General features: G+C 63.5%; 48 protein-coding genes. 19 read left to right on the top strand and 29 right to left on the bottom strand.

Annotated features, from left to right (window positions below; all coding sequences use genetic code 11):
- Nucleotides 1-289: 289 nt before the first annotated feature.
- Entirely contained in the window at nt 290-715 is a 426-nt protein-coding gene (locus D0B32_RS25980; RefSeq protein WP_117337198.1) for a molybdopterin-binding protein, read from the bottom strand.
- A 768-nt stretch (nt 716-1,483) separates the two neighbouring features.
- Between D0B32_RS25980 and D0B32_RS25985 the strand changes: the two genes are divergently transcribed.
- The gene (locus D0B32_RS25985) at nt 1,484-2,650 is read left to right on the top strand and encodes a porin (protein ID WP_117337199.1); all 1,167 of its coding nucleotides are present in this window, start codon (nt 1,484-1,486) and stop codon (nt 2,648-2,650) included.
- Nucleotides 2,651-3,199: 549 nt separating this feature from the next.
- Here the strand turns inward: D0B32_RS25985 and D0B32_RS25990 are convergent.
- Nucleotides 3,200-3,478: an HU family DNA-binding protein gene (locus tag D0B32_RS25990; protein ID WP_117337200.1), complete on the bottom strand. Its 279-nt coding sequence runs from the start codon at nt 3,476-3,478 to the stop codon at nt 3,200-3,202.
- A gap of 407 nt (nt 3,479-3,885) precedes the next feature.
- Between D0B32_RS25990 and D0B32_RS25995 the strand changes: the two genes are divergently transcribed.
- On the top strand, nt 3,886-6,252 hold the full coding sequence (locus tag D0B32_RS25995) for a DNA polymerase II (RefSeq protein ID WP_117337201.1): 2,367 nt from the start codon (nt 3,886-3,888) through the stop codon (nt 6,250-6,252).
- Between the two features lie 171 nt (nt 6,253-6,423).
- Nucleotides 6,424-6,753 (top strand): DUF4148 domain-containing protein, encoded by a 330-nt coding sequence (locus D0B32_RS26000; RefSeq protein WP_117337202.1) that lies wholly within the window; start codon nt 6,424-6,426, stop codon nt 6,751-6,753.
- 100 nt (nt 6,754-6,853) lie between these two features.
- On the opposite strand, the gene D0B32_RS26005 is transcribed toward D0B32_RS26000, so the two are convergent.
- From D0B32_RS26005 to D0B32_RS26015, 3 genes are read right to left on the bottom strand one after another with little or no spacing between them, the layout of a single operon-like run.
- On the bottom strand, nt 6,854-7,813 hold the full coding sequence (locus tag D0B32_RS26005; RefSeq protein ID WP_117337203.1) for a DmsC/YnfH family molybdoenzyme membrane anchor subunit: 960 nt from the start codon (nt 7,811-7,813) through the stop codon (nt 6,854-6,856).
- Nucleotides 7,810-8,655 (bottom strand): 4Fe-4S dicluster domain-containing protein, encoded by an 846-nt coding sequence (locus D0B32_RS26010; protein ID WP_259295153.1) that lies wholly within the window; start codon nt 8,653-8,655, stop codon nt 7,810-7,812. The genes D0B32_RS26005 and D0B32_RS26010 overlap by 4 nt, the downstream gene beginning before the upstream one ends.
- A gap of 40 nt (nt 8,656-8,695) precedes the next feature.
- Nucleotides 8,696-11,686: a molybdopterin oxidoreductase family protein gene (locus D0B32_RS26015; protein WP_117337204.1), complete on the bottom strand. Its 2,991-nt coding sequence runs from the start codon at nt 11,684-11,686 to the stop codon at nt 8,696-8,698.
- Nucleotides 11,687-12,027: 341 nt separating this feature from the next.
- On the opposite strand from D0B32_RS26015, the gene D0B32_RS26020 reads away from it, so the two are divergent.
- The gene (locus D0B32_RS26020; protein WP_117337205.1) at nt 12,028-12,945 is read left to right on the top strand and encodes an NAD(P)-dependent oxidoreductase; all 918 of its coding nucleotides are present in this window, start codon (nt 12,028-12,030) and stop codon (nt 12,943-12,945) included.
- Between the two features lie 59 nt (nt 12,946-13,004).
- Here D0B32_RS26020 and D0B32_RS26025 read toward each other — a convergent pair whose 3' ends face one another.
- Nucleotides 13,005-13,454, bottom strand: a complete 450-nt coding sequence (locus D0B32_RS26025; protein WP_117337206.1) for a hypothetical protein — start codon at nt 13,452-13,454, stop codon at nt 13,005-13,007.
- Nucleotides 13,455-13,689: 235 nt separating this feature from the next.
- Between D0B32_RS26025 and D0B32_RS26030 the strand changes: the two genes are divergently transcribed.
- From D0B32_RS26030 to D0B32_RS26040, 3 genes are all read left to right on the top strand, one after another.
- Nucleotides 13,690-14,292, top strand: a complete 603-nt coding sequence (locus tag D0B32_RS26030; protein WP_117337207.1) for a DUF6622 family protein — start codon at nt 13,690-13,692, stop codon at nt 14,290-14,292.
- Nucleotides 14,293-14,371: 79 nt separating this feature from the next.
- The gene (locus D0B32_RS26035) at nt 14,372-15,487 is read left to right on the top strand and encodes a sensor histidine kinase (protein WP_117337208.1); all 1,116 of its coding nucleotides are present in this window, start codon (nt 14,372-14,374) and stop codon (nt 15,485-15,487) included.
- Between the two features lie 61 nt (nt 15,488-15,548).
- Nucleotides 15,549-16,415, top strand: a complete 867-nt coding sequence (locus tag D0B32_RS26040; RefSeq protein WP_117337209.1) for a LytTR family DNA-binding domain-containing protein — start codon at nt 15,549-15,551, stop codon at nt 16,413-16,415.
- A gap of 36 nt (nt 16,416-16,451) precedes the next feature.
- Here the strand turns inward: D0B32_RS26040 and D0B32_RS26045 are convergent, their stop codons facing one another.
- Nucleotides 16,452-17,480 carry a sulfonate ABC transporter substrate-binding protein gene (locus D0B32_RS26045; RefSeq protein WP_117337210.1) on the bottom strand — a complete coding sequence of 343 codons (1,029 nt, stop codon included), beginning with the start codon at nt 17,478-17,480 and terminating at the stop codon, nt 16,452-16,454.
- Between the two features lie 263 nt (nt 17,481-17,743).
- Between D0B32_RS26045 and D0B32_RS26050 the strand changes: the two genes are divergently transcribed.
- Complete coding sequence (locus D0B32_RS26050) at nt 17,744-18,934, top strand: M20 aminoacylase family protein (protein ID WP_117337211.1); 1,191 nt, start codon at nt 17,744-17,746, stop codon at nt 18,932-18,934.
- A 135-nt stretch (nt 18,935-19,069) separates the two neighbouring features.
- On the opposite strand, the gene D0B32_RS26055 is transcribed toward D0B32_RS26050, so the two are convergent.
- Nucleotides 19,070-19,942 carry an aldo/keto reductase family oxidoreductase gene (locus D0B32_RS26055; protein WP_117337463.1) on the bottom strand — a complete coding sequence of 291 codons (873 nt, stop codon included), beginning with the start codon at nt 19,940-19,942 and terminating at the stop codon, nt 19,070-19,072.
- A gap of 110 nt (nt 19,943-20,052) precedes the next feature.
- Between D0B32_RS26055 and D0B32_RS26060 the strand changes: the two genes are divergently transcribed.
- Entirely contained in the window at nt 20,053-20,967 is a 915-nt protein-coding gene (locus D0B32_RS26060; RefSeq protein ID WP_117337212.1) for a LysR family transcriptional regulator, read from the top strand.
- A gap of 42 nt (nt 20,968-21,009) precedes the next feature.
- Here the strand turns inward: D0B32_RS26060 and D0B32_RS26065 are convergent, their stop codons facing one another.
- From D0B32_RS26065 to D0B32_RS26100, 8 genes are all read right to left on the bottom strand, one after another.
- Nucleotides 21,010-21,696, bottom strand: coding sequence for an NTP transferase domain-containing protein (locus D0B32_RS26065; RefSeq protein WP_117337213.1), 687 nt, complete (start codon nt 21,694-21,696; stop codon nt 21,010-21,012).
- Nucleotides 21,693-22,778: an XdhC family protein gene (locus D0B32_RS26070; RefSeq protein ID WP_117337214.1), complete on the bottom strand. Its 1,086-nt coding sequence runs from the start codon at nt 22,776-22,778 to the stop codon at nt 21,693-21,695. Before D0B32_RS26070 ends, D0B32_RS26065 begins: the two co-directional genes overlap by 4 nt.
- Nucleotides 22,775-23,992, bottom strand: coding sequence for a VWA domain-containing protein (locus D0B32_RS26075; RefSeq protein ID WP_117337215.1), 1,218 nt, complete (start codon nt 23,990-23,992; stop codon nt 22,775-22,777). Before D0B32_RS26075 ends, D0B32_RS26070 begins: the two co-directional genes overlap by 4 nt.
- Complete coding sequence (locus tag D0B32_RS26080) at nt 23,986-24,879, bottom strand: MoxR family ATPase (RefSeq protein WP_117337216.1); 894 nt, start codon at nt 24,877-24,879, stop codon at nt 23,986-23,988. The genes D0B32_RS26075 and D0B32_RS26080 overlap by 7 nt, the downstream gene beginning before the upstream one ends.
- A 14-nt stretch (nt 24,880-24,893) precedes the next feature.
- The gene (locus D0B32_RS26085; RefSeq protein ID WP_117337217.1) at nt 24,894-25,601 is read right to left on the bottom strand and encodes an SRPBCC family protein; all 708 of its coding nucleotides are present in this window, start codon (nt 25,599-25,601) and stop codon (nt 24,894-24,896) included.
- Nucleotides 25,602-25,722: 121 nt separating this feature from the next.
- Complete coding sequence (locus tag D0B32_RS26090; protein WP_117337218.1) at nt 25,723-28,134, bottom strand: aerobic carbon-monoxide dehydrogenase large subunit; 2,412 nt, start codon at nt 28,132-28,134, stop codon at nt 25,723-25,725.
- Nucleotides 28,135-28,150: 16 nt separating this feature from the next.
- Nucleotides 28,151-28,672: a (2Fe-2S)-binding protein gene (locus D0B32_RS26095; RefSeq protein ID WP_117337219.1), complete on the bottom strand. Its 522-nt coding sequence runs from the start codon at nt 28,670-28,672 to the stop codon at nt 28,151-28,153.
- A gap of 61 nt (nt 28,673-28,733) precedes the next feature.
- Complete coding sequence (locus D0B32_RS26100; RefSeq protein ID WP_117337464.1) at nt 28,734-29,600, bottom strand: xanthine dehydrogenase family protein subunit M; 867 nt, start codon at nt 29,598-29,600, stop codon at nt 28,734-28,736.
- Nucleotides 29,601-29,946: 346 nt separating this feature from the next.
- On the opposite strand from D0B32_RS26100, the gene D0B32_RS26105 reads away from it, so the two are divergent.
- Nucleotides 29,947-30,753, top strand: a complete 807-nt coding sequence (locus D0B32_RS26105) for a LytTR family DNA-binding domain-containing protein (RefSeq protein ID WP_117337220.1) — start codon at nt 29,947-29,949, stop codon at nt 30,751-30,753.
- A gap of 63 nt (nt 30,754-30,816) precedes the next feature.
- Here D0B32_RS26105 and D0B32_RS26110 read toward each other — a convergent pair whose 3' ends face one another.
- From D0B32_RS26110 to D0B32_RS26130, 5 genes are all read right to left on the bottom strand, one after another.
- Nucleotides 30,817-31,353 (bottom strand): carboxymuconolactone decarboxylase family protein, encoded by a 537-nt coding sequence (locus D0B32_RS26110; RefSeq protein WP_117337221.1) that lies wholly within the window; start codon nt 31,351-31,353, stop codon nt 30,817-30,819.
- Between the two features lie 118 nt (nt 31,354-31,471).
- Nucleotides 31,472-32,599, bottom strand: coding sequence for a hybrid sensor histidine kinase/response regulator (locus D0B32_RS26115; protein WP_117337222.1), 1,128 nt, complete (start codon nt 32,597-32,599; stop codon nt 31,472-31,474).
- 9 nt (nt 32,600-32,608) lie between these two features.
- Nucleotides 32,609-33,241, bottom strand: a complete 633-nt coding sequence (locus D0B32_RS26120) for a chemotaxis protein CheB (protein ID WP_117337223.1) — start codon at nt 33,239-33,241, stop codon at nt 32,609-32,611.
- Between the two features lie 42 nt (nt 33,242-33,283).
- Nucleotides 33,284-34,132, bottom strand: coding sequence for a protein-glutamate O-methyltransferase CheR (locus tag D0B32_RS26125; RefSeq protein WP_117337224.1), 849 nt, complete (start codon nt 34,130-34,132; stop codon nt 33,284-33,286).
- Nucleotides 34,133-34,154: 22 nt separating this feature from the next.
- Nucleotides 34,155-37,751 (bottom strand): response regulator, encoded by a 3,597-nt coding sequence (locus D0B32_RS26130; RefSeq protein ID WP_117337225.1) that lies wholly within the window; start codon nt 37,749-37,751, stop codon nt 34,155-34,157.
- Nucleotides 37,752-38,205: 454 nt separating this feature from the next.
- Here D0B32_RS26130 and treF point away from each other — a divergent pair, with 454 nt between their 5' ends.
- Nucleotides 38,206-40,080 carry an alpha,alpha-trehalase TreF gene (gene treF / locus D0B32_RS26135; RefSeq protein WP_259295155.1) on the top strand — a complete coding sequence of 625 codons (1,875 nt, stop codon included), beginning with the start codon at nt 38,206-38,208 and terminating at the stop codon, nt 40,078-40,080.
- A gap of 106 nt (nt 40,081-40,186) precedes the next feature.
- Here treF and katE read toward each other — a convergent pair whose 3' ends face one another.
- Entirely contained in the window at nt 40,187-42,301 is a 2,115-nt protein-coding gene (katE, locus tag D0B32_RS26140; RefSeq protein ID WP_117337226.1) for a catalase HPII, read from the bottom strand.
- 396 nt (nt 42,302-42,697) lie between these two features.
- Between katE and D0B32_RS26145 the strand changes: the two genes are divergently transcribed.
- Complete coding sequence (locus D0B32_RS26145) at nt 42,698-43,102, top strand: hypothetical protein (protein WP_259295156.1); 405 nt, start codon at nt 42,698-42,700, stop codon at nt 43,100-43,102.
- A 101-nt stretch (nt 43,103-43,203) separates the two neighbouring features.
- The gene (locus tag D0B32_RS26150; protein ID WP_117337227.1) at nt 43,204-43,407 is read left to right on the top strand and encodes a hypothetical protein; all 204 of its coding nucleotides are present in this window, start codon (nt 43,204-43,206) and stop codon (nt 43,405-43,407) included.
- 133 nt (nt 43,408-43,540) lie between these two features.
- Here D0B32_RS26150 and D0B32_RS26155 read toward each other — a convergent pair whose 3' ends face one another.
- Both D0B32_RS26155 and D0B32_RS26160 read right to left on the bottom strand, forming a co-directional pair.
- A complete protein-coding gene (locus D0B32_RS26155; protein ID WP_117337228.1) occupies nt 43,541-43,810 on the bottom strand; it encodes a hypothetical protein in 270 nt (89 codons plus the stop codon).
- A 421-nt stretch (nt 43,811-44,231) separates the two neighbouring features.
- The gene (locus tag D0B32_RS26160; protein ID WP_117337229.1) at nt 44,232-44,420 is read right to left on the bottom strand and encodes a CsbD family protein; all 189 of its coding nucleotides are present in this window, start codon (nt 44,418-44,420) and stop codon (nt 44,232-44,234) included.
- Between the two features lie 1,106 nt (nt 44,421-45,526).
- Between D0B32_RS26160 and D0B32_RS26165 the strand changes: the two genes are divergently transcribed.
- Nucleotides 45,527-46,009 carry a hypothetical protein gene (locus tag D0B32_RS26165; RefSeq protein WP_117337467.1) on the top strand — a complete coding sequence of 161 codons (483 nt, stop codon included), beginning with the start codon at nt 45,527-45,529 and terminating at the stop codon, nt 46,007-46,009.
- A gap of 158 nt (nt 46,010-46,167) precedes the next feature.
- Here the strand turns inward: D0B32_RS26165 and D0B32_RS26170 are convergent, their stop codons facing one another.
- Both D0B32_RS26170 and D0B32_RS26175 read right to left on the bottom strand, forming a co-directional pair.
- A complete protein-coding gene (locus D0B32_RS26170) occupies nt 46,168-47,064 on the bottom strand; it encodes a MipA/OmpV family protein (RefSeq protein ID WP_181969909.1) in 897 nt (298 codons plus the stop codon).
- Between the two features lie 330 nt (nt 47,065-47,394).
- Nucleotides 47,395-48,285, bottom strand: coding sequence for a LysR family transcriptional regulator (locus tag D0B32_RS26175; RefSeq protein WP_117337231.1), 891 nt, complete (start codon nt 48,283-48,285; stop codon nt 47,395-47,397).
- 131 nt (nt 48,286-48,416) lie between these two features.
- Here D0B32_RS26175 and D0B32_RS26180 point away from each other — a divergent pair, with 131 nt between their 5' ends.
- Both D0B32_RS26180 and D0B32_RS26185 read left to right on the top strand, forming a co-directional pair.
- The gene (locus D0B32_RS26180; protein ID WP_117337232.1) at nt 48,417-49,142 is read left to right on the top strand and encodes a pirin family protein; all 726 of its coding nucleotides are present in this window, start codon (nt 48,417-48,419) and stop codon (nt 49,140-49,142) included.
- Between the two features lie 244 nt (nt 49,143-49,386).
- The gene (locus tag D0B32_RS26185) at nt 49,387-49,575 is read left to right on the top strand and encodes a hypothetical protein (RefSeq protein ID WP_117337468.1); all 189 of its coding nucleotides are present in this window, start codon (nt 49,387-49,389) and stop codon (nt 49,573-49,575) included.
- Nucleotides 49,576-49,686: 111 nt separating this feature from the next.
- Here the strand turns inward: D0B32_RS26185 and ahpF are convergent, their stop codons facing one another.
- Together ahpF and ahpC are read right to left on the bottom strand one after the other, a co-directional pair.
- Nucleotides 49,687-51,282, bottom strand: a complete 1,596-nt coding sequence (gene ahpF, locus D0B32_RS26190) for an alkyl hydroperoxide reductase subunit F (protein WP_117337233.1) — start codon at nt 51,280-51,282, stop codon at nt 49,687-49,689.
- Nucleotides 51,283-51,469: 187 nt separating this feature from the next.
- Nucleotides 51,470-52,033 (bottom strand): alkyl hydroperoxide reductase subunit C, encoded by a 564-nt coding sequence (gene ahpC / locus D0B32_RS26195; RefSeq protein WP_117337234.1) that lies wholly within the window; start codon nt 52,031-52,033, stop codon nt 51,470-51,472.
- 163 nt (nt 52,034-52,196) lie between these two features.
- Here ahpC and D0B32_RS26200 point away from each other — a divergent pair, with 163 nt between their 5' ends.
- The 3 genes from D0B32_RS26200 to leuA all read left to right on the top strand — a co-directional run bounded on the left by D0B32_RS26200 (nt 52,197) and on the right by leuA (nt 56,523).
- Nucleotides 52,197-53,621 carry a DHA2 family efflux MFS transporter permease subunit gene (locus D0B32_RS26200; RefSeq protein WP_117337235.1) on the top strand — a complete coding sequence of 475 codons (1,425 nt, stop codon included), beginning with the start codon at nt 52,197-52,199 and terminating at the stop codon, nt 53,619-53,621.
- A 108-nt stretch (nt 53,622-53,729) separates the two neighbouring features.
- Nucleotides 53,730-54,425, top strand: coding sequence for a cation diffusion facilitator family transporter (locus D0B32_RS26205; protein WP_117337236.1), 696 nt, complete (start codon nt 53,730-53,732; stop codon nt 54,423-54,425).
- Nucleotides 54,426-54,819: 394 nt separating this feature from the next.
- Nucleotides 54,820-56,523: a 2-isopropylmalate synthase gene (leuA, locus tag D0B32_RS26210; RefSeq protein WP_117337237.1), complete on the top strand. Its 1,704-nt coding sequence runs from the start codon at nt 54,820-54,822 to the stop codon at nt 56,521-56,523.
- 94 nt (nt 56,524-56,617) lie between these two features.
- Here leuA and D0B32_RS26215 read toward each other — a convergent pair whose 3' ends face one another.
- Nucleotides 56,618-57,547 carry a 2OG-Fe(II) oxygenase gene (locus tag D0B32_RS26215; protein WP_117337238.1) on the bottom strand — a complete coding sequence of 310 codons (930 nt, stop codon included), beginning with the start codon at nt 57,545-57,547 and terminating at the stop codon, nt 56,618-56,620.
- Nucleotides 57,548-57,671: the final 124 nt, after the last annotated feature.

The following is a 57,671-nucleotide window of genomic DNA, read 5'->3' on the forward strand; positions in this document are numbered from 1 at the left end:
TCCCGCAGTCTGAGCGCGAGCGTCCAGCATGACGCCAGTTGCAAAACCCGACATCTGTAAATAGCCAGAACACGACATTAGGATATAGCCCTTACAGCTAAACCGTTGATAATTTATCTTATGTCAAATCAAACAAGCGGCACGACAAACAGATTCATCGGCGATTCCGGATGAGCCTCAACCCAACACCCATCCCGTTCCCATCACCCCGCCACATTCAGCCAGCGCGCGCCCAAACGCGCGCCGTCTGAACGCGTCCAACTCAAACGCGCCTGGCTAGCAGAGCGATCTAGTTCACCCCAATAATCACGCTCGACGCCTTGAAAATCGCCGTGGCGGCTTTTCCATTTGCGAGCCCGAGGCGATCGGCGCTTTCGTTCGTGATGATCGCCGCGATCTGCGCACCGCCTGTGGTCGAAATCGTGACTTCGGCGTTGACCGCGCCTTTCGTGACGTTCGAGACGGTGCCTGCGATGCAGTTACGTGCCGACACCTGGTGACTCGCGACGTCCACCATTACCAGCACCGAGGACGCCTTCACCAGAGCAAACGCAGCTTTGCCGGGCGCGAGGCCGAGCGTATCCGTGCTGCCGTGCGTGATCACGGCGACCACGTCCAGGCCGCCTTTGGTGCGCAACGTGATCTGGTCGTTCACCGCGCCGTGGGTGACGTCGATCACCTCGCCTTCAAACTGATTGCGCGCACTTGTTTTCATGTTTCATCTCCTGATGGTGTTGTGCCGACCAGCCAGTGTATCTATAAGTCTGTTTGCAAGCGATAGCGAGCCGTACCGCGCATCGAGCGTGACATGTCCATGACACCTGCCACCCGGTCAACTACGCAACCGCATCATTAAAACGCTTCAGGTGTTTTCGATTACGCCCCGTTACGAAATCTTCACCGGCATTCTGCGAATTTTGCTAAATCCGCGCGGCTATTCTTTCCAATCGTAATTATTACTTCCTTCGCAAATATATACGCTGAATTTCGCAATAGTCGTTCTTCACGGAATTGAAATAGTGCCCATGCGCACGCGACACGCGACATAAACCACACGCGCCCGGACAGATTTCCGCTCAATAAGAACACACGTTCCATGTACGTGATTCACTGTGCCCGAATGGCCTCGCCCAAAGGTCATGCCTTTCCTTTGAAGCCCCGTCAGATAAGGCTATCAGGCGATGTAGACCTGCCAGTGGGCAACTCCTGATAGAGCGCGCTTCATCACCTTCAAGGGCCCTCTTCGCGCCCTTCCCCGTCGCACGATTGGGCTGAACAAACATGGCCTCGCCTGAATGCCGGGTTGCCTGCGAATTAATCAGGTTTGAAGGCGCTTTGATGAATCTGCACTGTCACAAATTCGAGACAGGGCCATATTGTTTACTTTCTCGATCGCAGATCGTTGCGATACGCTTCGTGCCGAAGTTCAAAAGTTGCAACAAAAGCAGCCAGAAAAAACGAATATCCGCACGGAGAAACCTTGATGAAACGCATCGCCCTCTCGACTCTTTCGCTTGCGCTGCTGGGTGCAGCCGGCGTCGCTCACGCACAAAGCAGTGTCACGCTGTACGGCACGATCGATACCTCGATCACCTATGTCCACAACGCCAGTGGCAACAACAGCCTGTGGTCGATCGGCAATAGCAGCGGCGGCGACCTGTCCGGTACGCGCTGGGGCGTCAAAGGCAATGAAGATCTGGGCGGTGGTCTGAAGGCCATCTTCCAGTTGGAAAACGGCTTTAACCCGAGCACGGGCGGTCTGGGTCAAGGCAGCCGTCTGTTCGGCCGTCAGGCGTTCGTCGGTCTCGCCAGCGACCAGTTCGGCACGGTCACGCTCGGCCGCCAGTACGACCCGCTGGTCGACATGGTGCAAGGCATCACGGAAGACAACTACTTCGGCAGCGCGTTTGCGACCGTGGGCGACGTCGACAACTACGACAACAGCTCGCGTACCAACAACGCCATCAAGTACGTTTCGCCGGTGTTCTCGGGCCTGCAGGTCGAAGGCATGTACGCGTTCGGCGGCGTCGCTGGCCAGACGGGTTCGGGTCAGACGTGGTCGGCTGCGGCAACGTACAACAACGGTCCGTTCTCGATCGCCGCTGGCTACTTCGTGGCTGACAATCCGACGGTCACCGGTCTGCAACGCACCACCTGGGGCGGCACGTCGGACGGCACCTTCGACGGCTCGCTCGTCAATCTGGGCTTCCAGACCGCACGCTCGATCAACATCGCCCGCGTGGCTGGCCAGTACGTCGCCGGTCCGTTCACGTTCGGCCTCGGCTACAGCAACTCGCAATACAAGTCTGACGGCCAATCCGCCTTCGTGTCGACCGAGAAGTACAACACCGGACAAGGCTTCGTGAACTACCAGGCCACGCCGGCCATGCTGGTGGGTCTGGGCTACAGCTACACGCGCGCCAACGGCGTGACGGGTGCCTCGTACAACCAGGTCTCGGTGGGTGGCGACTACAACCTCTCGAAGCGCACCGACGTGTACCTGGTCGGCGCCTACCAGCACGCAAGCGGCAATACGCTGAACGCCGACGCAACGGCCGTGGTGTCGGCGCAAGCGTCGATCGGCTCGTACGGCTACGGTGGCACGAGCACGCAGGAACTGGTCTCGCTCGGTCTGCGTCACAAGTTCTAAGTCTGACTGGCGTACGTCCGGCATCGCATCAGAAGCCGGACGTCAGCGCAGCAAGACCTGCTGGCCCGCCTCTCATGGCGGGCCTTTTTGCGTCCGGCGTCAGATGGTTTTTTAGTTCGGATAACTGATTGATGAGGGCGAAACGATCGGCGCGAAAAGCGCTTGAATCAGCCCATGTATTGAACAGAATGACAGCAGACCAGGCGAGCGCACGAAGACGTGAATCGCGAGCCGCTACTGTTGAAGGCCGCGTGGGCCTACACACAGGCAAGCACGTGGCACGTAACCAGGCTTGCAAGCAGAGGCACACGAGCAAAGCCAGCAACGCATACACCGAGCCACGCACCCGTGTGCGTCGCATCAGTTCCTGCAGGTCAGGCGGCGCCGTTGGCGCAGCCCTTCAGACTGAACCGCCACGACGGCATCGCCGCGCGGCGTCAGCAAACCGCCGTGAGCGCCGCGGTGACCAGATGGAGACCGGGCAGGCGACCCACTGGCGACGCACGGCGCCTGCGGCGAAGCCTCAGGCGCGTGCGTGGCAGGCACTGCTCAGGAAGCGTTGACGGCGTCCTTGAACGCTTTGCCGGCAACGAACTTCACCGTTTTCGCAGCAGCGATCTGAATCTCCGCGCCCGTGGACGGGTTGCGGCCCACGCGAGCAGCACGTGCGCCCGTCGAGAACGCGCCGAAGCCGATCAGTTGCACGGTTTCGCCCTTGGACACCGCCGAGGTCACCGTCTCGATGATCGCGTCGATCGACTTGGCCGTAGCCGTTTTGCTTTCGCCGGTCGCTGCCGCAACAGCGTCAATCAGTTCCTGCTTGTTCATTGCACATCCCTTTCTGTATTGATAGAACCGGCGCCCGATAAAGGCGCCAGACCCGCCACCCTACCTCATCCGGGCGCATCTGCGCAAACCGCCAGTTTCCTGACGCCCCCGCCTGAATGCCGCCGGACCGCTCGATTGGGCCATCGCCGCAAGCGCCGCGCAGCCCCCTCGCCGCCACTCGACGGCGCCGGGGCGCTCCCGAGGCCAGCCTGCGCGAGCCGCTATCGTACCGCGCCTTGGGGCGCGCAAGCACAACTGGCGCGCCAAAGCGGGCATAAATGGCCCTTCTCGCCTACCATTGCGGCTAATTGTGGTAGGCAAACGGGGGCGGCCCCGCGGGTCAAATTACCGTTGCCTGCCCCTGCCCCGTAAAATGGACCGAAAGACAGGCTTGCAAAGGTTGCAGTGTGGTTGAACAACAGCAGGGTTTCCTCCTGACCCGCCATTGGCGCGATACACCCGCCGGTACAGAGATCGACTTCTGGCTGGCCACTGACCACGGCCCCCGTCATCTGCGTCTGACGCCGCAACCCTCGGTTGCGTTCACTCCGGCTGCGCAGCGCGAGCAGGCCGACGCTCTGGTGCGCAATGAACGTCAGGTCGAACTGCGGCCGTTGGGGCTGACCGATTTCCGCCAGCGCCCCGTGCTGGGCGTGTACTGCACGCAGTATCGGCAGTTGCTCAAGCTGGAAAAGCTCTTCCGCGAGCACGGCATTGCCATGTACGAGGCGGACATCCGGCCGCCCGAACGCTATCTGATGGAGCGCTTCATCACGGCGCCCGTGAGCTTCAGTGGCCGGCCGGACGGTGACGGCATCCTGCTGGACGGGGAAATGAAGCCCGCGCCGGACTATCGCCCTGCCTTGAAACTCGTCTCGCTCGACATCGAAACCACGGCGCACGGCGAGTTGTACTCCATCGCGCTTGAAGGATGCGGGCAGCGCCAGGTGTACATGCTGGGTCCGCCGAACGGTGACAGCAGTGAGATCGACTTCGCGCTGGAGTATTGCGACACCCGCGCGCAACTGCTCGAGCGACTCAACCAATGGATGCGGCGGCACGACCCCGATGCGATTATCGGCTGGAACCTGGTGCAGTTCGACCTGCGCGTCCTGCAGCAGCATTCGGAGCGTCTGCAGATTCCTCTGCGCTTTGGCCGTGACGGCAGCGTCATGGAGTGGCGCGAGCATGGCACCAATCAGAACCATTTTTTCGCGGCTGCCGCGGGCCGGCTGATCATCGACGGCATCGAGGCGCTCAAATCCGCAACGTGGTCGTTTCCGAGCTTCAGCCTTGAATCCGTTGCCCAGACGCTGCTTGGCGAAGGCAAAGCCATCGACAACCCCTATCAGCGTATGGCGGAAATCGACCGCCGCTTTGCCGAAGACAAGCCCGCGCTCGCTCGCTACAACCTCAAGGACTGCGAACTGGTAACGCGCATCTTCGCGAAGACCGAGCTGCTCACCTTCCTGCTCGAACGTGCGACGGTCACGGGGCTCGCCGCGGACCGCAGCGGCGGTTCGGTAGCGGCGTTCACGCATCTGTACATGCCGTTGATGCACCGGCAGGGCTACGTCGCGCCGAATCTCGGCGAACTGGAGGGGGAAGCCAGTCCCGGTGGTTTCGTGATGGATTCGCAACCCGGTCTGTACGATTCGGTGCTGGTGCTCGACTACAAGAGCCTCTATCCGTCCATCATCCGCACCTTCCTGATCGACCCGGTCGGGCTCGTGGAAGGCATGAACACTCCGGACGAGAGCGCCTCCGTCCCCGGCTTTCGCGGCGCCCGTTTTTCGCGCACCAAACACTGCTTGCCGGCCATCGTGGAGCAGGTCTGGCAAGGGCGCGAAGCGGCCAAGCGGCAGCAGAACAAGCCGCTCTCGCAGGCGCTCAAGATCATCATGAACGCGTTCTACGGCGTGCTGGGGTCGAGCGGCTGCCGCTTCTTCGATCCGCGTCTCGCGTCGTCCATCACGATGCGCGGCCACGAAATCATGCACCGCACCCGCGAACTGATCGAAGCGCGCGGCTATCAGGTGATCTACGGCGACACCGATTCCACCTTCGTGTGGCTCAAGCGTGCCCGCTCGCAGGAACAGGCGGCGCAGATCGGCCATGCGCTCGTCAAATACGTCAATGCGTGGTGGCGCGAACATCTGCAGGAGACTTTTGGCCTCGCGAGCGCGCTGGAATTGCAGTACGAGACGCACTATCGACGCTTCCTGATGCCGACCGTGCGCGGCGCGGAGCAAGGCAGCAAGAAGCGTTACGCGGGACTCGTGACGCGCGCCGACGGCAGCGAGGAAGTGGTCTTCAAGGGGCTCGAAACGGTGCGGACCGACTGGACGCCACTCGCGCAGACTTTCCAGCGCCAGCTCTATCAGCGCATTTTCAAGCAGCAGCCGTATCAGGATTACGTGCGCGATTACGTGCAGCGCACCTTGAGCGGCGAGTTCGACGACCAGCTGGTGTACCGGCGACGCCTGCGCCGCAATCTCGACGACTACCAGCGCAACGTGCCGCCCCACGCGCGCGCCGCGAAAATGGCGGACGCGTTCAACCGGCGCGAGGGACGTCCGCTGCAGTATCAGTACGGCGGCTGGATCAGCTACGTGATGACGGTGGCGGGTCCCGAACCGCTCGAGACCCAGCGCTCGGCCATCGACTACGAACACTATCTGACGCGCCAGTTGCAACCGGTGGCCGATGCCATCCTGCCCTTCCTCGACGACGATTTCGCCGCGCTGATGACCGGTCAGCAGGAGTTGTTCTAAATGCTTCGGCCCAGCACAGGGGCCGCGGGGCGGCGGCTCCGAAGTCTCCGCCATGAAATTCAGAGTTGTTGAAAGACGGGGAATTACGCTGTGGCGGCTCGGTAAACTTCAGTGAGGTCGCCGATCAATCGTGGTGGGCGATTCATTGGCTCGTTTTATCGGGAGTGCGCCATGAAAACGCTCGCTTTGGCGGTCTTGACTGCTTCGTCTCTCGCCCTGCCGCTCGCATCCTTCGCGCAATCGACGCCGGCGTCGAACGCGCCCCTGACGCGCGCCGAAGTCAAGGCGCAACTCGTGCAACTCGAACAGGCGGGCTACAACCCTTCGGCGGCGAACGACGCCACCTATCCCGCGCAGATTCAGGCCGCGGAAGCGCGGGTAGCGGCGCAAAACGCGAAGCAGGAGCAGGGCTACGGCTCGGGCACGAACGGCTCGACCCAGTCCGGCGTCCAGGCAACCCCGGCAACCCCGGCGGCAGTGCCCGCGAATAGCGGCCAGTAGCCTCGCGCCAACTGCGCCGCGTGATTCGCGCCGGCGCCGCGTTCACAAGCGCACGGCACGTGGGCCGGGAATCGTAGCGTCCCCGGCGCCGCGTCGCTCATCAAGCTGCCTGCCGGTAATACAGATTCTGCGGATGCCGCGCTTCGGCGAAGAAGAACCAGCGTTCCGCGACGAGTCCCGCGTACTGCACGACGCACGCGAGGCACAGCAGCCAGAACGAGCCGGCAATGGACGGCACGCTCGCACCCAGCGCGATCAACACGAACGGCACCGCAAACGCAGCCAGCAGAAAGGTCCACTTGATGCGCAGCAAGGTCTGCGGCGTTTGCCCGTGAAAGAACTCGCGCAGGTTGAACGCCCCCGCGGTAAAGCCGCGTGACTTCTGCGTGAGCGTCGGCGACTTGATGCCAGTCGCGCTTTGCACCGTGGATTTGGGCCGCAAGCGGGCATTGCGCGTGAGCGATGCAATCCGGCTCGCGCATCCCGCGAGGGTCAGCGCGCCGGCGCAGATCGCGAGACCCGCCATCAAGGCGGGCGCGAGCCATGCCGCGCAGGCGGTCGCAATCGTGAAGCCGGATGCGCAGCCCAACAGCACGAAATTGACCATCGTCAACGGTGTGGCCCATTCCTGCAGAAAGCGCAGACACGCGTAGATCATCGACGTGCAAACGAACAGCACTGCGCTCGCCAGCACTGCGAGCGCGCCAATGGTCAGCGACCACGGCGAACCAAACGCGTGCGCCACGCCATACGCGAACGCACCGCCGAGAAAGGCCGGCAACGCGAGACATTCGCGCGAGAGCCACGACGTGCGCCACATCGCAATGGCCCGCCAGGCCCGCTCGGGATGGCCGAGGTGGAAGAACGAGGCCACCAGGCCGAGCGCGCCGAGCGCCACGACGATAGCCGCGCCCAGCACGTAGAACGTCTGCGCGGGCGCCGCCGCGGGTGCAATCCAGCCGAGCCGTACGGCCAGCTCGACACCGAACAGCGCGATCAGCAAGCCCTGCCCCGCGCCGCTCAGCGTGGTGAGAAACACGACCGAAAATGCGGGCTTCATGCGTCCCTCCCAAGACTCAGGATATTGAACATGCGCCCGACCATTCCGGCGATTCCGCCGCGCGGCGCCGATTGCAACTGCGGGTGTTCGAACGGGAGAACGGCGGGGTCCGTCACGTGAGCGCCCGCGCGCCCTGCTTGCGCCTCGCGCGCGCTTTGCCCTGATGCACCGCCCTGCGACGTCGCGCTCTCCGTTTCGCACGAACACGCCTCGCTGCCACACGCCCCCGTCTTGCGACGCGGCAAGTAGTGATTCGCCGGCCGGGTCTCCCATTCCGGCATCAGTTGATAACCGCCGCGCTCACGAATGGCCTGGGACACCACCGAGTCGGGATCGTGGATGTCGCCGAAGAGCCGTGCCGAAGTCGGACAGGCCAGCACGCAGGCCGGTTTGCGGTCGCGCTCGGAGAGGTTCTCGTTATGGATGCGATCCGCGCACAGCGTGCACTTGGTCATCTCCTTGCGCTCTTCGTCCAGTTCACGCGCGCCGTACGGACACGCCCACGAACAGTACTTGCAGCCAATACAGCGGTCGAAGTCCACCAGCACGAGCCCGTCTTCCTTGCGCTTGTAGCTCGCGCCGGTCGGACACACGGGGACACACGGCGGATCCTCGCAGTGGAGACACGACTTCGGAAAATGGATAGTCTCGGTCAGCGGAAACTCACCGGCTTCGAAGGTCTGCACGCGGTTGAAAAACGTGCCGGACGGATCGGCGTCGTAAGGCCGGAAATCCGCGAGACTGCCCGCTTCGCCGGAGGTGTTCCACTCCTTGCAACTCGTCACGCAGGCGTGGCATCCCACGCAGACGTTGAGATCGATTACGAGCGCCATCTGGGTCATTGGAAGCTCCTCATCAGGGTTTCATTGTGGCCGGTGCGGCTCATGTCGGCTCGTTCTGCTCAAGTTCCCGCTCATTTGTCTGCTCATTTTTTTGCTTCCCCGCGCCACGCAGACGCGCGGCAAACTCGCCGCGCCCCGCGAAGTAGGTCTGCACGATCCGTTGCAGCACGCCGGTTTGTCCCGGCAGCTTCGGCATGGGCGCGAACTGCGGCAAGGTGCAAGCCGCATCGGCTTCAGCCGGATAGATACGCACGCGCACGTCGTACCACGCTGCCTGTCCGGTGATGGGATCGGAGTTCGACATGCGCGACTCAGCAGGCGACTCACCGGGCGACTCACCAGGACCGGCACGCGGCAATTCATCGGTAATCAGATGGTTGAGCAGAAAGCCGCGCTGCGACTCGTTGGCATCGGGGCCGAGGTTCCAGGCGCCGGCCGCCTTGCCGATGGCATTCCATGTCCACACGGTGCCTGGCTCGACGGCCTCGCTATAACGCGCCATGCAGCGCACCTTGCCCCACGTCGATTCCACGTAGATCCAGCCGCCGTCTTCGATACCGTTCTCGCGCGCGAGCCGCGGATTCATGAACAGATAGTTCTCGCCGTGGATCTGCCGCAGCCAGGCGTTCTGCGAATCCCACGAGTGATACATCGCCATGGGCCGTTGCGTGAGCGCGGCGAGCGGATAGCGCGCCCGGTCGGTGACGGCCATCTCCAGCGGTTCGTACCAGAACGGCAGCGGGTCGAAGTAGCGCGCCACGCGTTCGCGCAAGTGATCCGGCGGTTGACGCCCCGTCGTCTTGCCCTGTGCGGCGAGACGGAATTTCTGCATCACGTCGGAGTAAAGCTGGATCACGATGGGCGTGTCGAACTTGCGCAGGCCATTGGCCACCGCCCACTTCAGATACGGCCCGTTCGCGCCGCGCATGTACTGCAACGACTCCGGCAAGGTGTAGTGAAAGACGCAATTGTGGCTGGCGTACTGTTCCCACTGCTGCGGATTCGGCTCACCCACCAGCGCCTTGTCGCCCTCCTTGCCGCGCCAGCCGATCAGGAAACCCACTCCGGAGTCGGGCGCCGTCTGGAAGTTGATGACGAAGTCGGGATAGTCGCGAAACTTGCGGGTGCCCTCCTTCGTCGTGAAGGCGGGCAACTTCAGGCGGCTCGCCAGTTCGATCAGCACTTCCTGGAACGGCTTGCATTCGCCGGTGGGCGGCACCACCGGCACGCGCACGGAATCCACCGGGCCGTCGAACTCGGAGATGGGCCGGTCGAGCATCGACATGGCGTCGTGGCGTTCCAGATACGTGGTGTCGGGCAGGATCAGATCGGCAAACGCCGTCATCTCGGACTGGAACGCATCGCAGACCACCAGAAACGGAATCTTGTAGGTGCCGTCGTCGCGTTTGTCCACCAGCATCTTGCGGACTTCCACGGTGTTCATCGACGAATTCCACGCCATGTTGGCCATGAAGATCAGCAGCGTGTCGATGGGGTATGGGTCGCCGCGCCACGCATTGGTGATCACGCTATGCATGAGGCCGTGCACGGCGAGCGGGTATTCCCACGAAAAAGCCTTGTCGATGCGCACCGGGCCACCGGCGTCGTCGACGAACAGATCTTCCGGCGCGGCCGGCCAGCCTAGCGGACCGTTGGCAAGCGGCGTGTTCGGTTGCACCGCGTCCGGATGATTGGGCGGTTTGGCCGAAGGCGGCACCGCGCGTGGATACGGCGACTTGTGGCGGAATCCGCCCGGCCGGTCGATCGTCCCCAGCAGGGACATCAGCACCGCCAGCCCGCGAATCGACTGAAAGCCGTTTGAATGCGCCGCGAGTCCACGCATGGCGTGAAAGGCAATCGGGTTGCCGGTCACGCTCTCGTGCGTCTGGCCCCACGCGTCCGTCCATTGAACCGGCAGCGTGATCTTGTGATCGCGCGCCGTCTGCGCCATCTCGCGCGCAAGCCGGCGGATCGTGTCAGCGGGAATGCCGGTGATCTCCTCAGCCCATTCAGGCGTGCTCTGCGCCACACGCTCGCGCAGCAGCGCAAACGAAGGCGTTACCGGCGTGCCGTCTTCCAGCGTGTAGGTGCCCGAGAGCGCCGGCCGCGCGCCGGGCGTGTGATGCAGCACCGCGCGCTGCGTCTCGAGGTCCCACCACAGATGATTCTGCGGAAACAGCGCATTGACTTCAGCCGCTGCGGGGTCGCGCACGAACAGACCAAACGTGTCGCTCTGCTCGCGCATGTCCAGCAGTTCGGCCGCGTTGGTGAAGCGTGCGACGAATTCCTGATCGTACGAATCGGTGGCCAGCAACTCGTGAATCAGCGCCATGAACAACGCGCCGTCCGTGCCGGGGCGAATCGGCACCCATTCGTCGGCAATCGCTGCATAGCCGGTGCGGATCGGATTGATCGCAATGAAGCGGCCACCCGCGCGCTTGAATTTCGACAGGGCGATCTTCAGCGGATTCGAGTGGTGATCTTCGGCAGTGCCGATCATGAAGAACAGCTTCGCGCTGTCGAGGTCCGGGCCACCGAACTCCCAGAACGAGCCGCCTATCGTATAGATCATGCCGGCCGCCATGTTCGACGAGCAGAAGCCGCCATGCGCCGCATAGTTGGGCGTGCCGAACTGCTTGGCGAACAGGCCGGTCAAGGCCTGCATCTGGTCGCGGCCGGTGAAGAGCGCGAACTGTTTGGGATCGGTGGCACGCAGATGGGCGAGGCGTTTTTCCAGCGTCGCAAAGGCGACCTCCCACGAGACTGGCTCGAACTGCGCGCTGCCCCGCTCGGCGTTGGGCTTGCGCATCAGCGGCTGGGTCAGGCGTGCCGGAGAATACTGCTTCATGATGCCCGACGAACCCTTCGCGCAGATCACGCCCTGGTTCAGTGGGTGCGCCGGATTGCCGTCGATATAACGCACCTCGCCATCACGCAGATGCACGCGGATGCCGCAGCGGCATGCACACATATAGCAGGTGGTGGTTTTGACTTCGAGCGTCTCGTTCTGCGTGCGCGCATGGTGTTCCATGTAGCCTCCTCGTGGCGCTGCGATGGTTGTGGCTTGCCTGTGCGTTGCTTGTTGCTTGTTGCTTGTAGCTTGTGCGCTGCCCGGATGATTCGTCGCCTGCCTGACGATCAGTTGTCGCTCCGGTTCGTGCAGGCGCCGCGTGCTGCCTTGCAGGGTGTGGGTGGCAGGCTCATCAATCCTATGACCGTTATAGGCAAAAGAAAAATCGCCATTTCATATCTCATGTATCGCGGGGTCCGATAGTCCTGTCAGGTTAGGCCCGCGCTGCGGTCCTGACTGCGCAGGCTTTGTAAGGCTGCGATAATGAAATCCCCCGATTTCCCCCACTTGAAGGAGCCGCAGTGAGCGATTCAACCACCCCATCTTCCGGCGATGCCAGCCGCCGCGTCGCGTTCCTCGGCCTGGGCGTCATGGGCTATCCGATGGCCGGTCATCTGGCCAGTGCGGGTCTGGACGTGACGGTCTATAACCGCACGTTCGCGAAGGCCGAGGCATGGGTTGCCGAGCATGGCGGACGCGCCGCCCGCACACCGCGCGAAGCCGCCGACGGCGCCGAACTCGTGATGGCCTGCGTGGGCAACGACGACGATCTGCGCAGCGTCACGCTCGGCGAGCAAGGCGCGTTTGCAGGCATGGCGAAAGGTACGGTGTTCGTCGATCACACCACCGCGTCGGCCAACGTAGCGCGTGAACTCGCGGCGGTGGCGAGCGGGCACGGCCTGCAATTCGTCGACGCGCCCGTCTCCGGCGGTCAGGCCGGTGCGCAGAAAGGCACCCTTACGATCATGTGCGGCGGCGAAGCCAAAACCTTCGAAGCCGTGGCGCCGACGCTCAAGCATTACGGCGCCGCTGTCACGCTGATCGGGCCGGCGGGCGCGGGTCAGCTTGCCAAGATGGTCAACCAGATCTGTATTGCGGGGCTGGTGCAGGGCTTGTCGGAAGCGATCAACTTCGGCGAGACGGCCGGCCTCGACATGCCGCTCGTGCTCGATGTGATCGGCAAGGGAGCGGCCGCGAGCTGGCAGATGGACAACCGCGGCAAGACCATGATCGACGGCAAGTTCGATTACGGCTTCGCGGTGGACTGGATGCGCAAGGACCTCGGCTTCTGTCTCGACGAAGCCCGCCGCAACGGCGCTGCGCTGCCCGTCACGGCGCTGGTGGATCAGTTTTATGGCGACGTGCAGAATCTGGGCGGCAATCGCTACGACACGTCCAGTCTGATCTGGCGTCTGCGGCAACTGAAGGCCGCGAAATAACGGCGTCTGGCTTTTGCCTTGTTTGCCTCGCGCGTTTTAGACGGTTTCAGTCAGCCGCTTCACTGGCTGGACTTGCACAGCACCGCGGTCATGATGAGCGGCATCACCTCATGCACCGCGGCGTCGCTGCCGGCGTCGTGCAGATGCGTCTTGACGGAGTCGCTCGGTCCGAACACCACGACCCCGTAAAGCGAGCCCGGCATAGCCTGGCCGCTGCCCTTGTGGAAGATGTCGTCGTCGTGTGCGTAGCCCAGCACGGCATAGACGCGAAAGCCGAACGCGGTCAGCTCGCTGCCGCGCGTGGGGCGAAACGCGTTGACCGAATTCGCCTCCACGTGCATGGGCACCGGTTCGATATATTGATCGCTTTGCAGCGACGTGATGAAAGTGTGCGCATTCATGGTGCAGTCCAGTTGCGCATCCAGTTCATGCGCGGCGGACGGTCCGGCATAAAGACTGGCGCCGATCGCGGCGAATGCCGCCAGCGCGCTGGGCAAGCAATTTCTCATAACGATGCAACCCCTATCCTGGCAGACTTCGGGTTTTTGGCCTTTGGCTACAACGTAGAAGCAACCCCGCGCGCGATCTGTACGGCAACGATCAGATGCGGCGGACGGCACTGAGCCGCCCTCGTGATAAGACCGCAAACGGTCGTCAGCGGTTCGCGCCGCATGCAGGGCAGTTCGCGACTTGCGCAGACATTTTGTCGCAAACCGCTCGAACGTGTTCGCAAGCGGGCCGACCATGAGCGTCATCGAAGCCTTCATTGACGCCACGGAGCCAATCGCCATGTTCCTTTCCATTCTTCAACAGACCCCGCACTGGGTCTGGGGTCTGCTCGCCGTCCTGATCGTCGCCGGCATGAAACAGACCGAAGCCAGGCTGCGCTCGGTGCGCAGCGCCACCCTGCTGCCGTTCGTAATGACGGGGCTGTCGTTCTACGGCCTCGCCTCGGTTTTCCTGCATGAGCCGGTCGCGCTGGCGGCTTGGGTGCTGGGCGTGGCGGCGGCCCTGGCGCTGTGCAACGCGCTGGGCGTATGGCGGGGCGTGGAATGGTCGACGGCGGACCGCAGCCTGCTGGTGCCGGGGAGCTGGCTGCCGCTGAGCCTCTTTATGACGCTGTTCGTCCTGAAGTTCGGCGTGGGCGTGGCGGTCGCACAAACTCCCGCGCTCACGCTCGACACGCACTTCGCGGCCCTCGTGGGCCTCGGCTATGGCGGCTTCAGCGGTGCTTTCGCAGCGCGCGGGCTGGCGATGTGGCGGGTGATCCGTCAGGCGGCGCGGCGTGGTGAGCTTCGCGGTGCGCCGCTGAACGAAGCGCGCGGCGGGGCTCGCGGTAAGGCCTGAGATCGCCGAACGAAGCGGCTACAATCCGCAGCACCGGCCGCTCTTCCCGCTTGCCGCGCCCTGTTTCCGGACCCCACTCATGTCCCAGCAACGAATCGCACTTGGATGGCTATGGCGCGAAGCGCGGATCCTGCTCGTCGTGACCGGGGTGAGCACGATTTTCTTCAACCCGCTCTCCGGTCAGACGTTTGTTTCGAACGCGATTTACGCGTTTTGCGTAACGCTGTGCATCCAGAGCCTGATCGAGGCGGGCCGCTATGGCTTCTCTTCGACCCTGATCCAGCGCCCGCCGCCGGGGCAAGCCGTCAACAACGCGATTACCACGACGCAGCGGCGCTGGCCCGGCTGGGCCTGGATGGGGCCGTGGCTGCCCATTTCGTTCATCCTGGGTTATCTGGGTGGGCAACTGCTCGGCGATCTGTTGACCGGTGCGCATCGTGCGCCGTTCGCCTTCATCGAGCACATGGGGACCTTGCTGCCGGTGCTGGCGCCGGCCTTTGCGCTGACGTTGGGCTGCACCTACTTCTTCTATGTACGCGGGCGTCTCGCCGCAACGGAAGCCCGCGCGCAAACCGCGCTGCGCACCGCCGCGGAAAACCAGTTGAAGCTGCTGGTCTCGCAACTGGAACCGCACATGCTGTTCAACACGCTCGCCAATCTGCGAGTCCTGATTGCTCACGATCCACCACGCGCCCAAGCCATGCTCGATCATCTGAACGGTTTTCTGCGGGCCACGCTCGACGCATCGCGCGCGGATTCACACGCGCTCGCAGCGGAGTTTGCCCGGCTCGGCGATTACCTGGAGCTGATGCAGGTGCGCATGGGGGCCCGTCTACAGGGCAGGCTAGATTTGCCGGATGAATTGAGCACGCTGCCCGTGCCGCCGCTGCTGTTGCAGCCGCTGGTGGAGAACGCCATCAAGCATGGTCTCGAGCCAAGCGTGACGGGTGGTCAGATCGAAGTGGCGGCGCGGCGCGAGGGTCCCGCGCTGATACTGAGCGTACGCGACACCGGTGCCGGCCTCGACGCGATACCCGCCGACGGTACGCGCTTCGGCCTGCAACAGGTGCGCGAGCGGCTTGCCGCGTTGTACGGCGCGGCCGCCTCGCTGGAACTCACTTCGCCTGGGGATGGCCGGGGCGGCGCGCTCGCCACCGTCCGGCTGCCAATCGCGACGACCGCGCCACTCGCATAAGTCGCCAAACCCGCATGATTCTCCGCACTGCGCGGCATTTCAATCTTTCCCACGTCAGCCCATGCACGCCAACGCCCTGATCGCCGAAGACGAACCCCTGCTGGCCGCCAACCTGCAAGCCGAACTGCAACGGCTGTGGCCCGAGTTACGCATTGTCGCGTCGGTGGGCGATGGCGTGTCGGCGTTGCAGCAAGGTCTTGCCCTGCAACCCGACGTGGTGTTTCTCGACATCCGCATGCCGGGGATGAGCGGTCTCGAAGCCGCCGAGGCGCTCGCCGAAGACTGGCCGGACGACGGCCGTCCGCTGCCCTTGCTGGTGTTCGTCACGGCCTACGACGAATACGCGTTGCGCGCCTTCGAACGCGCGGCCCTCGACTACGTGCTCAAACCCTTGCAGCCGGAGCGGCTGGCAAAAACCTGTCAGCGTCTGCAAGCGGCGTTGCAGGCGCGTGGCCAGCCGGCGGCGCTCGAGAGCACGCTTGCGCCAATGCTGGACCAGTTGCGCGGTTTGTTCGGCGTGAGTGTTGCGGGCGCGTCTGCGCTCCAGGCAAACGCCAACACAAACACAAACGCAAGCACGAGCACGAGCACGAGCACGAGCACCCCCTTGCGCATGATCCAGGCGAGCGCCGGCAACACCATCACGATGGTGCCGGTGAGCGACGTGATCTATTTCGAAGCGGCGGACAAATACGTGCGCGTCATCACATCGGATCGCGAGCATCTGATCCGCGTCTCCCTGCGCGAGTTGCTGCAACAACTCGATCCGCAGGCGTTCTGGCAAATCCATCGTGGCACCGTAGTACGCGCCGACGCGATCGCCAGCGCAACGCGCGACGAAGCCGGCAAGCTCACGCTGAACCTGCGCGGCCATAGCGCGCATCTGACGGTGAGCCGGCTTTACGCCGACCGCTTCAGAGCCATGTGAAGCAGAAGCGCGAAAGAACCAAAGCGGCGCACCGCATCACGCCGTGTTCCAGCGCGCTTCGGCCACCGTCAGTTTCTTCGGAATGAGCTTGAGGTTCGTAAAGGTGTCGGCGATCTGCTGCTGATACGCGAGGGTCGCGTCGGTAATCGGCTGCACGCCGTAGCCGGCACGGCCCAACGCGAGTTCGAGCGTGCCGGTGTCGAGACCCACCAGCGGCGATAACTGCGCCGCGACCGCGGGGATATTGCCGCGTCCCCACTGATCCACCTGATTCAGTTCGTCCAGCAGCACATGCAGCACCTGCGGCTGCGCGGCGGCGTACTTGCGGGCCGCCACGTAGTACTGGATGTTCTGCACGATGCCTTCCGCGTTGGTCAGCACGCGCGCATTGGCCTGGCGCTCCACAGCGGCCAGATACGGGTCCCAGATCACCCACGCGTCGATGCTGCGCTGGATAAAGGCCGCGCGGGCATCGGCGGGCGTCAGGTAGATGGGCTGAATGTCCGTGTACGTGAGCCCTGCCCGTTCCAGCGCCTTCACCAGCAGGAAATGAACGTTCGAGCCACGATTGAGCGCGACCTTTTTGCCGCGCAGATCGGCGACGCTGCGGATCGGCGAATCGTGCTGCACGACCAGCGCTTCGCCGCGCGGCGCGGGCGGCTCGTTGGCGACGTAGACGAAATCGACGCCGCCTGCCTGGGCAAAAATGGGCGGCGTTTCGCCCACCGTGCCGACATCCACGGCACCGGCGTTCAATCCTTCCAGCAACTGCGGTCCGGCCGGGAATTCCAGCCATTGCACGGCGACACCTTGCGCGGCGAGCCGTTTTTCGAGCGTGCCGCGCGCTTTCAGCACCACGAAGTTGCCGTACTTCTGGAAGCCGATGCGTAGGGTTTTGGCATTGCCCTCGGCACGCGCCGGTGTGCTCGACAGCAGGGTCGCCATGCCGCCAGCGAGGGTAGCGCCAGTGCCGAGCGCCAGCGCGGCGGCGGCTTTCAGCAGCGTGCGGCGCTGCGGGTCTTGAGCGTCCAGAGCGTCTTGAGCGGGGTCTTGCGGTGCAACCATGAGCGTTCCTTGCAGGTTCAGGGCGGAGCGTGGAGCGGCTGGCGTCGCGCGCATCGGGGCCGGAATCGAAGCGGCGCGCAGACGCGCGCCTTTTGGCAGTCAGCTTAAAGTGGCGCTCCTTTGAACTGAACCAATCAATCGGTATATGCAAAGTCGTGGCTGTGTGAAGGCTGCGCCGTAGGCCAGTGCGTTGCGAGCGAAGCCGCCGTCGCCAGTCACATTGCGGCAAAATACTGACGCACTCACCACACGCCTTCACGCCCATGTCAGCCACTCAGGATTTCTGCTCCCTCCACGACACCCAGGATCTGCACGACGAACTGCGCGGGATGCGTCACCGGCTCCATCAGCATCCGGAACTGGCCTATCAGGAGTTTCAGACTGCGGATTTCGTCGCCCAGAATCTGGAAAACTGGGGCTACACGGTCACACGCGGGCTGGGCGGCACGGGCATGGTGGCTACGCTGAAAGCCGGCACCGGTACGCGCGCCGTTGCCGTACGCGCCGACATGGACGCGCTGCCCATCCACGAGGAAACCGGGCTGCCCTATGCGAGCCGCGAGGCGGGCAAGATGCACGCGTGCGGCCACGACGGCCATACGACGATGGTGCTCGGCGCCGCACGGCATCTGGCGCGCACGCGGCGCTTTAACGGTACCGTGCATCTGGTGTTTCAGCCCGCCGAGGAAATCGGCGCGGACAGTGGCGCCAAACGGATGATCGAAGACGGTCTGTTCGAGCGCTTTCCGTGCGAGGCCATCTTCGGTCTGCACAATCATCCCGGCTATCCCACCGGCACGTTCCTGTTTCGCAGCGGGCCTTTCATGGCCGCGTGCGATACGGTCGATCTGACGATCCACGGCCGCGGCGGCCACGCGGCGCGCCCCCATCTGGCCGTCGATCCCATCGTGATCGGCGCGCAACTGGTGAGCGCGCTGCAAACCGTGGTGTCGCGCAGCGTCGATCCGATGCAGACAGCGGTAGTTACCGTCGGTGCGTTCAATGCGGGACATGTGGCGAACGTCATCCCCGAGACCGCGCGTTTGCAGATCAGCGTGCGTTCGTTCGACGCGCAGGTTCGCAAGCTGCTCGAAGCGCGCATTCGCACGCTCGCGCAGGCCCATGCGGACGCGCACGGCGCGCGCATCGAAATCGACTACGTGCCCGGCTATCCCGTGGTGGTCAATAGCGCGCCGGAAACGGAATTCGCGCTGACGGTGGCGCGTGAACTGGTGGGCGAAGAGCGGGTGGTGGACGGCTTCGGTCCGATTGCGGGTAGCGAGGATTTTGCCTACTACCTTCAGGAGAAACCGGGCTGCTTCCTGCGTCTGGGCAACGGGGAAGGCGCGCCGATGCTGCACAACCCGGCTTACGATTTCAACGACGACAACCTCACCGTAGGCGCGGCCTACTGGACACGGCTGGTCGAACGGTTCCTCGCGCCGCAGGCGTGAGGCGTCGCGCCGCTGGAGGTTATCAGGCCGACGCGAGGTGAAAGGCCGTGGCCAGACACGCGTTCCAGTGCAGCCTCGCAAAGGTCGCAAAGGTCGCAAGGGGGCATGGTGTCTGGCCGCACCGGCACGTCTAACTTACTCGTGCGCCTGGGCCGCGGCCTCCAGTTCGGCAAGGACCTCGTCCGGCAGTTCCAGATGCGCGGCCTGCAAATTCTCCCGCAGATGCGTGAGCGACGACGTACCCGGAATCAGCAGGATATTCGGCGAGCGATGCAGCAGCCAGGCAAGCGCCACCTGCATCGGCGTTGCGTCCAGTTTCGCGGCCACTTGCGAGAGCACCGACGATTGCAGCGGCGAGAAGCCGCCCAGCGGGAAAAACGGCACGTAGGCGATGCCCTGTTTCGCGAGGTCGTCGACCAGCGTATCGTCGTGGCGGTTCACGAGGTTGTAGTGATTCTGCACGCAGACAATCTCGACGAGACGCTGTGCTTCGGCAATCTGCTTGGCCGTGGCGTTGGACACACCGATATGGCGCACCAGCCCCTTGTGCTGCAACTCGGCGAGCGCGGTGACCTGCTTTTCGATCGAGCCTTCCGAGGGCTTGTGAACGTCGCCCATGATGCGCAGATTGACGACATCCAGCACGTCGAGGCCGAGATTGCGCAGATTGTCGTGCACGCCGCGTTCCAGATCGGCCGGTTCCATGGCCGGCTGCCACGAGGCGTCGTCGCCGCGCACCGCGCCCAGCTTGGTGACGATCAGGAGATCGTCCGGATACGGGTGCAGCGCTTCGCGGATCAACTGGTTGGTGACGTGCGGCCCGTAAAAGTCGCTGGTGTCGATGTGATTGACACCCGAGGCCACGGCCTCGCGCAGCACCGCCAGCGCGGCGTCGCGATCTTTCGGCGGCCCGAATACGCCCGGCCCTGCCAGTTGCATCGCGCCATACCCCATGCGCCGTACCACGCGACCCGCTGATTCAAAGGTTTCCACAGGAAGGTTTGCCATCGTGCGCTCCATATAAAGGTTCGTTAAGGCTGAGCCCAGTATCGCGCGAATTGCGTTGTTCGATAATCCGATCTAAATTGCACAGGTTGTTAAACTTTTCGAACAGTGTCATGGAATTCAACGATCTCGCTGCGTTTGTCTCGGTTGCCCGCGCGGGCGGGTTTCGCGATGCGGCGCGCATCAGCGGCGTGTCGGCGTCGAGCCTCAGCATTGCCGTGCGGCGGCTGGAGACCAGGCTCGGCTTGCGTCTCCTGAACCGGACCACCCGCAGCGTGGCGCCCACCGAGGCGGGTCTGCGTCTGATCGAGAAGCTCACGCCGCTTTTCAGCGAAATGGAGGCGGCGCTCGACGTACTGAACGTCTTTCGCGACAAACCGAGCGGCACGCTCAAACTCAACGTGCCGTCGAGCACCGCGCGCACGATTCTGCCCGCCGTGATTGCGCCGTTCCTCAAGACGTACCCGGACATCCGCGTCGAAGTGGTGGTGGAAGACGGCTTCGTGGATGTGCTTTCCATTGGCTGCGACGCGGGCATCCGTTACGACGAGCGGCTCGAACAGGACATGATCGCGGTGCCGATCGGGCCACGCATCCAGCGCTTCGCCACGGCCGCCGCGCCCGCGTATCTGGATGAGCGCGGCAGGCCGCAGCATCCACGGGAGTTGCTGAGCCATGCCTGCCTGCGCGGACAGTTCGCGGGCGGCGCGATGCCCACGTGGGAGTTCGAGCGCGACGGCGAACGCGTGCGGCTGGATCCGCCGGGGCCGTTGCTGGTGCGGCCGGGCGCGGCGATGGATCTGGCGATCAGCAGCGCGGTGGCCGGCGTGGGCGTGATTCATCTGTTCGAAGACATGCTGCGCCCGCATCTGGACAGCGGCGCGCTGGAACCGATCCTCGAGCCGTGGTGGCCGAGCTTTTCCGGGCCGTTTCTCTACTATCCGGGGCGGCGGCATTTGCCGGCGCCGCTGCGGGCGTTCGTGGATTTTCTGAAGGATGGTGCCGGTGCCCCGCAGATCAGCGCGTAACGCCAGCGCAGCGTTGGCCGGTTGCGCGCGTGCCCCCAAACACTACCCATGCGCTTTACTCAGGTCTCCTGACCCAATCGCCTCACCCAGCACGCCGAGCCGTTCGAGAACGCCTGCATAGTCCTCGGGCGTGTCCATATCCACGATAAAGCGGTCGTGCGCGGCCTGATGCACGAACACCTCCTCGGGACGCTCGGCAATCAGCTTGCGGCAACCCGGATTCACATGTCCGCTGATGACTTCGGCGGCGTAACTCGCGGCGAACAGCACGGGATTGCCGCGCTGGCCGTCCCACATCGGAATCAGGATCGAGCCGCGTGGCATGGTGGCGAACGCGTCCACCAGTTCGCGGTAGTCGGCGGCCGTCAGGAGCACCTGATCAGCGAGGCAGATCATCACGACATTGCACGGCGCATTGAGTGCGGCCACGCCCGCCGCTACGGACGTCATCTGCCCTTCCCTGTACCGGGGATTGGGCTGGAACGTGACCCGCAAGCCGTCCAGTGCGGCGATCACCTCGCGGCCGTTGAAGCCCGTCACCACCACGATCTCCTCCGGCCCTGCTTGAGCAAGCGCCTCGACGGTACGCCGCACGGCAGGCTGTCCGTCGATGGGCAGCAATAACTTGTGCGCACCCTGCATGCGCGTCGACAAACCCGCGGCCAGCACCACCGCCGAGAAAGTCAGCGCGCCGCCAGGCGTCACGACATCCCACGCTGTCTCGTTCATAGCGGCTCCTCGTGCCGGTCGCGCTTCGCCAGATACTTTTTCGGTTCGCGCTCGAATTCGATCTTGCAGCCGTCGCAGCAGAAATAGACACGCTGTCCGTCCGCCTCGACGACATGGCGGGCCGTGGCGATATCCACGGCCATACCGCACACCGGATTGCGATAGCTCGCTGCCCGTGCCGTGGCCGCGACGGGCAATTCCACCGACGCCATCGACTCACACGGCGGCAGCGCCGCTACAGCCTCGCCATGACTCCCACCGGCCGGTTCCCCAGCGCTTGCGCGTTGCTGCAATTCGCGCCGCAATGTGACGAGACCGGCCACCGCGCCCAGCGCGATTTCCTGCGGTGTCTGCGCGTGAATCGCGGGACCGGCCGGCGCATGCAGCACGCTGAGTTGATCCAGCGTCACACCACGCAGCAGCATGCTCTCGCGCAAACGCTCTGCCTTCTTCTGACTCGCGACCAGCAGCACCGCCGCCGCACCGCTGCGCAGCGCGGCTTCCAGGGCATCTTCGTCGCCCTCGCCCTGGGTGGCAATCAGGATCAGTTGCGGCGCCAGCGAAGCAAACGCGTCGGCGTCGAAGCCGTGCACGACGCGTTGCAGACCGAGCGACGCGAACGGCGTGAAAGACCCGCATGCGCTGCTCACCTGCGCCGCTGCGCACACGCGAAAGCCGACCCGCTGCGCCAGCACGCACGCTTCCAGTGCGGTCGGGGTCGAGCCCAGCACCAGCACCGTGGGCGCGGGCACGGTTGGCTGGATGAACAGTTCGAGGGTACCGTTGCTCGCGCACGGCATGGCGTGCGCTTCCAGATCCGCCTCCGGTTCCTGCTCGTCGTTGCTGATACGCACGCGCTTGGGCTGGCCCAGCCGGATCGCCTCCTGCGCGGCCTGGATCACGATGGCCCGCGAACAGCCGCCGCCAATCCAGCCATACAACTCGCCGGCCCCGTCGATCAGCGCCTGTGCGCCCACCCACGCGGAGGTGGGCGGCGCGGCGCGGATCACGGTGGCTACCGCAAACGGCTGGGCCTCGTCGGTCAGACGCTGTTCGAGTTCGAGCAAAGTGGCGGCATTCATTGCAGTACCTCCAGAACCGCAGGCAGGACACGCTCCAGACTGGCCAGATCGCGTGCGCCGCCCAGTAGATCGATATGCGGCAGCGCGGCCTGCATACCGGCACTGGCCGGGGTGAAACCGGCATGGCTCGCGAGCGGATTGAGCCAGACGAGACAGCGGCAGCGTCGCCGGATGGCGGCCAACGCCTGCGTGAGCTGCCCGGGCTCGCCCGCGTCGTAGCCATCGCTAACGATCACGACCGCCGCGCGCGAGTGCAGCAGTTTCGCGGCATGCTGGCGGTTGAACTCGTCGAGACTCGCGCCGATACGCGTCCCGCCGGCCCATCCTTCCGAGAGCATTTGCAGACGCTCCTGCGAGCGCCACGGGTCGGGGTCGCGCAAGGCCTGCGCCACGCCCACCAGCCGCGTATGAAAAATGAAGCAATGCACATCCGACACGCGCGCGCTTAGCACCCGCGCCAGCCGCAGATAAAAGAAGCTGTACAGGCTCATCGAGCGGCTCACGTCGAGCAGCAAGACGATGCGCGGCCGCACCCGGCGTTTGCGCCGCCAGCCGAGATCGAGCGGCAAGCCGCCGCGCGACACGCTGTGCCGCACGGTCCACGCCATGTCGATCACCCGTCCGGCATTGGCGCGCTGTTCGCGGCGCATCTGGATGCCTTGCAAACGGCGCGCGAAGCGGCGAATGGCGGCGTCGATGGCAAACAGCTCGTCGGTCTGGTTCAGATGTTTGAAGTCCGCATGCGCGAGCGACGCCTCGGCCGCCGCGCCGTGTTGCGCGGCCTTACCCTCCGGCTGGTTGGACAGCTCGCTGCCTGCTGCCAGCGTGAGCGGCATGCCTTCGCTGCCGTCCTGTTCGCCGCCTGGCTCCCGGCCCGGCTCCCGGCCCGGCTCCAGCTTGCCAGCGCCGCCGGTGTGCGCATCCACGAGCCGCGTGCGATTCGGCCGCAGAAAGTACGCCTCGAACAACTCGTCGAAGCGGCGCCATTCCTCGGCGCGCGAACACAGCAAGGCGCGCAGGCTCCACCGCAATAGTTCGCTGTCCAGTTGACCCATGCGCCCGGCGACTTCCATTGACGCGGCCACGTCGCTGCTCGTCACGCGGAAGTCGTTCACGCGCAGCCAGTTGGCGAAACCCGTATAGCGCGCCAGCAGGGTCGCTTCGAGGCTGGGTGGTTGCGCGCCCGAGGCCGCGTGGGGCGTGCTGGTCAACATGCGGCCACCAGCCGTTCGACCACCGTGCGCGTGAGACCCGCCTGGTCCTCGCGGGTTTTGACGAGCGCCGCGAGCGAATCCATGATGCGTTCGACGCCTTGCTCGTCGATGGCCGCCACGCCGAGACGCAACAGCGCGGCCACCCAGTCGAGTGTTTCCGCGAGGCCCGGCTTCTTGCGCAATTCCATCTGCCGCACCGACTGCACGAATTCCACGATCTGCCGCGCGAGTTTTTCCGGCACCTCCGGGACCTGCGTGCGCACGATCAGCAACTCCTTTTCGAAGCCCGGAAAATCGACGTACTGATACAGACAGCGCCGCCGCAGCGCATCGGAAATCTCGCGCGTGCCGTTCGACGTGAGGATCACGTAAGGCCGCTCGGTAGCGCGGATCACGCCGAGTTCGGGAATCGACATCTGGAAGTCGGACAGCAACTCCAGCAGATACGCTTCGAAGGCCTCGTCGGTGCGATCGATTTCGTCGATCAGCAACACGGGCGCAGGCGTCGTGGTAATGGCTTCGAGCAGCGGACGCTTGAGCAGATAGCGCTCGGAGAAGATGTCCTGCTCCTTGTCCGGCATGGGCCGCTCGTCCTGCTCCAGCAGCTTGATCGCCAGCAGTTGATGCTGGTAGTTCCATTCGTACAGCGCCGAGTGTGCGTCGAGCCCTTCGTAGCACTGCAAGCGGATCAGGCGGGTGTCGAGCAGACGCGCCAGCGCCTTCGCGACTTCGGTCTTGCCCACACCTGCTTCGCCTTCCAGCAGCAAGGGGCGGCGCATTTCCATGGTCAGCAGCAGCGTGGCGGCGAAGCTGCGCTCGGCGATAAAGCCGTGTTGCTCCAGTTGCTGCTGGAGACTCACGACGTCGCCCATGCGGTCGCTCGACATGATGGTGTCCGTGCTCAGGCCGTCTTGTGTGAGAAGAGGCCCCGCAGCCAGTCGCGCAAGATTGCCCACGCGAGCGCGAAGCCGTTTAGTTCGGACTGCGGTGCATCGTTGTTCACGGTTGACGGGGGTTGCTGGGCTGCTGCGCTGGCACTGCGCAGCGGCGCGTCCACGGGTTGCCGCGCTTGCTGCCCTGTCTGTTGCGGTTCTGGCGCATCGTCCGTCTGCTGCGTTGGTTGTGTTTGCAGATCCTGCTGTGCCTGCTGCGCCTGCAGTTCACCCAGCCGTTTGGCGAAATTGGCGACGAACTGCTTGAGCATCTGATCCGCGACCGGCCCCATCAGGCGGCCGCCGAGTGCAGCGGCTTTACCACTCATCGTGACTTCGCTTTTGCCGGTCAGCTCGCACGCGTCGCCGGCTGTCTGGATGGCGGCATGCAGGTCCATCGACGCGGCCGAGGTGCCGGTCGCGTCTTCGCCCTTGCCCACCAGATGCAGGCTGCGTTGCCCGCTGTCCAGTGCCAGGACTTCGATCACGCCCTTGAAGGCCATCGTCGCCGGTCCGAGCCGCACGGTGATGGTGCCTTTGTAGTGCGTGGCGTCGACGCGCTCGGTGATCTTCGCGCCCGGCATGCAGCCGGCCACGCTCTCGATGTCCTGCAGCAGTTGCCAGGCGCTATCCGCGCTGGCGCCGAGCGGAAAGACTTTTTCGAGGACGACTTTCATCGGAACATCCTTTTGCGTAGGGGTTGTATGGAGGCGGTGTGGTCAGAGCCAACGCGCGCACGATACGAACAGCGCAAGGACACGGGCGCATGGTGCGCGCACGCAGCGCCGGCATGCGCCGCTATGGCCGCGTCAGCCCCAGCTCGCGGCACTGCTGCCACACCCGATACGCGTTGTGCGGCATGTTCATATGCGTGACGCCGAGATGCGCGAACGCATCGACCATCGCCGACGTGAAACACGGAATCGAGCCCACGTGCGGCGATTCCGCCACGCCTTTTGCGCCAATCGGATGATGCGGCGACGGCGTCACCGTGAAGTCGGTTTCCCAATGCGGCGTTTCAACCGCGGTCGGCACGAAGTAGTCCAGCAAGGTCGCGCCCAGCAGATTGCCCGCTTCGTCGTACGGCATTTCCTGGCCCATCGCCACCGCGAAGCCTTCGGTCAGGCCGCCGTGAATCTGCCCTTCGATGATCATCGGATTGATACGCGTGCCGCAGTCGTCGAGCGCATAGAAACGGCGCACCCGCGTCTCACCCGTGAAGCGGTTCACGTCCAGTACGCAGACATAGGTACCGAAGGGAAACGTGAAGTTGGGCGGATCGTAGTAGTCCACGGCTTCGAGGCCCATCTCCATGCCTTGCGGCACGTTGTTATATGCGGCCCATGCCACTTCCTTGATGGTCTTGAACTGTTCGGGCGCTCCTTTGAGGACGAAGCGGTCGAGGTCGAACTCGACGTCGTTCGGGCTCGCTTCCAGCAGATGGGCGGCGATCTGCCTCGCCTTCTCGCGGATCTTGCGCGAAGCGCGCGCAATCGCAGCGCCCGCAACCGGCGTCGAACGCGAGCCGTAGGTGCCGAGTCCGTAAGGCGCGGTGGATGTGTCGCCCTCTTCCACCGTGATCACCGAGGCGGGAATGCCCGCCTCTGAGGCGATGATCTGCGCGTAGGTGGTCTGATGCCCCTGGCCCTGGGTGATGGTGCCCATGCGCGCGATGGCCGAACCATCGGGATGCACGCGAATCTCGCACGAATCGAACATGCCGACGCCGAGGATGTCGCACATCTTCGACGGCCCCGCGCCGACGATCTCCGTGAAGTTGACCATGCCGATGCCCATCAGCCATTCGGCGTTCGGGTCCGCACGGCGCGCGGCCTGTTCGGCGCGCAAGGCGGGATAGTCGACCGCGGCGAGCACTTTTTTCAGCGCCGGTTCGTAATCGCCGGAGTCGTATTCGAGGCCGAGCGGCGTGGTGTACGGGAACTGGTCCTTGCGAATGAAGTTGCGCAGCCGGATCTCCGCCTTGTCGATGCCGAGCTTTTGCGCCAGCACGTCCACCATGCGCTCGATCAGATACACCGCCTCGGTGACGCGGAACGAGCAGCGGTAGGAGACGCCACCCGGAAACTTGTTGGTGTAGACGCCATCCACGGAAACGAACGCGTTGGGAATGGCGTACGAGCCGGTGCACACATGGAACATGCCGGCGGGCCACTTGGTGGGGTCGGCGCAGGCGTCGAAGGCGCCGTGATCCGCGACGACGTGCACGCGCAGCGCCTTGATGCGGCCGTCGCTGTCGGCGGCGAGTTCGCCGGTCATGTGATAGTCGCGCGCAAAGGCGGTGGAGCTGAGGTTTTCGGCGCGCGATTCGATCCACTTGACCGGCCGGCCGAGCACGATCGACGCCACGATCGCCACCACGTAGCCGGGATATACGCCGACCTTGTTGCCGAAGCCGCCGCCGATATCCGGCGAGATCACACGGATTTTCGATTCCGGAATCGCCGAGAGCAGGCCCACTACCGTGCGCACCACATGCGGCGCCTGCGAGGTGATGTAGACCGTCAGATCGCCGCGCACCTTGTCGAACGAGGCCACGCAGCCGCAGGTTTCCAGCGGGCACGGATGCACGCGCGGATACAGCATGTCCTGTTTGACCGTGACGTCGGCGTTCTCGAAGACGCGATCCGTTTTGTCCTTGTCGCCGATATTCCACGTGAAGATGTGATTCGGATGCCGGCGCGCGCCATGGGCGCCGGTCAGCTTGTCCTGGATGTCCTCACGCACGACCGGCGCGTCCGCATCCAGTGCCGCGTGCGGATCGACCACCGGCGGCAGTTCTTCGTATTCCACCTCGACGAGTTCCGCGGCATCGGCGGCCACGTAGCGGTCATCGGCCACCACGAAGGCCACTTCCTGATTCTGGAAACTGACTTTCTGGTCAGCGAGCACGGCCTGCACGTCGCCGGCGAGCGTCGGCATCCAGTGGAGTTTGAGCGGCTTCAGATCGTCTGCGGTAAGAACCGCACGCACGCCCGGATGCGCCAGCGCGCGCGACTTGTCGATACTTTTGATGCGTGCATGCGCATACGGACTGCGCACCATCGCGCCGAACAGCATGCCCGGCATCTTCACGTCGTCGACGTAGGTGCCTTTGCCTTGAATGAAGCGCGGATCTTCGCGGCGCTTGCGTGAACAACCCATGCCTTCGAGCGCAGCGAGGCGGTCGAGATTGGCGTCGATCTTGCCCATGACGTGTCTCCCGCGCTCAATGCGTTTCCGCTGTCATCAGCGGATGCGAGGTTTCCACCGCTTCGCCGCGCAGCTTGCGCGCCGCGTACTGCACGGCCTTGACGATGTTCTGGTAGCCGGTGCAGCGGCACAGATTGCCGGCCATCCAGTAGCGGATTTCCGCTTCGTCCGGATTCGGGTTTTCCTGCAACAGACGCCAGGCGCGCATCAGCATGCCCGGTGTGCAGAAGCCGCACTGCAAGCCGTGCTCCTGCATGAAGCCTTCCTGCAACGCATGCAGCACGCCCCCTTCCGCGAGGCCTTCGACGGTGCGCACCTGGGCCCCTTCTGCCTGCACGGTCAGCAGCGTGCACGATTTGACCGACATGCCGTCGAAGTCCACCGTGCACGCGCCGCAGTGCGACGTCTCACAACCGATATGCGGACCGGTGTGCAGACATTTTTCCCGTAGCGTGTGGATCAGCAATTCGCGTGGCTCGACCACCACGTCCGTCTCGTTGCCGTTCAAGGCGAACGACATCATGATCTTCTTGCTCATGCCTGGGTCTCCTGAAGTTTCTTTGTGTTGCTGCTACGGCCTGCGATGCTGGGCCGCCGGCTCAATGCGCCGAGCGCGCGTAGGCGCTCAGCAACGCGCGCCGCGTCATCTCGCCTGCCATTGCGGTTTTGTAGTCCGCGTCGCCGCGCAGATCGCTCACGGGCATACAGATCGACATCGCGAGATGCGCGGCCTCGTCGACCGCCGCTTCATCGAAGTTTCTGCCGCTCAGCACCTGCTCGGCGGCTGTCGCCCGCAGCGCCGTGTCGCCGACATTCGTCAGCGCAATCCGCACGCTGCTGACCGTGGGGCCGTCCATACGTAGCGTCACGGCTGCGGCGGCGGTCGCGAAGTCGCCGGTCTTGCGCTTGAGTTTGGCGTAGCAATAGCCCGTGCCTGCAGCGGGGATCGGGATGCGGATCTCCGTCATGATTTCGCCAGGCTCCATCTGCGTCATATAGGTGCCGAGAAAGAAACCGTCTGCGGGCAGCACGCGTTCGCCCTGTGCGCTGGCGAGCACGAACGACGCGTCGAGCGCGATCATCAGCGCCGGATGATCGTTGCCGGGGTCGCCATGCGAGATATCGCCGCCCAGCGTGCCGCGATAGCGCACCTGCGGATCGGAAATCTGCCGCGCGCCTTCCACGATCAACGGGCAGCGGCGTTGCAGCAGCTCGGACCAGATCAGTTCGTTTTCGGTGGTCATCGCGCCAATGCGGATTTCGTCGCCCACTTCGCGGATGCCTTTCAGTTCGGCCACCTTGCCCAGATCGATCAGATGATCGGGCTGGGCAAACCGCAGCTTCATCATGGGCAGCAGGCTGTGACCGCCGGCCAGCAGCTTCGCGGCGTCGCCGAACTGATCGAGCAGCGCGACGGCTTCGGGCACGCTTCGCGGGGCGTGGTAATCGAAGGGACGAGGAATCACCGTGGTCTCCTGATGTATCGCTTTGCATGAGGATTTCACAATCCGGGCCGCGCGTTCAACGCGATTTCCCGAATCGCGGCACGCGCGCGCCAACCGCCGGAAAACGCACATGAACGCAGCCGCGCATGCGCAACCGGCGGCGGCACGGCGCGCCCAGATGCGCTGGGGTGCGCCTGGGTGCATTTGTGTCTCCGCGCGCCGCGCCGCAGCATCACGGGCGGCATTCCCGAATGACGGCTGTATCAGCGTGAATGGCCCGGAAACTTGCGCGAATGGGGGAAAAGATTTACAACGGAGTCAAATTGCGCGACAGCGCAGACCGCCCCACGAGGGCACGGAGACCGGCATGAATCCGTTTGAACGCAGCGTTGCGCCGTCCTCGGAAGCACCGCGCGGCGAGACGTTTCAGCACAAGCTGGAACAGTTCAACCCGGGTATGGTGTGGCTCGACGAACAGGGCCACGTGAGCGCGTTCAACGACGTCGCGCTGCAAATGCTCGGCCCCGCCGGCGAACAGTCGCTCGGCGTGCCGCAAGATCAGTTGTTCGGTATCGACGTGGTGCAACTGCACCCGGAAAAGAGCCGCGACAAGCTGCGCTTTCTGCTGCAGTCACGTGATGCGGGCGGTTGCCCGGTGAAATCGCCGCCGCCGGTAGCGATGATGATCAACATTCCCGACCGCATCCTGATGATCAAGGTCGCGAAGATGACCGGCGCAGGCGGCGCGTGCGGCACCTGCATGATCTTCTACGACGTGACCGACCTGACCACCGAGCCATCGCGGCAGCAGTCGGTCGGCCAGGCGCCGCAGCCGCGACGGCTCTTCAAGATTCCGGTGTACCGCAAGAACCGTGTCATTCTGATCGATCTAAAAGATATCGTGCGCTTTCAGGGCGACGGCCACTACACGACCATCGTCACCAAGGAAGAGCGCTATCTCTCCAACCTGTCGCTGGCCGATCTGGAGTTGCGGCTCGACAGCAGCATCCATCTGCGCGTGCACCGCAGCCATATCGTCAGTCTGCCGTACGCGGTGGAGCTGATCCGCTCGGACGAAAACGTGAATCTGGTGATGGACGATGCGGAGCAGACCCAGGTGCCGGTGAGCCGGGCGAAGACCGCGCAACTGAAGGAACTGCTTGGCGTGGTGTAGTGGCGGCGCGCGTGAAGCAAAGAACCGCTTTCATCCTGCCTGCGGCCCTTTGCTCATCTGCCTTCACACTACCGCAGGGAAATCCACCGTCGTATCGTTGATACGGTTCACGAGGTTTGTGAACGTGATGGTGGCGATGGCCAGCGCGGTTTCGATCACTTGCTGCTCGGTGTAGCCAGCCGCGCGGATCGCGTCCACTTCCGCGGCGGGCACGGTGCCGTGCGTGTTCACCAGCATCCGTACGAAGTGCACCAGGGCGTCGCGCTTCGCGTCGCCGGTGGCTTCACCGGCGCGGGCCTGCTTCATGGTTTCCGGCGCAAGACCGGCAAACTTGCCGACCAGCGTATGGGCGGCGATACAGTAGTCACAGCCTGCCACTTCGCTGACAGCCAGCTTGATCACTTCGACATCCTGCTTCGACAGGCTGCTGGCGGCCAGCACCCCGTCGAGGCTGAGTGCCGCACCTAGCGCTGCGGGGCTGTAGGTAGCGATGGTGGCGTAGGCATTCGGCACCTTGCCGGCGGCCTTTTTGATCTTCGCAAACAGTTCAGCGGCTGCGCCGGTTGCGTCTTCGGGCTTGATTGCGTTGAAACGGGACATGATTGACTCCTTCGGTTCTGGTTGATCTGCAGGCCATGTCGTATGGCATGGAAACCAGTGTAGTCACCGGAAGTGAGTCTTTGAATGCCTTATATGACCAAATTTATGCTCGAACGGATCATCGCGCCGTCAACGACCCCAGCGCCAGCGTTGCCATGCGCGGCACTTCTACCTTGAAGACGGTGCCGCGCAGGTCGTCGGACTCCACCGCCACGTCCCCGCCGTGCATATGGACGATTTCCCGCACGATGTGCAGCCCCAGCCCGAGCCCTTCGCGTTGCCGGCCGTCGACGCCGTTCGAACCGAACGCCTTGAACAGATGCGGCACGACGTTGGGCGCGATGGTGCCGCGATTCGTCACGCTGAGCGTGATGCGATCGGCCTCGCGGGCATCCACGTTGACGACGATCTCGCCGCCCGGTTCGCCGTGATGCAGCGCATTGCTGATCAGGTTCGAGATGGCCTGCCACATCAGATCCACGTCCCAGCGCCCGGCCGCTTCGCCTTCGCTGCGCAGCACGATCTGGCTGGCATGCTTGTGAGTGGCGAACTCCTCTATCACCGATTTGCACAGCGTCGTGAAGTCCGTCGCGCGCGGCTGTGAATGCAGCCGGCCGCCTTGCAGGCGCGCGAGGTTAAGCAGTTGATCCACCATGCGGGCCATGCGCAAAGAGCTGTTCTTGATGCGCGTGGCGGTGGTGCCGACCGTGTCGCCCGCTTCGATCCGCATCAAATACTCGGCCGAGGCCAGCACCGCGCCAAGCGGCGTGCGCAGGTCGTGGCTCAGCACGGCCATCAGCATTTCGTTGGCTTCGAGCATCTGGCGCGTGGTGACCAGTTGCGCGGCGAGCTGGCGCTTCTGCTGTTCGAGCTGCACGAACACATCCACCTTGGACTGCAGGATGCGCAAGTCGAACGGCTTGTAGAGGAAATCCACCGCGCCCGCTTCGTAGCCGCGGAAGGTGCGCGATGCGTCCTGTGCGGTAGCGGTCAGAAAGATGATCGGCACATGCGAGGTGCGCGGACTGCCGCGCATCAGCGAGGCCAGTTCGAAGCCGTTCATGCCGGGCATGTTGACGTCGAGAATGGCGAGCGCCACCTCGTGCTTGAGCAGCAGATCCAGCGCGGCCGTGCCGGAATCCGCCACCAGCAGATGGATGCCCGGACGCGTCAGCGACGCTTGCAGCGCCGTAATGTTATGGACGATGTCGTCGACGATCAGAATATTGACAGTGGGATTCGTCATGGCATCGGGTCAGGCGGGTTGGTCGATAGAAGCCGGCAGTCCGACAAGACTTTGGGCAATGGAAGAAGGTGTCAGCACGTCGTCCACCACGCCGCGCTCGATCGCGGCGCGCGGCATTTCCGGTGACGACGCGGTGTCCGGGTCCTGCGCCCACGTGTGGCCGCCCAAAGAGCGGACCGTTGCGAGGCCACGCACGCCGTCTTCGTTGGCGCCCGAAAGCAGGATGGCCAGCAGGCGCTCACGATACACCCACGCCGCGGATTCAAACATGACGTCGATGGACGGTCGGGAAAAGCGCACGGCGGCCTCCGTGGATAGCGCGACGGTGCGGTCGCTTTCCACCATCAGGTGATAACCGGGCGGCGCAACGTAGACGCGGCCGCCGAGAATCTGCTCGTGCGCGTCGGGTTCGATGACCGGCAGCGCGCAGCGATGGCTGAAACTCTGCACGAGGTAGCTGGGCGGATCGGGCGGCAGGTGCACGACGATCATCACGGCGGGCGCGAAGTCTTTCGGCAATGCGGCGAGCAGGCCGTGCAGCACCTCGATGCCGCCAGCGGAGGCGCCGAACGTCACCAGCTCGAACGCACGCGAGCGCGCGGAGGCGGCGCGTGGTTTCACAGTGGAACGGTGTGCGGGCATCGTGGCTCCCGGCGGAATCGGCTGATCGTTTGCATGACGGCGTCAGCGTTTCTGATAGATCCGCTCACGCGGACAGAACTCGTCGAACGCATCATGCTGGTTCGAAAACCGCAAACTCTCCTTGCTGCCCAGGCCCAGAAAACCGCGCCGCACGAGCGCGCGCTGGAACAGGCCGAGCGCGCGATCCTGCAACCCACGATCGAAGTAGATCATAACGTTGCGGCAGGAAACCAGGTGGGCTTCGAGGAACACTTCGTCGGTCGAGAGGCTGTGATCGGCGAACACCACGCGGTCGCGCAACGCGCCGGAAAAACGCGCGCCGCCGTAAGCCGCGTGATAGTAGTCGGACAGCGAGCGCTTGCCGCCTGCCGCCAGATAGTTCTGCGTGAAGCCGGCAATGCGGTCGAGCGCGTAGATACCGGCCTCGGCCTTGGCGAGTGCTTCGGGGCTGATGTCGGTGGCGTAGAACAGGGTCCGCTCGGTCAAGCCCTCTTCGTCGAACAGAATTTTCAGCGACCACAGTTCCTCGCCGGTGCTGCAACCGGCCACCCACACCTTGATCGACGGGTAGGTTTGCAGCACCGGCATCACCTGCTGGCGCAGCGCCAGAAAATAGGCGGGATCGCGAAACATGTCGCTCACCTGCACCGTCAGGTACTGGAACAGCCGCGAAAAATCCGCGCCGTTGCGCATGATGCGGTCCTGCAACTGCGACAGCGTGCTCAAGCCGAATTCGTCGAGCGCCTGCAGCAGGCGGCGCCGCAGCGAGCTCATCGAATAGTGACGGAAATCGTGCTGATACTTGAGGTAGATCGCCTCGAGCAGCAGCTTCAGTTCGATGTCGAAATCGCTGATGCGCGGCGGCCGGGTGTCGGACGTGGGGGCGGTCATGGTCGTCGGATCCTTCGCGGCCTCAACGCTGACGCAGCCAGACGCGGCACAACGCGACCAGCTTGTCGACGTCGATCGGCTTCGAGATGTAATCGTCCGCACCGGCTTCGAGGCAACGCACGCGGTCGTTGGCCATCGCCTTGGCCGTCAGCGCGATGATAGGCAGATGCGCGAAACGCGGATTGCGGCGAATCTCCGCCATCGCCGTGAGGCCATCCATCTCCGGCATCATGATGTCCATCAGCACCAGGTCGATCTCCGGGCCGCTGTCGAGCAGGTCGAGCGCTTCGCGGCCGTTGCGGGCAATCTGCAGCTTCGCGCCGAGCGGTTCGATCACGTGCGAGAGCGCGAAGATATTGCGCACGTCGTCTTCCGCGAGCAGGATGCTGCGCCCTTCGAAGGCGTTGTCGCGCTGGCGCACCGTGCGTAACATGCGCTGCTGTTCTGGCGCAAGCGACGATTCCACGCTATGCAGGAACAGCGTCACTTCGTCGAGCAGGCGCTCCGGCGATTTGGCGCCCTTGATGATGATCGATTTCGAATAGCGGCGCAGGCGGTGCTCTTCCTCGCTCGACAGCATGCGGCCGGTGTACACGATCACCGGCAGCGCCAGATGCGCGGCGTCGCCCGCGAGGCGTTCGAGCAGGTCGTAGCCGGTGCCGTCTGGCAAGGCCAGATCGGTCACCACGCAGTCGAAGCTCGATTTGCCCAGCTCTTCGAACGCAGCGGCGAGCGTGGCCACCGCGACGATCTCGGTGTTCTCGCTTTGCAGCAGCGCGCGGATGCTTTCGCGCATGGCCGAATCGTCCTCGATCACCAGCACGCGCTTCAGGCGTTGCTGCAAGCGCGCTTCGAGACGGCGGATCGCGGCTTCCATGGTCGAGCGCGCGGTCGGCTTCAAGGTGTAGCCAATCGCGCCGAGATGCAGCGCCTTGTCGGCGTGATCCGTAGCCGACACGATATGAATCGGAATGTGGCGCGTGAGCGGATCGTTCTTCAGCCATTCGAGCACGGTGAGGCCGGAGCGGTCCGGCAGACCCACGTCGAGCAGCACGGCGGCCGGGCGCATGTCGCGCACCAGCGCGAGGCCACTGGCGGCGTCGGTGGCATGCAGGAAGTCGAAATCGAGTTCGTGCGTGAGGTCGCGCAGAATCTCGGCGAACGGCGCATCGTCTTCAATGGCGAGAATCACACGGCTGCCACGGGCGCGCTGGTAGCGGTCGTCGCTGATCGGCGCGTGGCCGGTCTCGGGTGCCGCGCTGTAGGTATCGGCAGCACTGGCGGTGGATTCAGCCGCGAGCCGGCGCGCCGGTTCGCTACGCTCGACCGCTGCGCCGTGGCCGTTCATCGTCGCATGCGACGGGGCGGGTGCGGGCGTGAGCGTCGCCGCGGCCGGATAGGCCGGCGCCACGCCAGAGGCAGCGGGTGCCACGCTCTCCTCGTGTGCATCGGCAGCGGCGGCGTTCACCGCTGCGGTTGCATCGGCGGGCAGCCATAGCGAGAACACGCTGCCCTTGCCCAGTTCACTTGCCACGCTGATGCGGCCGCCCAGCAGGCGGGCGAATTCGCGTGAAATAGAGAGACCGAGGCCGCTGCCGCCATAGTGACGGCTCGTCGAACCATCGGCCTGCTGAAAGGCTTCGAAGATCATTTCCAGCTTGTCCGGCGCGATGCCGATACCCGAGTCGCGCACGTCGAAGCGCAGCATGCCGCCTTCCGCCGGCGCCACCTGCAACGACACCTCGCCATGCTCGGTGAACTTCACGGCATTCGAGAGCAGGTTGCGCAGAATCTGCACGGTGCGCTGGCTGTCCGTGATCAGCATGTCCGGCACGCCTGGCAAGCGCTCGAAACCGAGTTGCAGATGCTTGGCGGACGCGAGCGGCGTGAAAGTTTCGCGCAGCGCCTGCAAGGTGGCGTCGAGCGACACGTTCTCCAGTTCAATCGTGATCTGGCCGGCTTCGACCTTCGAGAGGTCGAGGATGTCGTTGATCAGCACCAGCAGATCGCTATTGGACGCGTGAATGGTTTCCGCGTACCGCACCTGCTCGTCGGTCAGATTGCCGCTGCGGTTCTGCTGCAACAGCTTGGCAAGAATCAGCGAACTGTTGAGCGGCGTGCGCAGTTCGTGCGACATGTTGGCGAGGAACTCGGACTTGTAGCGGCTCGACTGTTCGAGGCGTGCGGCATTGGCCGAAAGATCGTCCTGGGCGCGCAGCAGATCGGACTTTTGCCGCTCCAGACGTTGCGCGTATTCTTCGAGCTGGACATTGGTCTGCTCCAGTTCGGCCTGCTGCTGTTCGAGCCGCGATTGCGAATCGAGCAGCGCGCGGCCGCGCTCTTCGAGGCCTTCGTTGGAGACGCGCAGTTCTTCCTGCTGCACCTGCAACTCTTCGTTCAACTGCTGCGTTTCGACCAGCGCATCCTGCAGGCGCTCGCGGTACAGCGCGGCTTCGAGGAAGTCGCCCATGCCGCCGGCAATCAGTTGCAGAAACTCTTCGTCGCGCTCCACCATCGCACGGATGAAGCCCAGTTCCACCACGCCGTTGACTGTGCCATCGTTTTCGACCGGCAGCACCACCAGGTTCTTCGGCGGGCTCATGCCGAGTCCGGATACCACCTTGACGTAGTCGTCCGGCACCTCGCGCAGGACGATCGTACGGCGCTCTTCTGCGGCCTGACCAATCAGGCTTTCGCCGCTCTGGAAGTGCTGCGCTCCCTGCTCGCTTTCCGGACTGAAGCCATACGAGGCGATACGGCGCAACGTGCCGGTTTCCTTGTCGCGCACATACAGCGCCGCGACGGCCGCCCCCAGGTACTGCCCGAGAAAATCGAGCATCGCGCGTCCCACCTGGATAGGCGTGGACTGTCCCACCACTTTTTCGGCCAGCAGCCGCTGACCGGAGCGCAGCCAGACCTGCTCCTGCAATACCTGGGTCTGCGCATCCTGCTGCTTGAGCACACCGTCGTAAGTGGCGGAGAGGCTGAGCAGCTCGCGCCGCCCCATCCACGCGAGCAGGCCGCTGACGATCAGGCTGAACAACAGGAAGGTCGAGACCAGGATCGTGCTGACGCGGCGGGTGGCGTCGTCGCGCTCCTGACGCAGCTTGAGTTCGACGTCCAGAAACTCGTTGAACAGTTGACGCGTTTCGTCGGACTCGGCCTTGCCGTGTCCGCTGTTGATGCCGGCAGAGAAATTGAGGTTGCGGCGCCGCAGATCGATCAGTTCCTGGGCGTATTGATCCCACTGCTTCTGGATCGACTCGATCTCGTTGAGGCGGCCGATTTGCGGCGGATTGTCGGCGACGAGTTGCTTGAGCCCGTCAATTTCGCTCTTGAAACGCGCTTGGCCCAGCTCGTAGGGCGCGAGATAGTTCTCGTCGCCGGTCAGCAGGAAACCGCGCACGCTCGATTGACGATCGACGGCGATGCGCAGCATGTCGTTGGCGTCGCCAATCACGCGCTCCGAATGCTCGGCCCAGCTCATCGTGTTCATCAGATAGGCGATCAGCGCAACGAACACCGCGATGGTGAGCAGGCCAACGCCCAAAGGCAGGGCGATATTACGACGGATGATGCGACGGAACCGGTCTTGGTCGACAGCAGTATAGGCGGGCATTTTTTCTGAATTTCGTCTGGTCAGCTTGCTCGGATCGGCAATTTCGACTGATGTGCCGCCACTGCGAGGCGCAATGCCTGGCAGCGCGTCGCGTGATGGGCATTTCCTACACGCGACGGCACCGTATCATACAGTGACTCTCATCAGTCGTTCCAATGCGCAACGCTTGTCCGATGGGCTTGTGCAGGATTTTGGCGCTGTGTGAGACGCCAGATGCGCGCCGACGGAGGCCGTTCCCGATGCACGCGCGAGCTGGCTGGGTGCCCATTTTTACCGTGCCGCTCAAAGGACAATCAGGCACAGGCAGCAAGCGGCGTACCCGGACACCGGTTAATTGTTCTTCATGCCGATTTCGTCAATTGAGAACGGTTAGCGAAATTGACAAAGCCCGCAGCGGTACATAACTTGCTCTTCCGCTCCTTCGTGTCCGACCCTTACGGCTCTCTCGTTGCCCATGCCCAAACGCGCTCGCGCTGGAATCCGCCCCGCCCTCGTCACGCTCTCGAGCGTCTGCGTCGCGACGCTGATCGCATGGCACGCCCCTGGCGCGTTGGCGATGCCGCCGGAAACGCCGCTCGCGTCACTGCCGTCCACCGCCAGCGCGGCGCTCAGCGCCGCGCCCAAAGGCGCATCCCACGCGGCTGACGGCAAAGCTGCGGACGCGACGCTCACGCCGCACGCCAATCCGCACGCACAGGTTTCGCCCGTCGTGCCGACCCCGCCTTCGGAGCAATTCGGTGCGCTCTATCGCGACGTCGAACTCGCGCACCTCTTTCCCGACAGCAAGACCTTCGCCGACATGGTGCCCAACGCCGCACCACAGCAGATCGTGGCGGCCTACGAAAGCGCGCGGCAACAGCCGGGTTTCGATCTGGCGGGATTCGTGCGGCAGAATTTTTCGACGCCCTCGCACACGGTCAAGCCGTATGTGTCCGATCCCAATCAGGACGTGGTCGGCCATATCGACACCTTGTGGGACGTGTTGCGCCGCGACCCGGATGCGTCGGCGAGCCCGTGGTCGTCGCTGCTGCCGTTGCCTGCACCGTATATCGTGCCGGGCGGCCGCTTCGACGAGATCTACTACTGGGATTCGTTCTTCATCATGCTGGGGCTGGAGCAAAGCGGGCGGCATGAGCTGGTGGTCGACGAGCTGAAAAACTTCGCCACCCTGATCAACCGCTACGGGCATATCCCGAACGGCAATCGCACTTACTACCTGAGCCGTTCGCAGCCGCCCTTCTTTGCAGAGATGGTGCAGCTCGCCGCGCAGAAGGACGGCGACAAGACGTATCTGCAATACCTGCCCGAGTTGCAGCAGGAATACACCTACTGGATGGACGGCAGCGGCAAGCTCGCGGCGGGGCATGCCTCGCGCCATCTGGTGCGCCTGCCGGACGGCACGCTGCTAAATCGCTACTGGGACGAGCGCGCGGCGCCGCGCGACGAGTCATACCGTGAAGACGTGGAGACTGCGCAGCAGACGCCGCAGCGCAACGCCGGCGACCTGTGGCGCAATCTGCGCGCAGGCGGCGAGACCGGCTGGGATTTCAGCTCGCGCTGGTTCGCGGACGGCCGCACGCTCGGGACGATAGATGTGACTTCGCTGATCCCCGTCGATCTGAACAGCCTGCTCTATCAGCTCGAACGCACGCTTGCGCATGCCTACCGTCTGCAAGGCGACGTTACGCGTGCCGAGAATCTCGAACAGCGCGCCAACGCCCGCGCCGAAGCGATCCGCCGGGTGTTGTGGGACCCGACGTTGCAGGCCTTCACCGATTACGACTTCGAACATCATCAATTGACGCACCGGTTGACCGCGGCCACCGTGTATCCGCTCTATGCAGGCGTGGCCAACCGGCAGCAGGCCCAGGCGGTGGCGCGCGCCGTGCAGCGCGGCCTGCTGCGGCCCGGCGGCCTCGCCACGACGCAGGTCAAAACCGGTCAGCAATGGGACGAGCCGAATGGCTGGGCGCCGCTGCAATATCTCGCCGTGACCGGCTTGCGCCGCTACAGCGAGATGACGCTGGCGCAGACCATTGCCGCGCGCTGGATTCGCACCAACGTCGAGTACTACCAGCACACCGGCAAGCTGGTGGAGAAATACGATGTGGATGCCAACACCGCGTGGATCTCGGCGAGCGGCGGAGAATATCCGTTGCAGGATGGCTTTGGATGGACAAACGGGGTCTTGCGCGCTTTGCTCGCGCTGTATCCGGACGTGGTGAATGTGCGGGAGACGAAGCCGGCGGCGGTGGCGGGTGGTGCCAGTGTTGGGGCGAACGCTACTGTGCCTGCGACACCGGCTTCTGCGGCGACGCCGGCACATTGACGGCAGTGCATTGACGACGCGCGCTGTTCCGCGCGCCGTCAACGGGTAGCAGCGTCACCTTGCGACTCACGGCGTGACACTACTACGCTGCTACCTCATCCCACCGTCATGCCGGCACCGATTCCGCCAGCGCCTGACGTGCCCACGCCCGATGCTGCCCGGCCGCCGCGATAAACGCCTTCAACACCTGCGTCATCTGCTTGTCGTCGCCGGTCGCGACGCCCTCGGCGTTGTCGGGCAAATGCGACGCCTTGAGCACTTCACGTCCCGCGCCCAGGGCGGCAATCGCCTTCAGATGCTTGAACGCTTCAAGCACGAAATGCCGTGCGTCACCCGATTGCGCCAGCGTCTTCGCGCCCGCCTCACCGCCGCACACGATCACCGCATCGAACATGATGGACGGCATGCCGGCAATGGTCGCATCCGGTTGCAGACCGTCGATGGCCGCGAGCGTCGGCGCCACCAGCAGCGGCGCCGCGCCTTCCGCCTGCAGCGCTTTTTGCAGCGCCTTTAGCGTGGCGCCATCCGAACCCGGCGCGGCCAGCAAGGCGATCTTGCAGGTCTTGATGCCCGGCTTCACGCGGTTGAGCAAACTGAGTGCGGGCGACGGCTTGATCTTCGATGCATCGACCGCCGTCTTGCCTCGCTTCGGCGCGGGCAGACCGAGGCCTTCAGCGACCTCGGCGGCGAGTCCCGCGTCGAAGTTGGCGAGAATCTCGTTCACTACGCGCTCGCGAATTTCCGGCTTGGTGACCTTGCCCAGTTCGAACTGATAGGCGGCGGCGATGTGCGCCTTCTCAGGCTCGGACATGCTCTGATAAAACAGCGCGGCCTGCGAGAAGTGATCGGCAAACGACTCGCTGCGCACGCGAATCTTTACGCCTTCCACACGCTCCTGATAGCTCTCGAAGCCGCCATCCGAGGCAGCCGGATCGGTTTCCTTCGGCCAGCCGCCGCTCAGCGAATTCGGCTCATACGATGCCTGTCCTACATTGATGGCCTGACGGTGCATGGCGTCGCGCTGATTGTTCTGGAACGGGCACACCGGCCGGTTAATCGGGATTTCATGGAAGTTCGGACCACCCAGCCGGCTGATCTGCGTGTCCGTATAGGAGAAGAGCCGTCCTTGCAGCAGCGGATCGTTGCTGAAGTCGATGCCCGGCACCACGTGCCCCGGATGGAATGCGACCTGCTCGGTCTCGGCGAAGAAGTTGTCGGGATTGCGATTGAGCGTGAGCTTGCCGATGATCTTTACCGGCACGATCTCTTCCGGAATCAGCTTGGTCGGGTCCAGCAGATCGAAGTCGAACTTGTGTTCGTCCTGCTCCTCGACGATCTGCACGCCCAGTTCGAACTCCGGAAAATCGCCGCGCTCGATGGCCTCCCACAGATCGCGCCGGTGAAAGTCTGGGTCCTTGCCGGCCAGCTTTTGCGCCTCGTCCCACAACAGCGAGTAGGAACCGAGCACCGGTCGCCAGTGAAACTTGACGAAGCGCGCCTTGCCCGCCGCGTTGACGAAGCGGAACGTGTGGATGCCGAAACCTTCCATGGTGCGCAGACTGCGCGGAATGGCGCGGTCGGACATGGTCCACAACACCATGTGCGCCGATTCCGGCACGAGCGAGACGAAGTCCCAGAAGGTGTCGTGCGCGGACCCGCCGGTAGGCATTTCATTGGGCGCCTCCGGTTTGACCGCGTGCACGAAGTCCGGAAACTTGATCGCGTCCTGGATGAAGAACACCGGCATGTTGTTGCCCACCAGGTCGTAGTTGCCTTCCTGCGTGTAGAACTTGACCGCGAAGCCGCGCACGTCGCGCACGGTATCGGCCGAGCCGCGCGGACCCTGCACGGTGGAAAAACGCACGTAGACCGGCGTCTGTTCGGACGGGTCCTGTAAAAAGGCGGCCTTGGTGTACTCGCTCATCGATTCGTACACCTGAAACACGCCGTGAGCGGCACTGCCGCGCGCATGCACGATCCGCTCGGGAATCCGCTCGTGGTCGAAGTGCGTGATCTTTTCACGCATGATGAAATCTTCGAGCAGCGACGGACCACGCGGGCCGGCGCGCAAGGTGTTCTGGTTATCGGCTATCTTCACGCCTTGGTTGGTGCGTAGCGCTTCGCCGTCGGGACGCAGGCGAAACTGTTCGAGATCTTTGGACTTCGGATCGGCGCCCGGATCGGGTTGCGCGGGCTGCCGGCTGCTATTTTTTCCTGCCATGAGGACACTCCTTACGTTCAGCGCGGCGAGGAGAGAGACCTCGCCAGCACGAGCCTTCAGTCGAGCAAGGGGCATTCCCAATGGGTCGGTTTACTGCATGTGATTCGCTGGCTCGCTCCGGCCGTGACGTAGGGATGCTGCGGCGGACGTTAGGTTCGTGGTTGCCCGGCGTACTCGCGTCGATCTGCGCAACACGTTGCGCAAAAACCTGTATGAATGTACAGTATTTTGCCTGTGATGATGTGTACGCAATGTATGTGCGGGAAAGCTTGCGGGCGGGTTTGCAGGCGGCTTTGTAGATTGCATAGGGTTGGCAAGGCGCGGTTTGCACGGCGCGTGCGGCGGCATGGCGCCTGGCCGGTCGCGCCGGCGGGCTTATCAATGATGGAGAACGGGATGCTTCGAGTTCTGGGCGTGGGTGCGGTGTTGTGCGTGCTCGCATCGACGGTTGCGGCAAGTGAACGTTATGTGGAGGTCTGGAATCCTCCCGAGGCGCGCCTCGTGAAGCCCTCCTCTCAAGCTCGCCAGTCGGCACGGTCGGCTCAATCCCGAGCGCGCTCCGGCAAGCCTGCGTTGATCGCGCGCGGCATGCCGAAGGCCGGTGCACGCCGCGTCGCAGACCCGCTCGCAAAGGGCACGTCGGTCAGGCATACGACCAGTGAGGCGAGCCGAAAAGCCATGCCCCCGTCAGCGGACGACATTCCCCGCATCATCACGCCCGAGGGCAACGTGCTGCGCGTGAGCGTGCGTGGCGCGAACCAGCGTAACGCGGGCGGCACGGCGGCTTCCATCGTGCGATGATGAACGTGGCTCGATGCTGAGGGCGTTTCCAGGAATGCGTTCACGAACGTGTTCATGGGCGAGGCGCAAGACGACGTGCAACCGGCGTGCGAAATAACGACATGGAAGCGGAAATCTACAAGGGATACGCCATCTGGGGCCACGCCATCGTGCAGGAAGAAGGCTACGCGGCAAGCGGCACGATTACGCGCGGTAGCAAGATGGTAGAAGGCTCGGGTGTGCTCGGCAGATTCGAGTCGGACGAAGAGGCGCGGCTCGCGGGCCTCGATTGGGCCCGCGCCTGGGTGGATCGCCACGGTGATTGACGTGGCCCTGTGACGTGGCCCTGCATGGGGCGGTCGGGTCGACGCGTTCAGCCCGCGATCTGGTTTCTCGCTCCGCCTCGGTTTCAGCCCGAGGTTAGAACCGCGTCTTCGGCCCCGGCCTCAGCGTGACCCGTCACGAGTTCACGAAGGTATAGCTTTCATGGCTGGAATAGCCTGCGTAGTTGTCGATCAACCTCAGCAGGTCCGCTTCGTCGGGGCGCGTGCCCCAGCGGCTGTGTCCGGAAATCGAGGCAATGGCAAACCACGAATGCGGCGGAAACCATTCGGCGCGCACCTGGGTGCCGCTCACAATGCGCAACCGGCCGGTATCGCATAGAAACTCGGCGCGGACTGTTTCCCCATCCACGACTTTGCTGGCAGTAATCGGCACGGACTCAAACATGAGGTCCTCCGGTTTGTGGACCACGCTACGTACAGCTTGAACTGCAGTTGCGTCTCTAGTTTTCTTGCGCAGTTAAACGCAAGTTCCATGCCGATTTGATCAACTGACCATGCGACGGGCTTTTGCTCCCAATACGCTCGAATTGACGGGCTGACGCAGGGCGAGACGTGTGCCGTGGAGGGTCGGGAATGCGCTGTATTGAGCGCTCAGGCACCGCTGCGGTGCGAGAAGAGTGGGCAGACGGCCTTGTCTCAACCCACACACGAAGCATTGTGGTGTTTGATCATCGCCCCATGCAGAAGCGCCCCCGCCATGCATGACATGGCGGGGGCGCTTTAAACACCGCGTCGATCAACCTGCGCTACAAGATTTCGCTAGCGGCGCTGCGATCAACAACGGTGATCAACGCTCGTCAACACTCTTAGTGGTGACGCTTGACCGAATCCTTCGCTGCTTCGCGAGCGTCGCCCATGTCCTTGCGAGCCTGCCCTGCGGCTTGCTGGAGATCGCCCTTCATCTCACGGCCAGGGTTTCCCGTGACCTTGCCAGCAGCTTCGTTCATCTTGCCCTTTGCCTTTTCAGCAACGCCCTTCACCTGGTCCTTGTTCATGACGTCCTCCGTAAGTTGCGACTGGATTGTCGCGGCGTATAAGTCTGCGCAAGCAGCGTTCCCGAGGAAATGACGGTCGGGTGGACTGCCTGCCGCGTCCACTGGCGCGCCATAGCAGACAACGGATTCCCCCGTTCGGGCCGACGCTCGACTCCTGGAGTTTGTTGGCCGATGCGCGTTCTGCGAAGTGTCGCTACAGGCGCAAATACAGCGCCAAAGCCGGTAAATCCGCGCAATTCATCGAACTGCATGGACATTCGGCCTCGCTTCGCCTGATCGCCGCGCGCACTTCGTCATTACACTGTTTTTCATGGGCACAACGATTCACCGAGCCCATCCGCGGTCTCCCCCCGCGTGTGTTTTGACCGTACCACCGTAAGAGCAGTTTGATTTGAGGCAGTTTGTAGAAGCACGAGTCACAACAGCAGCGAACACAGCAGTAGCAGTCAGCATCATGAAGTCGGCAGTTGCAGTGAGAGTGGCATCACGAAGTTGCAGTGGAAGTTGCATCAGGCAGTCGAAATTGCTTCACGGAGTTGCAGTCGAAATTGCATCACGCAGTCGTATCACGATGTTGCCGCAGAAGTCGCAGTGGAAGTCGTCGTAGAACAGCAGTCGCATGACCGGTACAGCATGTGCAACACCCAGCAGTCAGAGCAAAAGAAAGGCAGTCGAAGGCCAGTAGCGCAATACGAGTTGAAGTCGCCGTAACAGTACCCAGCCGTCGCAACAAAAAAAGCATCACGCAGGAAAAGCAACAGGGGTTCGTAGTAGAGCGAGGGTCAAGGACCGAGCCTTGAAGCAGTAAAGAGCGATGACGTTGTTGTGGTGGGACCAGGTCGGCAGGCATCCACGCGCCGGTACGACTCTTCCATCCTGTCGAGCCCTGCCCCCACCGGGACAGGGCTTTTTTTTGCGTGCCGCGTGTCATTCCGCGTCATCCGGCATCCACGCGCGGCGATTCTCTGCCGGGCGCCTGCAACTTTAAGTCTGTCTTAATTCTGACTCGCCATGATGCATCCCAGGACGTCACACAAAGCGTCCATCACCGCGGCTCCTGCACAGTGCAGTGGTCGTCGGCGTCATCGAAAGAGGTGAACATCGTCATGTCCAGCAAATCGCAACACCGCAAGCGCAGCCAACCCGCCATGTCGCCGCTTCTGCGCGCACTCACGTTCAGCCGCGCGGCGCACGAACCCGTCACGCAAGCCATGCTGCTGCAAAGCTATGCCGCGCTGGATGCGTTCCGGCGCGGCCACGGATCGCGCGAGTTGTTCATGACGCTCGGCCGGCATCTGCTGGTGGCGGAAGAACTGTGCGCGCTCGGACTCGAAGCATCGGAGCTGGATTACGTCGAAGCAGCTCATGCGGCGATGGTGCATCTCGATGCCACCGAGCACCAACCCGGTAGCTGGCGTCTCGATGACGACGAATATGTCCGCCTGTGCGCGGCGCTGGCGATCTTCGATGCGCAACTGGCCGAGGCCTCGCTCGAGATGATCGCGCGCGCCGAAGCGCGCATGGTGGAAGGTTTGCTGCGTACCGGACGCGAGCAGCCGCTCATGGCGGGGCCCGTTTCTGCCTGGTGAGCGAAGGGTGATGGTGCTCAGTTGATGGCGCTCAGTTCGAGCGCAGGATATGGCGACGCCTCCCGTTTCATGGAGGCGCTGCCAATCCTTCCCGCTGCGTTGCATCCGCAAAGAACCACGCCTAAGGGATGAACGGCGAGCAGCCGCTTCCCAGTCGCTCAGAACTCGTAGTTGACTGACAGATCGAGCACGCCATTCGACGAGCGTTGCGTGATCGGACTGCGTGCCGCGCTGCCCACCAGTTGTTCGAGCGCAAGGTCACAGGCCGCGAACCAGTGCTTCTGGAAGAACCAGATCGCGCTGACGCCGAAGCCCGCCGACTTGATACCGGCACTCGCGTGATAGTACGGATAGTTCGACGCCGCCGCCTGTGCCGGATTGACGCCGAACCACGTGTTCATATAGTTGGAATCCGCGAACGTCACGCTCGGGCCCGCAAACCAGAAGAACGTTTTCGAACTGCCCGGCAGCGGCATATACGCGCCGAGGTCGCCCACCCAGCCGTTCGAGCCGCCGAAACTGCGGCGAATGTCGGCGCGCAACACCAGCGGGAAATCCTTCGACACGACGTAGTCCGCCGCCAGCTTGACCTCGGGCGCCGGGTTGATGTTGCCCATGCCGTGCAGGTGTTCGTCGTCGTCCTGACCGCGCCGGCCGAGGTCATACGCGGCTGCGATGCTGATGCGCCAGTTCTGGCCTTGCAGCACGTTGGCGCCGAAGCCCTCACCCGTGGAAGCGAAGTACAGGTCGCTGTAGCGAATGTCGATGCTCGGGCCGCCTTCGAAGTGATAGCGATCCGAACCGTCGTACCGGGGCTGCAACGCCATAGCGGCGCCGACCGCCACCTGCCAGGTGGGAATGGTCGGCTCCATCAGCTTTTCGAGCGGCACGCCTGCGGAGTATTGCCACTCCTGCAGGGGCGCGGGGGTTTGAGCCATGACGGTGGTGGGGAATGCCGCGGCTCCGACGAGGGTGGCAACTGCCAGATACGGCGCCGCGAATCTTGTTTGTTTGTCACGGCTCTTGAGCGTCCGTGTTCTCCGAGTGTCCAACACCCATCCTCCGATCGCGCCTGCTGCGAATTGATAGACCGTCCGCCGCTGAATTCCCGCAAGTCCGCGTGAGGCTGTAACACCTGCTACGCGCACGCGCCTTGCGATGTAATTTTTTCAGCAAACGGTATGGATAAGCCTGTCGAGCGGGCGGATCGGCTGATGCAGGCCGGCGTGTGCAAAAGGAAAAACGCCTGCTGAACCGCAATCCGCCCAATGCGTGACATTTGGCTGGCACGACCAGTGCAATATCCGGGCCCGATCGGAAGAAGAAGCGTGCGGCCGCTCAACGAGTCTCGCAAAAACTTCAGGCCATCGAGAAGCGTGCGCCGCTCATGCGCCCATCGTTTTGGCTAATTGCTCGCGCAGGAATGCCACCAACGCCTGAATGGTCGTCGAGGTCTGACGGTGCTGCGGATAGACCGCATACAGTGCCGCGGCATGCGGCAGATACGGCTCCAGCACTTCGACGAGTTGCCCCGTTTTGAGCCCATGCGCGACGATGAAATCCGGCAATCGCGCAATGCCTAGGCCGGCCATTGCCGCGTCGCGGATCAGTTCGCCATTGTTGGCGCGCAACGGCCCATGCACCTCCACTGACTTGTGCACGCCGTCCACCACGAACTCCCAGGTGGTCGGGCCGCCGTGTCCATAGAGCAGGCACGCGTGACGTTCGAGCGCCGCGGGTGTGGCGGGCGTGCCGCGTCGGCGCAAATACTGCGGGCTGCAGCAGGCCACCATGCGCACCTCCGCCAGCTTCTGCGCAATCAGCGTTGAATCCGCCAGCGTGCCGATGCGGATCGCCATGTCGAAACCCTCGCCCACCACGTCGACGAGCCGGTCGCTCAGTTCCATGTCGAAACGCACCTCGGCGTGGCGGCTCAGGAATGCCGCGATCAGCGGCGACAGATGCACCATGCCGAACGACATTGGTGCGCTCACGCGCAACAGACCGTGTGGCGTCGCGCGACGCAGCGACATGGCCTGCTCCGCCTCCGCTACCTCGCCGAGAATGCGGCGCGCCCGCTCGTAAAACTCCTGCCCGAGATCCGTGACCGCTAGCTTGCGCGTGTTGCGTATCAGAAGACGCACGCCGAGCGATTCCTCCAGCGCCATCACGCGGCGGCTGACGAACTGCTTCGAGAGCGAGAGCCGGTTGGCCGCCGTGGTGAAATTGCGCGCGTCGACCGTGGCCACGAAAATCCGCATGTCGTCGAATTGCATTGAATTGTCCACTCCTGAGTGACAGTGTTTCCTGTTTTGTCCCGATTATAAGCCTGTGGATTGACGTAAACTGCTGTTCGTGGATCACGGTGCAGCAACCCTTGCCGGATCGCCAACTCAGGAGAATGAGCATGCTCGACATCAGACACGCCAATCAACGCGGCCGCGCGGAGCACGGCTGGCTCAGCTCGCGTCATACCTTTTCGTTTGCGCACTATCACGATCCGAAGCAGAACGGCTTCTCGGATCTGCTGGTGATCAACGACGACCGTGTCGCGCCGGCCCAGGGTTTCGGCAAGCATCCGCATCGCGACATGGAGATTTTTTCGTACGTGCTGGAAGGCGCGCTGGAACACAAGGACACGATGGGCACGGGCTCCGTGATCGTGCCGGGCGACATCCAGTTGATGAGCGCAGGCACCGGCGTCGCGCATAGCGAGTACAACCACTCGCGCACCGACCCCGTGCACTTCCTGCAGATCTGGATTGCGCCGGCCCGTACCGGCACGGCGCCGCGCTATCAGCAAAGCCACTTCGGCGCGGCGGACAAGCGGGGCGTGCTGCGTCTCGTGATGTCGCCGGATGGCGCGCAGGAGTCGCTAGTGGTGCAGCAGGACGCACGGGTGTATGCAGGGCTGTTCGACGGCGATGAAAACGCGGAACTGACGCTCGCGCCGAATCGCTACGCGTACGTGCATGTGGCGCGCGGCAGCATCAACGTGAACGGCGTGGCGCTCGGCGAAGGTGACGGCGTGCGCGTGCGTGACGAAGAACGGCTGAGCTTCACGCAAGGCCAGGACGCGGAAGTGCTCGTCTTCGATCTGCGCAACATCGAGACGTCGGAGTTCTGGTCTTAAGGACGAATCGGCACGAACCGGCGTTTGAACGTATTGGGGAAACAAAGCCATGAACCGAATTGCCTCGGTAATTGCCTGTTGTTCGGTTCATGGCAACCACGACCCGCGTCCTACGATTTAACCGTGGCGCGCCGAGTGCCACCTCCGGCACGCAGCGCCGCGGCTCACCCAGATTGGCCGCCCCTGGCCTGCCTCGATCGATTCACGAATGCAGTCACAAAACCGCATTAGCGGGGAGGCCATCATGGATATCGTCAAACTCGCCCGGTCTTCGGGTTTGCAGATTTTGCTCGACGCACGCATTGGACGTGAGACGTATCACAGTGTGAGCGGCTCGCTGTCTTCGCTGCAACGCTTTGCCGACGCCATTCGCGCGGCGCTCGAAGATGAGCGTGCGGACAGTCTGGTGCCGCTGGAGCGTAGTGAGGCGTGAGGCCACGCACAAACGCAAAAAAGCCCGCTGACAATCAGCGGGCTTTCCCTTGCAACGGGCGGTCGGTGAACGCAGGGGCAACATAGAACCCCACGCGCCTTCATCAACCCATCAGCTCACCGCAAGCGCGGCTTCGTCCTCGGCTTCGACTTCATCGTCCGCGCTATTGCGAATCAGATGATCGAAGGCCGCCAGCGATGCCTTCGCGCCCTCGCCCACCGCAATCACGATCTGTTTGAACGGCACGGTCGTCACGTCGCCCGCGGCGAACACGCCCGGGACCGAAGTGGCGCCGCGCGCATCGACCACGATCTCGCCGTGCTTCGACAGTTCAACCGTGCCCTTGAGCCACTCGGTGTTCGGCACGAGGCCGATCTGCACGAACACGCCTTCCAGCTCGACGCGCTGCGTCTCGCCCGAACGCAGATCCTTGTAGACCAGACCGTTGACCTTCTTGCCATCACCGGTGATCTCCGTGGTCTGCGCCTGGGTGATGATCGTCACGTTGGCGAGGCTGCGCAGCTTGCGTTGCAGCACTTCGTCAGCACGCAGTTGCGCACCGAACTCCAGCAACGTCACGTGACTCACGATCCCGGCCAGATCGATTGCCGCTTCGACGCCTGAATTCCCGCCGCCAATCACCGAGACGCGCTTGCCCTTGAAGAGCGGGCCGTCGCAATGCGGGCAATAGGCCACGCCGTGATTGCGATATTCGCGCTCGCCGGGCACGTTGATTTCGCGCCAGCGCGCGCCCGTGGCCAGCACGATGGTCTTCGCCTTCAGCACCGCGCCGTTGGCCAGATGCACTTCGTGGATGCGGCCGGGAATCAGCGCTTCAGCACGTTGCACATCCATGATGTCCACTTCGTAGCTCTTCACATGCTGCTCGAGCGCCGTTGCGAATTTGGGTCCTTCGGTCTCCTGAACAGAGACGAAGTTCTCGATGGCGAGCGTATCGAGCACCTGGCCGCCAAAGCGTTCTGCGACCACGCCCGTCGCAATGCCCTTGCGCGCGGAATAGATTGCCGCTGCCGCTGCCGCGGGTCCGCCGCCGACGATCAGCGTATCGAACACCGGTTTGTTTTGCAGCGCCCTGGCCGCACGCGCACCGGCTCCAGTATCGAGCTTCGCGAGAATTTCCTTCACGCCGCTGCGGCCCTGGCCAAATACTTCACCGTTCAGGAACATGGTCGGCACGGCCATGATCTGGCGTGCTTCGACTTCGTTCTGGAACAGCGCACCGTCAATCGCCACGTGGCGAATGCGCGGATTGATGAGTGCCATCACGTTCAGCGCCTGCACGACTTCCGGGCAGTTCTGGCATGACAGCGAGAAATACGTTTCGAATTGATAGTCGCCGTCGAGTTCGCGGATCTGCTCGATCACCGCGTCGTCGAGCTTGACCGGATGGCCGCCCACCTGCAGCAGCGCGAGGACCAGCGAGGTAAATTCATGCCCCATCGGGATGCCCGCGAAGCGGATACCGGTGGCCTTACCCGGCTCGCCGATCGAAAACGACGGCTTGCGTTGCTCGCCTTCGCTGCGCTCGACTACACTCACGCGTTCCGACAGCGACGCGATATCGTCGAGCAGAGCCCGCAATTCCTGCGATTTGGCGCTGTCGTCGAGCGAAGCGACGATCTCGATGGGCCGGCTGACCTTTTCCAGGTACGTTTTCAACTGAGTCTTGAGATTGGCGTCCAGCATGGCGATTCGAATTCCGTGACGAGGGTTGAAGCTCCGGGCGCCACCGCGAGATGTGGCGAGGAGGCGTGCCCAGCGTTGCATGACAGCGCATGCAACGCTGGGCACGTGAGATGCGCCCGCGGGTGGCGCGTGCTACGAGGCGACAAACAAGGCGTCTGAAACGACGCCTTCCGCTGCACGAAGCAGCTTAGATCTTGCCGACCAGGTCGAGCGACGGGGTCAGCGTGTCAGCACCCGGCGTCCACTTGGCGGGGCAGACTTCACCCGGATGGGCGGCGATGTATTGCGCAGCCTGCACCTTGCGCAGCAGTTCGCCGGCGTCACGGCCAATGCCGTTGTCGTGGATTTCGCACAGCTTGATCTCGCCTTCCGGGTTGATCACGAAGGTGCCGCGCAGTGCCATGCCTTCTTCTTCGATCAGCACGTCGAAGTTGCGCGAGATCGCCAGCGTCGGATCGGCAATCATCGGATACTTGATCTTCTGGATCGTGTCCGACGTGTCATGCCAGGCCTTGTGGGTGAAGTGCGTATCCGTCGACACGCTGTAGATCTCGACGCCGAGCTTCTGGAATTCGGCGTAACGGTCGGCCAGGTCGCCCAGTTCGGTCGGGCAGACAAACGTGAAGTCAGCCGGGTAGAACACGACGACCGACCACTTGCCCTTGAGGGTTTCGTCAGTGACAGTCTGGAAGTCGCCGTTGTGATAAGCGGTTGCCTTGAAAGGTTTGATCTGGCTGTTGATGATCGGCATCGAATGCGTCCTCTTGGTGGGTCAGTGGTTGAGAAAGTGGTGTCAGTATGTCTGGATACGCTTAATAGAAAAAGTTGATTGTTTAAATGATGATGATTGCGTATATCTATTTGATGGCTCTGGTCGACCCACGCGCGGCCCGAAACGGTCATGGGTGGTGCCGATGAACCAGCCAGCCACACGTCCCGGCTTTATCGGCTGGCTGCCGTACATCGTCGCGGCCACGTTTTTCATGGAGTACCTGGACACCACGGTCATCGCCACGGCGCTGCCGCAGATGGCGCGCTCGTTCGGCGTGGGCCCGAACAGCCTGAGCCTCGGGATGACCGCCTACATGCTGGCGCTGGCGATCTTCATCCCCGTGAGCGGCTGGGTGGCCGACCGTTGCGGCTCGCGCACCGTGTTTTTCAGCGCGATTGCGGTATTCACGCTCGCCTCGGTGCTGTGCGGCATGTCGCAGAACGTGCCGGAATTCACGGCAGCGCGGCTGTTGCAGGGCATTGGCGGGGCGATGATGGTGCCGGTCGGGCGTCTGATCGTGGTGCGCAGTACCGAGAAAAGCCGCCTGATGCAGGCGATTTCCACCATCACGTGGCCAGCCATTGTGGCGCCCGTGGTCGGGCCGCCGGTGGGCGGCTTCATCACCACGTACGCGAACTGGCGCTGGATTTTCCTGCTGAACGTACCGTTTGGGATTGCCGTGATGGCGGCGGTGGTCGGGCTGGTGCCGAACCTGCGCGGCAGCGAGCGCCGTCCGCTGGATCTGGTGGGACTGTTGCTGAGCGCCGCCACCCTCACCTCGATCCTGTACGGCGCCGAACTGGCCAGTCAGCCGAGCGAAAACCCGTGGATCGGCGCAGCGTTCGTGCTGGCAGGCGTGCTGCTGGGCGTGGTGGCGTTCCGGCATGCGCGCGGCCATCCCCATCCGTTGATCGACGTGTCGACGCTGAAAATCCCGACCTTTTCGGTGACCGTGGTGACCGGGTCGTTCACGCGTATCGGCATCGGCGCGGTGCCGTATCTCATGCCGCTGCTGTTCCAGATCGGCTTCGGCATGTCGGCGTTCAGGTCGGGGTTGCTGCTGCTTGCCAGCGCGGTCGGCAATCTCGGGATGAAGGCACTGACCACGCGCATTCTGCAGCGCTTCGGGTTTCGCATCGTGTCGATCATCGACGTCTGCGTGGCCGCGGTCTCCACGATTGCATGCGGGCTGCTCACACCAACTTCGCCGCTGGCGTGGATTCTGATCGTGGTGTTCGTGTACGGCGTGGCCCGCTCGATGCAGTTCTCGACGCTCGCCACGCTCGCTTACGCCGACGTCGCGCAACCGCAGATGAGCGGGGCCAGCACGCTCTGGAGCGCCGCCGCGCAGATGACGATCGGTCTTGGCATCGCTTTCGGCGCGGTGGCCTTGCGCGGCGCCGCGGCGTTCAATGGCGAGCATACGGGGCACGTGTTCACGCTCGACGATTTCCGTATTGCGTTTTTATGTGCGGGACTTCTGACGCTGGCCTCGCTGTGGGGCTACTGGCAGATGGCGCACGATGCCGGGCAAAGCGTGGGAGGCGGCTCGCGGCGGGCTTCGTGAGGGAGTGGGGAACGCGCTTCGCTGTGCCGTCCGCTGTACGGTCCACTGTCATGTGCGCGCAACGTTCGATAGATAGCCTGCTGTCATTACTCGAACCCGCCCCCCACGATGCCATCGTCGCCCGAGCGTCCTCGTCTGTCGCGCGGTAGCTGCTTCAAGGCTGCCTACGTGAGTGCCGCGTTGAATGCCGCCCTGATGGCCCTGCAGATCGTGATCGGTCTGGCGGCGCATTCCGATGGGCTGGTCGCCGATGGCATCCACACGCTGAGCGATCTCGCCGCCGATGGTGTCGTGCTCGCCGTGCTGTATCTGACCGCTGCGATGACGACAGCCCCCGCCACAACAGACCGATCCGGCGCAATCGACCCCGACGCCAGCGTGCAAGGGGCGCTCGCCAGTCTGCTGATCGGCGTATTGCTGATCGGCACCGCGTTCGACATGCTCTGGCATTGCTTTCAGGCGGACCCGTTGCCGGGCGCGCCGCTGACCGTACGCGCCTGTGCACTCGCCGTCGCACTCGTTGCCATGCTGAGCAAGGAAGGCTTGTTTCGCTACATGCGCGCCGCTGCACAGCGCACGGGGTCCACGGTTCTGCACGCCAGTGCGTGGCATGCGCGGCTGGACGCGGTCTCGGCACTCGTCGCCGCAGTGGGCATTACGGGCGGCATGATGGGCGTTCCCGCACTGGATCATCTGGCCGCCGCTGCAATCGGTTTGATGATCCTGCGCATGGGCTACAGCAACGCCTGGTCTGCGCTGAAAGCCCTGTCGGCCCGGCCGCTCGGCAATCCGGCGGAGCCTTGAGCCGTCACGATGCGCGCCCGTCATGGACAAGCAATCTACGAGCAATCGGCGAGCAAGCGCGTGGCAATCGCCAGACGCAATCGGCAAGCACACTTCGCCGCGACACTTGACCGCATCCGTCATTTGTGATTCTATTACGGCCATGTTCGCCGCACAGACCCTGCTATCCCTCCTACTACTAGCCCGCTCTACCGGGCTAGGTCTGCTGCTACGCGCTTCCCGCATCTAACTGCACCTGAAGCGCAACTAATTCCCAAGCTTTGCTGACCTTGCCCCGGTTGCCCACCGGCGGCCGTGCTTCGTCTCGCGTTTCCCCTGCTTCTTTTTCGCTTTTGTCTGGCTTCGGTCCAGCCCTCAAGCCCTTTTACGTCACTTTCGAACCTGTGAGCCCGTCATGTTGAAGAACCCTGCCACGAAATACCGTCCGTTCACGCCCATTGATATGCCGGATCGCACCTGGCCGTCGCGCACCATCACCCGCGCGCCGATCTGGATGAGCACCGACCTGCGCGACGGCAATCAGGCGCTGTTCGAGCCCATGAATGCACAGCGCAAGATGCGCATGTTCAAGACGCTCGTGCAGATCGGCTTCAAGGAAATCGAAGTGGCATTTCCTTCGGCGTCCGAAACCGATTTCAACTTCGTGCGCGAACTGATCGAGGGCGGCCATATTCCCGATGACGTCACCATCGAGGTGTTGACCCAGGCGCGCGATGATCTGATCGAACGCACCTTCGAATCGTTGCGTGGCGTGCCGCGCGCCATCGTGCATCTGTACAACGCGACCGCGCCGGAATTCCGCAAGATCGTGTTCGGACTCGAGCGTGATGGCGTCAAGCAACTCGCGGTGAACGCCGCGCGCACCATGAAGCGGCTCGTGGAAGCCAATCCGCAGACCGACTTCACGCTGCAATACAGCCCCGAAACGTTCACCGCCACCGAACTCGATTTCGCCAAGGAAGTCTGCGATGCCGTGTTCGACGTCTGGCAGCCGACACCGGAGCGCAAGGCCATCGTCAACCTGCCGGCCACGGTCGAAGTCGGCACGCCGAACTTCTACGCCGACCAGGTGGAATGGATGCACCGCAACCTCGCGCGACGCGACTCGCTGATCGTCTCGGTCCACCCGCACAACGATCGCGGCACGGCGGTGGCCGCGGCGGAACTCGCGGTGATGGCGGGCGCGGATCGCATCGAAGGATGTCTGTTCGGCAATGGCGAGCGCACTGGCAACGTCGATCTCGTGACGCTCGCGCTGAATCTCTACACCCAGGGCGTCGATCCGGGACTCGACTTCTCGCATATCAACGAAGTGGCCCGCACCGCCGAGGAGTGCACGCAGTTGCCGGTGCATCCCCGTCATCCGTATGTGGGCGATCTGGTGTTCACCGCCTTCTCAGGCTCACATCAGGATGCGATCAAGAAAGGCTTCGCGGCACAGAAGGACGATGCAGTCTGGGAGATTCCGTATTTGCCGGTCGACCCGCGCGATCTCGGCCGTACCTACGATTCGATCATCCGTGTGAACAGCCAGTCCGGCAAGGGCGGCATTGCGTATCTGCTCGAGCAGACGCATGGCGTCGTGCTGCCGCGTCGTTTGCAGGTCGATTTCAGCTCGGCGGTCCAGCAGATCACGGACAACACCGGCCAGGAAGTCAGCGCACAACAGATCTGGGAAGTGTTCCAGGACGAATACGTGCGCAACGAAGCGCCCGTGCGCTACATCGGCCACACGCTCGCCGAGGATGGCGGCCGTGAGCGTATCAAGTTGACAGTCGAGATCGAGGGCCAGCGCACCACGCTGACCGGTGAAGGCAACGGCCCGCTCGACGCGTTGATGCACGCATTGCGCACCCCTGTGCGAATTCAGCACTACGAGGAACGCGCGCTGACGCAAGGTGCGGACGCCAAGGCGATCGCGATTGCCGAAATGGCCGGGGCCCAGGTGGTGGGCAGCGCGTTTGGCGTGGGTATCGACGCGAATCTGATTACCGCGTCGATCCGCGCGGCGATCAGCGGGATCAACCGGGCCTATGCACGTTCCGATGCGCAGGCACAGGCGCATTTCTTCGACGCGGTGTTGCGCGAAGCGGCCTGACAAGAAGCGCGCTGCGTTCCTCGCAGCGCGCTTTTCTTCATGCAGATACGCGCCACCGCCCCTCTTCTGTTCGGCAAGGCGCGTCAGCGACAACTCACACATAAGGCCGTTCGCGCATCCACTTGGTCATGATCCACTTGTCGCCGCTCTTCACGGGTGCGCCGCCATGCAGCGTGAGCGGATCGAGTTGCCGCTGGCCATTCAGATAGCGGAAATACACCGCGCCGCCCTGCTTGCCTGCCACCGCTAATCCCGCCTCCGGGAAAATCGTCTCGCCGCCGTCCGGCACGTCGTTCAGATAGACGATCAAGGTCGCGACGCGTTGCCCGCCCCGCGCGGTATGCACGGCGCTACCCGCCTGGTCGGGCGGGAAATAATCGAAATGCGGCCGGTATTCGCCGGTCGTGTTGTAGTGCAGGATCTGCAGACCCTCGCCGTTTTCCACCGGCCAGTTCGTCAGGCTCGCAATGCGCTGGTCGATGCGTTCGATCAATGCATCCTCGCCGCGCTGAAACCAGATGCCTTCGCTGGTCCGGTTGCGGATCACATCTTCCTGGCCCGTGGCGGGATTGACGGTGGTCGAGCGTTTCAAACGGTGACGCGAGCGTTCGATCATTTCCGCGCACTCGTCGGCGCTCAGCACATCGCCGAACACGATCACCTGGGGACGCTCGCAGCGCATCAGCACCTTGACGTCGCGATCGAACGCGCGAATCAGATTGCCGGCGGCAACCGGCACTGCATCGTACTGGTACGCGCCTGGCGCGCTCTTGACGAGAGTGGCTTCAGTGCCTGCATGCGCTGCCGTGAGCGCGGACGGAGCGATTGGGCTCGCCGCGTTCGCTGCATTCGCCGCCGCGACCACGCCGCCGCTCGTGACCACCAGTACACGTTGCACGGCCGCGGCCGCCGTCATCACATCGAAACCGGCCTGCACCATCGACTCGACCATCGAGTCCGCAGTGCAGCCACGCTTCGCATTGGTGGCCAGCCAGTCCTCCCAGGCCGCATCCAGTACAGGCATTGGTACTCGTCCCCAAGTTTCGTGAGTTCAGCCAGTTGGACGGCTGTGCGGGATCGTTCCGCGTGGTTTCTTCGCCGTCTGCGTTCACGAGATACTGCATCATCTGACGAGACTCGTGCAAGTG

It is taken from the genome of Paraburkholderia sp. DHOC27, assembly GCF_003429005.1.
GTDB lineage: Bacteria > Pseudomonadota > Gammaproteobacteria > Burkholderiales > Burkholderiaceae > Paraburkholderia.

Coding starts and splice junctions, on each gene's coding strand:
- D0B32_RS25980 (WP_117337198.1), bottom strand. CDS start 715: ATGAAAACAAGTGCGCGCAATCAGTTTGAAGGCGAGGTGATCGACGTC.
- D0B32_RS25985 (WP_117337199.1), top strand. CDS start 1,484: ATGAAACGCATCGCCCTCTCGACTCTTTCGCTTGCGCTGCTGGGTGCA.
- D0B32_RS25990 (WP_117337200.1), bottom strand. CDS start 3,478: ATGAACAAGCAGGAACTGATTGACGCTGTTGCGGCAGCGACCGGCGAA.
- D0B32_RS26000 (WP_117337202.1), top strand. CDS start 6,424: ATGAAAACGCTCGCTTTGGCGGTCTTGACTGCTTCGTCTCTCGCCCTG.
- D0B32_RS26005 (WP_117337203.1), bottom strand. CDS start 7,813: ATGAAGCCCGCATTTTCGGTCGTGTTTCTCACCACGCTGAGCGGCGCG.
- D0B32_RS26010 (WP_259295153.1), bottom strand. CDS start 8,655: ATGACCCAGATGGCGCTCGTAATCGATCTCAACGTCTGCGTGGGATGC.
- D0B32_RS26015 (WP_117337204.1), bottom strand. CDS start 11,686: ATGGAACACCATGCGCGCACGCAGAACGAGACGCTCGAAGTCAAAACC.
- D0B32_RS26025 (WP_117337206.1), bottom strand. CDS start 13,454: ATGAGAAATTGCTTGCCCAGCGCGCTGGCGGCATTCGCCGCGATCGGC.
- D0B32_RS26030 (WP_117337207.1), top strand. CDS start 13,690: ATGAGCGTCATCGAAGCCTTCATTGACGCCACGGAGCCAATCGCCATG.
- D0B32_RS26035 (WP_117337208.1), top strand. CDS start 14,372: ATGTCCCAGCAACGAATCGCACTTGGATGGCTATGGCGCGAAGCGCGG.
- D0B32_RS26040 (WP_117337209.1), top strand. CDS start 15,549: ATGCACGCCAACGCCCTGATCGCCGAAGACGAACCCCTGCTGGCCGCC.
- D0B32_RS26045 (WP_117337210.1), bottom strand. CDS start 17,480: ATGGTTGCACCGCAAGACCCCGCTCAAGACGCTCTGGACGCTCAAGAC.
- D0B32_RS26050 (WP_117337211.1), top strand. CDS start 17,744: ATGTCAGCCACTCAGGATTTCTGCTCCCTCCACGACACCCAGGATCTG.
- D0B32_RS26055 (WP_117337463.1), bottom strand. CDS start 19,942: ATGGCAAACCTTCCTGTGGAAACCTTTGAATCAGCGGGTCGCGTGGTA.
- D0B32_RS26060 (WP_117337212.1), top strand. CDS start 20,053: ATGGAATTCAACGATCTCGCTGCGTTTGTCTCGGTTGCCCGCGCGGGC.
- D0B32_RS26065 (WP_117337213.1), bottom strand. CDS start 21,696: ATGAACGAGACAGCGTGGGATGTCGTGACGCCTGGCGGCGCGCTGACT.
- D0B32_RS26070 (WP_117337214.1), bottom strand. CDS start 22,778: ATGAATGCCGCCACTTTGCTCGAACTCGAACAGCGTCTGACCGACGAG.
- D0B32_RS26075 (WP_117337215.1), bottom strand. CDS start 23,992: ATGTTGACCAGCACGCCCCACGCGGCCTCGGGCGCGCAACCACCCAGC.
- D0B32_RS26080 (WP_117337216.1), bottom strand. CDS start 24,879: ATGTCGAGCGACCGCATGGGCGACGTCGTGAGTCTCCAGCAGCAACTG.
- D0B32_RS26085 (WP_117337217.1), bottom strand. CDS start 25,601: ATGAAAGTCGTCCTCGAAAAAGTCTTTCCGCTCGGCGCCAGCGCGGAT.
- D0B32_RS26090 (WP_117337218.1), bottom strand. CDS start 28,134: ATGGGCAAGATCGACGCCAATCTCGACCGCCTCGCTGCGCTCGAAGGC.
- D0B32_RS26095 (WP_117337219.1), bottom strand. CDS start 28,672: ATGAGCAAGAAGATCATGATGTCGTTCGCCTTGAACGGCAACGAGACG.
- D0B32_RS26105 (WP_117337220.1), top strand. CDS start 29,947: ATGAATCCGTTTGAACGCAGCGTTGCGCCGTCCTCGGAAGCACCGCGC.
- D0B32_RS26110 (WP_117337221.1), bottom strand. CDS start 31,353: ATGTCCCGTTTCAACGCAATCAAGCCCGAAGACGCAACCGGCGCAGCC.
- D0B32_RS26115 (WP_117337222.1), bottom strand. CDS start 32,599: ATGACGAATCCCACTGTCAATATTCTGATCGTCGACGACATCGTCCAT.
- D0B32_RS26120 (WP_117337223.1), bottom strand. CDS start 33,241: ATGCCCGCACACCGTTCCACTGTGAAACCACGCGCCGCCTCCGCGCGC.
- D0B32_RS26125 (WP_117337224.1), bottom strand. CDS start 34,132: ATGACCGCCCCCACGTCCGACACCCGGCCGCCGCGCATCAGCGATTTC.
- D0B32_RS26130 (WP_117337225.1), bottom strand. CDS start 37,751: ATGCCCGCCTATACTGCTGTCGACCAAGACCGGTTCCGTCGCATCATC.
- treF (WP_259295155.1), top strand. CDS start 38,206: ATGCCCAAACGCGCTCGCGCTGGAATCCGCCCCGCCCTCGTCACGCTC.
- katE (WP_117337226.1), bottom strand. CDS start 42,301: ATGGCAGGAAAAAATAGCAGCCGGCAGCCCGCGCAACCCGATCCGGGC.
- D0B32_RS26145 (WP_259295156.1), top strand. CDS start 42,698: ATGCTTCGAGTTCTGGGCGTGGGTGCGGTGTTGTGCGTGCTCGCATCG.
- D0B32_RS26150 (WP_117337227.1), top strand. CDS start 43,204: ATGGAAGCGGAAATCTACAAGGGATACGCCATCTGGGGCCACGCCATC.
- D0B32_RS26155 (WP_117337228.1), bottom strand. CDS start 43,810: ATGTTTGAGTCCGTGCCGATTACTGCCAGCAAAGTCGTGGATGGGGAA.
- D0B32_RS26160 (WP_117337229.1), bottom strand. CDS start 44,420: ATGAACAAGGACCAGGTGAAGGGCGTTGCTGAAAAGGCAAAGGGCAAG.
- D0B32_RS26165 (WP_117337467.1), top strand. CDS start 45,527: ATGTCCAGCAAATCGCAACACCGCAAGCGCAGCCAACCCGCCATGTCG.
- D0B32_RS26175 (WP_117337231.1), bottom strand. CDS start 48,285: ATGCAATTCGACGACATGCGGATTTTCGTGGCCACGGTCGACGCGCGC.
- D0B32_RS26180 (WP_117337232.1), top strand. CDS start 48,417: ATGCTCGACATCAGACACGCCAATCAACGCGGCCGCGCGGAGCACGGC.
- D0B32_RS26185 (WP_117337468.1), top strand. CDS start 49,387: ATGGATATCGTCAAACTCGCCCGGTCTTCGGGTTTGCAGATTTTGCTC.
- ahpF (WP_117337233.1), bottom strand. CDS start 51,282: ATGCTGGACGCCAATCTCAAGACTCAGTTGAAAACGTACCTGGAAAAG.
- ahpC (WP_117337234.1), bottom strand. CDS start 52,033: ATGCCGATCATCAACAGCCAGATCAAACCTTTCAAGGCAACCGCTTAT.
- D0B32_RS26200 (WP_117337235.1), top strand. CDS start 52,197: ATGAACCAGCCAGCCACACGTCCCGGCTTTATCGGCTGGCTGCCGTAC.
- D0B32_RS26205 (WP_117337236.1), top strand. CDS start 53,730: ATGCCATCGTCGCCCGAGCGTCCTCGTCTGTCGCGCGGTAGCTGCTTC.
- leuA (WP_117337237.1), top strand. CDS start 54,820: ATGTTGAAGAACCCTGCCACGAAATACCGTCCGTTCACGCCCATTGAT.
- D0B32_RS26215 (WP_117337238.1), bottom strand. CDS start 57,547: ATGCCTGTACTGGATGCGGCCTGGGAGGACTGGCTGGCCACCAATGCG.